General features: G+C 46.7%; 55 protein-coding genes, 1 pseudogene, 2 riboswitches and 1 other annotated feature (2 of these 59 cut by a window edge). Of the genes and pseudogenes, 45 read left to right on the forward strand and 11 right to left on the reverse strand.

Features of this window, described 5'->3' with window-relative positions; translation table 11 throughout:
• A protein-coding gene (locus BQ5383_RS14640; RefSeq protein ID WP_071433157.1) for an ATP-dependent Clp protease ATP-binding subunit crosses the window boundary here: on the forward strand, positions 1 to 1,015 show its 3' portion. The gene continues 1,292 nt to the left of window position 1, outside the view; the window shows 1,015 of its 2,307 coding nt (coding positions 1,293-2,307); the start codon falls outside the window, past its left edge; the stop codon is at positions 1,013 to 1,015.
• Between the two features lie 204 nt (positions 1,016 to 1,219).
• Here the strand turns inward: BQ5383_RS14640 and BQ5383_RS14645 are convergent, their stop codons facing one another.
• From BQ5383_RS14645 to BQ5383_RS14660, 4 genes are all read right to left on the reverse strand, one after another.
• A complete protein-coding gene (locus tag BQ5383_RS14645) occupies positions 1,220 to 1,990 on the reverse strand; it encodes a M48 family metallopeptidase (RefSeq protein WP_071433159.1) in 771 nt (256 codons plus the stop codon).
• 221 nt (positions 1,991 to 2,211) lie between these two features.
• Positions 2,212 to 3,888, reverse strand: coding sequence for an AMP-binding protein (locus BQ5383_RS14650; protein WP_071433160.1), 1,677 nt, complete (start codon positions 3,886 to 3,888; stop codon positions 2,212 to 2,214).
• Positions 3,889 to 3,965: 77 nt separating this feature from the next.
• Positions 3,966 to 4,227: a binding site (T-box leader), on the reverse strand.
• Between the two features lie 76 nt (positions 4,228 to 4,303).
• A complete protein-coding gene (locus BQ5383_RS14655; RefSeq protein ID WP_071433162.1) occupies positions 4,304 to 4,540 on the reverse strand; it encodes a DUF6440 family protein in 237 nt (78 codons plus the stop codon).
• A 46-nt stretch (positions 4,541 to 4,586) separates the two neighbouring features.
• Positions 4,587 to 5,468: a phosphatase PAP2 family protein gene (locus BQ5383_RS14660; RefSeq protein ID WP_071433164.1), complete on the reverse strand. Its 882-nt coding sequence runs from the start codon at positions 5,466 to 5,468 to the stop codon at positions 4,587 to 4,589.
• A gap of 231 nt (positions 5,469 to 5,699) precedes the next feature.
• On the opposite strand from BQ5383_RS14660, the gene BQ5383_RS14665 reads away from it, so the two are divergent.
• Together BQ5383_RS14665 and thiC are read left to right on the forward strand one after the other, a co-directional pair.
• Positions 5,700 to 6,335 (forward strand): GNAT family N-acetyltransferase, encoded by a 636-nt coding sequence (locus BQ5383_RS14665; protein WP_071433166.1) that lies wholly within the window; start codon positions 5,700 to 5,702, stop codon positions 6,333 to 6,335.
• Positions 6,336 to 6,420: 85 nt separating this feature from the next.
• Positions 6,421 to 6,526: riboswitch (TPP riboswitch) on the forward strand.
• A 154-nt stretch (positions 6,527 to 6,680) separates the two neighbouring features.
• Positions 6,681 to 7,988, forward strand: coding sequence for a phosphomethylpyrimidine synthase ThiC (thiC, locus tag BQ5383_RS14670; protein WP_071433168.1), 1,308 nt, complete (start codon positions 6,681 to 6,683; stop codon positions 7,986 to 7,988).
• A gap of 85 nt (positions 7,989 to 8,073) precedes the next feature.
• On the opposite strand, the gene BQ5383_RS14675 is transcribed toward thiC, so the two are convergent.
• Together BQ5383_RS14675 and BQ5383_RS14680 are read right to left on the reverse strand one after the other, a co-directional pair.
• Complete coding sequence (locus BQ5383_RS14675) at positions 8,074 to 8,694, reverse strand: 4Fe-4S binding protein (RefSeq protein WP_071433170.1); 621 nt, start codon at positions 8,692 to 8,694, stop codon at positions 8,074 to 8,076.
• 15 nt (positions 8,695 to 8,709) lie between these two features.
• Entirely contained in the window at positions 8,710 to 9,324 is a 615-nt protein-coding gene (locus tag BQ5383_RS14680) for an ECF transporter S component (protein WP_071433172.1), read from the reverse strand.
• 72 nt (positions 9,325 to 9,396) lie between these two features.
• A riboswitch (FMN riboswitch) is annotated at positions 9,397 to 9,516 on the reverse strand.
• Between the two features lie 491 nt (positions 9,517 to 10,007).
• On the opposite strand from BQ5383_RS14680, the gene BQ5383_RS14685 reads away from it, so the two are divergent.
• From BQ5383_RS14685 to BQ5383_RS14710, 6 genes are all read left to right on the forward strand, one after another.
• Positions 10,008 to 11,108, forward strand: a complete 1,101-nt coding sequence (locus tag BQ5383_RS14685) for an ABC transporter substrate-binding protein (protein WP_207646817.1) — start codon at positions 10,008 to 10,010, stop codon at positions 11,106 to 11,108.
• A gap of 137 nt (positions 11,109 to 11,245) precedes the next feature.
• On the forward strand, positions 11,246 to 12,970 hold the full coding sequence (locus BQ5383_RS14690) for an ABC transporter permease (protein WP_071433174.1): 1,725 nt from the start codon (positions 11,246 to 11,248) through the stop codon (positions 12,968 to 12,970).
• 22 nt (positions 12,971 to 12,992) lie between these two features.
• Entirely contained in the window at positions 12,993 to 14,063 is a 1,071-nt protein-coding gene (locus BQ5383_RS14695) for an ABC transporter ATP-binding protein (protein WP_071433176.1), read from the forward strand.
• Between the two features lie 228 nt (positions 14,064 to 14,291).
• Positions 14,292 to 15,014 carry a response regulator transcription factor gene (locus BQ5383_RS14700; RefSeq protein WP_071433178.1) on the forward strand — a complete coding sequence of 241 codons (723 nt, stop codon included), beginning with the start codon at positions 14,292 to 14,294 and terminating at the stop codon, positions 15,012 to 15,014.
• A complete protein-coding gene (locus BQ5383_RS14705; protein WP_071433180.1) occupies positions 15,011 to 16,477 on the forward strand; it encodes a sensor histidine kinase in 1,467 nt (488 codons plus the stop codon). Before BQ5383_RS14700 ends, BQ5383_RS14705 begins: the two co-directional genes overlap by 4 nt.
• Before the next feature lie 10 nt (positions 16,478 to 16,487).
• Complete coding sequence (locus tag BQ5383_RS14710) at positions 16,488 to 17,279, forward strand: DUF3919 family protein (protein ID WP_071433182.1); 792 nt, start codon at positions 16,488 to 16,490, stop codon at positions 17,277 to 17,279.
• Between the two features lie 116 nt (positions 17,280 to 17,395).
• Here the strand turns inward: BQ5383_RS14710 and BQ5383_RS14715 are convergent, their stop codons facing one another.
• Positions 17,396 to 17,689 (reverse strand): hypothetical protein, encoded by a 294-nt coding sequence (locus BQ5383_RS14715; protein ID WP_071433184.1) that lies wholly within the window; start codon positions 17,687 to 17,689, stop codon positions 17,396 to 17,398.
• 173 nt (positions 17,690 to 17,862) lie between these two features.
• On the opposite strand from BQ5383_RS14715, the gene BQ5383_RS14720 reads away from it, so the two are divergent.
• Positions 17,863 to 19,173 carry a putative ABC transporter permease gene (locus BQ5383_RS14720; protein WP_071433186.1) on the forward strand — a complete coding sequence of 437 codons (1,311 nt, stop codon included), beginning with the start codon at positions 17,863 to 17,865 and terminating at the stop codon, positions 19,171 to 19,173.
• 106 nt (positions 19,174 to 19,279) lie between these two features.
• On the opposite strand, the gene BQ5383_RS14725 is transcribed toward BQ5383_RS14720, so the two are convergent.
• The 4 genes from BQ5383_RS14725 to BQ5383_RS14740 form a co-directional block, all read right to left on the reverse strand.
• Positions 19,280 to 19,681 (reverse strand): molybdenum cofactor biosynthesis protein MoaE, encoded by a 402-nt coding sequence (locus BQ5383_RS14725; RefSeq protein ID WP_071433188.1) that lies wholly within the window; start codon positions 19,679 to 19,681, stop codon positions 19,280 to 19,282.
• 254 nt (positions 19,682 to 19,935) lie between these two features.
• Positions 19,936 to 21,192 carry a sn-glycerol-1-phosphate dehydrogenase gene (locus BQ5383_RS14730; protein ID WP_071433190.1) on the reverse strand — a complete coding sequence of 419 codons (1,257 nt, stop codon included), beginning with the start codon at positions 21,190 to 21,192 and terminating at the stop codon, positions 19,936 to 19,938.
• 507 nt (positions 21,193 to 21,699) lie between these two features.
• Positions 21,700 to 23,025, reverse strand: coding sequence for a CitMHS family transporter (locus tag BQ5383_RS14735; protein ID WP_071433192.1), 1,326 nt, complete (start codon positions 23,023 to 23,025; stop codon positions 21,700 to 21,702).
• Between the two features lie 26 nt (positions 23,026 to 23,051).
• Positions 23,052 to 23,801, reverse strand: a complete 750-nt coding sequence (locus tag BQ5383_RS14740) for an alpha/beta fold hydrolase (RefSeq protein ID WP_076944517.1) — start codon at positions 23,799 to 23,801, stop codon at positions 23,052 to 23,054.
• A gap of 151 nt (positions 23,802 to 23,952) precedes the next feature.
• Between BQ5383_RS14740 and BQ5383_RS14745 the strand changes: the two genes are divergently transcribed.
• The 35 genes and pseudogenes from BQ5383_RS14745 to aepX form a co-directional block, all read left to right on the forward strand.
• Positions 23,953 to 24,870 (forward strand): LysR family transcriptional regulator, encoded by a 918-nt coding sequence (locus tag BQ5383_RS14745; protein ID WP_071433196.1) that lies wholly within the window; start codon positions 23,953 to 23,955, stop codon positions 24,868 to 24,870.
• A 358-nt stretch (positions 24,871 to 25,228) separates the two neighbouring features.
• A complete protein-coding gene (locus tag BQ5383_RS14750; protein WP_071433198.1) occupies positions 25,229 to 25,411 on the forward strand; it encodes a hypothetical protein in 183 nt (60 codons plus the stop codon).
• 582 nt (positions 25,412 to 25,993) lie between these two features.
• Complete coding sequence (locus tag BQ5383_RS14755; protein ID WP_071433200.1) at positions 25,994 to 27,010, forward strand: LacI family DNA-binding transcriptional regulator; 1,017 nt, start codon at positions 25,994 to 25,996, stop codon at positions 27,008 to 27,010.
• 175 nt (positions 27,011 to 27,185) lie between these two features.
• Positions 27,186 to 28,034: a metallophosphoesterase family protein gene (locus tag BQ5383_RS14760; protein ID WP_071433202.1), complete on the forward strand. Its 849-nt coding sequence runs from the start codon at positions 27,186 to 27,188 to the stop codon at positions 28,032 to 28,034.
• A gap of 16 nt (positions 28,035 to 28,050) precedes the next feature.
• Positions 28,051 to 28,938: a carbohydrate ABC transporter permease gene (locus tag BQ5383_RS14765; RefSeq protein WP_071433204.1), complete on the forward strand. Its 888-nt coding sequence runs from the start codon at positions 28,051 to 28,053 to the stop codon at positions 28,936 to 28,938.
• Between the two features lie 18 nt (positions 28,939 to 28,956).
• A complete protein-coding gene (locus BQ5383_RS14770) occupies positions 28,957 to 29,793 on the forward strand; it encodes a carbohydrate ABC transporter permease (RefSeq protein ID WP_071435153.1) in 837 nt (278 codons plus the stop codon).
• Between the two features lie 23 nt (positions 29,794 to 29,816).
• On the forward strand, positions 29,817 to 31,127 hold the full coding sequence (locus BQ5383_RS14775) for an ABC transporter substrate-binding protein (protein ID WP_071433206.1): 1,311 nt from the start codon (positions 29,817 to 29,819) through the stop codon (positions 31,125 to 31,127).
• Between the two features lie 300 nt (positions 31,128 to 31,427).
• Entirely contained in the window at positions 31,428 to 31,646 is a 219-nt protein-coding gene (locus tag BQ5383_RS14780) for a hypothetical protein (RefSeq protein ID WP_071433208.1), read from the forward strand.
• Positions 31,633 to 31,983, forward strand: coding sequence for a nucleoside triphosphate pyrophosphohydrolase family protein (locus tag BQ5383_RS14785; protein WP_071433210.1), 351 nt, complete (start codon positions 31,633 to 31,635; stop codon positions 31,981 to 31,983). Before BQ5383_RS14780 ends, BQ5383_RS14785 begins: the two co-directional genes overlap by 14 nt.
• Positions 31,976 to 32,188 (forward strand): hypothetical protein, encoded by a 213-nt coding sequence (locus BQ5383_RS14790; protein WP_071433212.1) that lies wholly within the window; start codon positions 31,976 to 31,978, stop codon positions 32,186 to 32,188. The genes BQ5383_RS14785 and BQ5383_RS14790 overlap by 8 nt, the downstream gene beginning before the upstream one ends.
• The gene (locus BQ5383_RS14795; protein WP_071433214.1) at positions 32,169 to 32,555 is read left to right on the forward strand and encodes a hypothetical protein; all 387 of its coding nucleotides are present in this window, start codon (positions 32,169 to 32,171) and stop codon (positions 32,553 to 32,555) included. Before BQ5383_RS14790 ends, BQ5383_RS14795 begins: the two co-directional genes overlap by 20 nt.
• A 1-nt stretch (position 32,556) precedes the next feature.
• Positions 32,557 to 32,847 carry a hypothetical protein gene (locus BQ5383_RS14800; protein WP_071433216.1) on the forward strand — a complete coding sequence of 97 codons (291 nt, stop codon included), beginning with the start codon at positions 32,557 to 32,559 and terminating at the stop codon, positions 32,845 to 32,847.
• Between the two features lie 14 nt (positions 32,848 to 32,861).
• On the forward strand, positions 32,862 to 33,608 hold the full coding sequence (locus tag BQ5383_RS14805; protein WP_071433218.1) for an ABC transporter permease: 747 nt from the start codon (positions 32,862 to 32,864) through the stop codon (positions 33,606 to 33,608).
• Between the two features lie 213 nt (positions 33,609 to 33,821).
• Positions 33,822 to 35,048, forward strand: coding sequence for an IS110 family RNA-guided transposase (locus BQ5383_RS14810; RefSeq protein WP_071435155.1), 1,227 nt, complete (start codon positions 33,822 to 33,824; stop codon positions 35,046 to 35,048).
• A gap of 161 nt (positions 35,049 to 35,209) precedes the next feature.
• Positions 35,210 to 35,572 carry an ABC transporter permease gene (locus tag BQ5383_RS14815; protein ID WP_268874633.1) on the forward strand — a complete coding sequence of 121 codons (363 nt, stop codon included), beginning with the start codon at positions 35,210 to 35,212 and terminating at the stop codon, positions 35,570 to 35,572.
• Between the two features lie 3 nt (positions 35,573 to 35,575).
• The gene (locus BQ5383_RS14820) at positions 35,576 to 36,580 is read left to right on the forward strand and encodes an ABC transporter ATP-binding protein (protein ID WP_071433222.1); all 1,005 of its coding nucleotides are present in this window, start codon (positions 35,576 to 35,578) and stop codon (positions 36,578 to 36,580) included.
• Positions 36,581 to 36,595: 15 nt separating this feature from the next.
• Entirely contained in the window at positions 36,596 to 37,489 is an 894-nt protein-coding gene (locus tag BQ5383_RS14825; RefSeq protein WP_071433224.1) for a histidinol-phosphatase, read from the forward strand.
• A gap of 637 nt (positions 37,490 to 38,126) precedes the next feature.
• Positions 38,127 to 38,984 (forward strand): glycosyltransferase family 2 protein, encoded by an 858-nt coding sequence (locus tag BQ5383_RS14830; RefSeq protein ID WP_071433225.1) that lies wholly within the window; start codon positions 38,127 to 38,129, stop codon positions 38,982 to 38,984.
• A gap of 179 nt (positions 38,985 to 39,163) precedes the next feature.
• The gene (rfbA, locus tag BQ5383_RS14835; protein WP_071433227.1) at positions 39,164 to 40,042 is read left to right on the forward strand and encodes a glucose-1-phosphate thymidylyltransferase RfbA; all 879 of its coding nucleotides are present in this window, start codon (positions 39,164 to 39,166) and stop codon (positions 40,040 to 40,042) included.
• Between the two features lie 14 nt (positions 40,043 to 40,056).
• On the forward strand, positions 40,057 to 40,602 hold the full coding sequence (rfbC, locus tag BQ5383_RS14840) for a dTDP-4-dehydrorhamnose 3,5-epimerase (RefSeq protein WP_071433230.1): 546 nt from the start codon (positions 40,057 to 40,059) through the stop codon (positions 40,600 to 40,602).
• An 11-nt stretch (positions 40,603 to 40,613) separates the two neighbouring features.
• Entirely contained in the window at positions 40,614 to 41,633 is a 1,020-nt protein-coding gene (gene rfbB, locus BQ5383_RS14845) for a dTDP-glucose 4,6-dehydratase (RefSeq protein WP_071433232.1), read from the forward strand.
• On the forward strand, positions 41,620 to 42,579 hold the full coding sequence (locus BQ5383_RS14850; protein ID WP_071433234.1) for a glycosyltransferase: 960 nt from the start codon (positions 41,620 to 41,622) through the stop codon (positions 42,577 to 42,579). Before rfbB ends, BQ5383_RS14850 begins: the two co-directional genes overlap by 14 nt.
• A 17-nt stretch (positions 42,580 to 42,596) precedes the next feature.
• Complete coding sequence (gene rfbD / locus BQ5383_RS14855; protein ID WP_071433236.1) at positions 42,597 to 43,469, forward strand: dTDP-4-dehydrorhamnose reductase; 873 nt, start codon at positions 42,597 to 42,599, stop codon at positions 43,467 to 43,469.
• Between the two features lie 38 nt (positions 43,470 to 43,507).
• Positions 43,508 to 44,320, forward strand: coding sequence for an ABC transporter permease (locus BQ5383_RS14860; protein ID WP_071433238.1), 813 nt, complete (start codon positions 43,508 to 43,510; stop codon positions 44,318 to 44,320).
• A gap of 18 nt (positions 44,321 to 44,338) precedes the next feature.
• The gene (locus BQ5383_RS14865; protein WP_071433240.1) at positions 44,339 to 45,634 is read left to right on the forward strand and encodes an ABC transporter ATP-binding protein; all 1,296 of its coding nucleotides are present in this window, start codon (positions 44,339 to 44,341) and stop codon (positions 45,632 to 45,634) included.
• Between the two features lie 25 nt (positions 45,635 to 45,659).
• On the forward strand, positions 45,660 to 47,267 hold the full coding sequence (locus tag BQ5383_RS14870) for a class I SAM-dependent methyltransferase (RefSeq protein ID WP_071433242.1): 1,608 nt from the start codon (positions 45,660 to 45,662) through the stop codon (positions 47,265 to 47,267).
• Positions 47,268 to 47,281: 14 nt separating this feature from the next.
• Positions 47,282 to 48,451, forward strand: a complete 1,170-nt coding sequence (locus BQ5383_RS14875; RefSeq protein WP_071433244.1) for a glycosyltransferase family protein — start codon at positions 47,282 to 47,284, stop codon at positions 48,449 to 48,451.
• 44 nt (positions 48,452 to 48,495) lie between these two features.
• The gene (locus BQ5383_RS14880; RefSeq protein ID WP_071433246.1) at positions 48,496 to 51,165 is read left to right on the forward strand and encodes a glycosyltransferase; all 2,670 of its coding nucleotides are present in this window, start codon (positions 48,496 to 48,498) and stop codon (positions 51,163 to 51,165) included.
• A 14-nt stretch (positions 51,166 to 51,179) separates the two neighbouring features.
• On the forward strand, positions 51,180 to 51,956 hold the full coding sequence (locus tag BQ5383_RS14885; RefSeq protein WP_071433248.1) for an acyltransferase: 777 nt from the start codon (positions 51,180 to 51,182) through the stop codon (positions 51,954 to 51,956).
• Complete coding sequence (locus tag BQ5383_RS20845) at positions 51,926 to 52,123, forward strand: hypothetical protein (protein ID WP_139193444.1); 198 nt, start codon at positions 51,926 to 51,928, stop codon at positions 52,121 to 52,123. Before BQ5383_RS14885 ends, BQ5383_RS20845 begins: the two co-directional genes overlap by 31 nt.
• A gap of 28 nt (positions 52,124 to 52,151) precedes the next feature.
• Positions 52,152 to 53,591 carry a sulfatase-like hydrolase/transferase gene (locus tag BQ5383_RS14890; RefSeq protein WP_071433250.1) on the forward strand — a complete coding sequence of 480 codons (1,440 nt, stop codon included), beginning with the start codon at positions 52,152 to 52,154 and terminating at the stop codon, positions 53,589 to 53,591.
• A complete protein-coding gene (locus BQ5383_RS14895; protein ID WP_071433252.1) occupies positions 53,581 to 54,471 on the forward strand; it encodes a hypothetical protein in 891 nt (296 codons plus the stop codon). The genes BQ5383_RS14890 and BQ5383_RS14895 overlap by 11 nt, the downstream gene beginning before the upstream one ends.
• A 38-nt stretch (positions 54,472 to 54,509) precedes the next feature.
• Positions 54,510 to 56,411 carry a YidC/Oxa1 family membrane protein insertase gene (gene yidC, locus BQ5383_RS14900; protein ID WP_071433254.1) on the forward strand — a complete coding sequence of 634 codons (1,902 nt, stop codon included), beginning with the start codon at positions 54,510 to 54,512 and terminating at the stop codon, positions 56,409 to 56,411.
• A 45-nt stretch (positions 56,412 to 56,456) separates the two neighbouring features.
• Positions 56,457 to 56,807 (forward strand): annotated as a pseudogene (locus BQ5383_RS22010) (NTP transferase domain-containing protein); the annotation flags it as partial.
• Between the two features lie 396 nt (positions 56,808 to 57,203).
• Positions 57,204 to 57,671, forward strand: the start of a protein-coding gene (gene aepX / locus BQ5383_RS22015) for a phosphoenolpyruvate mutase (RefSeq protein ID WP_420835671.1). The gene runs 798 nt beyond the window's last position; 468 of the gene's 1,266 nt are visible here — the first part of the coding sequence; it begins with the start codon at positions 57,204 to 57,206; its stop codon lies off the right edge, out of view.

Genomic DNA, 57,671 nt, shown 5'->3' on the forward strand with positions numbered 1-57,671 from the left:
AGAAATTGCCCAGGTAGTTTCTCAAACCACCGGCATTGATCTGGGGCGGGTCAGCGAAGAGCAGGGGCAGCGCCTGTCCCGTCTGGAAGAGGAGATCCGCCATCGGATGGTGGGCCAGGATGAAGCGGTGAAACTGGTGTGCAGTGCCATACGGCGGGGCCGGGTAGGTCTGAGAGACCCTGCAAGACCGGTGGGCAGTTTTATGTTCCTGGGGCCTACAGGGGTAGGAAAAACCCAGCTGTGCCGGGCCCTGGGAGAATGCCTGCTGGGGGACCCCAACAGCGTGATTCGTTTGGATATGTCGGAATATATGGAAAAGCACAGTGTTTCCCGCCTTATTGGCGCGCCTCCCGGTTATCTTGGGTATGATGAGGGGGGACAGCTCACCGAAAAGATCCGGCGCAAACCCTATGCGGTGGTGCTTTTTGACGAGATCGAGAAGGCCCATCCGGATGTCTGCAATCTGCTGCTGCAAATTCTGGAGGAAGGCCAGCTGACTGACAGCCAGGGAAGAAAGGCGGTTTTCCGCAATGCCGTCATCATCCTCACTTCCAATGTGGGCGCTTCCTTTATAACCAATCGGAGAAGCATGGGTTTCCGCAGCCGCCCTGCTCCGGGAGAAAAGCCGGAGTATTATGATGAGGTAATGGCGCAGGTGCGTCAGACCTTCCGTCCGGAGTTCCTCAACCGGCTGGATGAGATCGTACTGTTCCATCCTCTGAGCAAGGAGGAGCTGAGGACCATTGCCGCCATGCAGCTGGAAGAGGTCCGGGCCCGCCTGGAAAAGATGGATATCATAGCGGAGTTCACCCCGGCGGCGGCAGAACTGATTGCCCGGGCCGGTTACGATCAGCCCTATGGCGCGCGTCCTCTTCGCCGGGCGGTCCACAGCAGGGTGGAGGACCCTCTGGCGGATGATATTCTGGCAGGACGCATTGGACCGGGAGACCGGGTGATTTGCGATACCCAGGGAGATTCTCTGGTGATTCGGGCAGCGGCGTCCGCCTGCCGGTAAAAATAAAAGAAAAAATCAAAAGGCATGATGGGAAACAGAGCGTTCCTGTCATGCCTTGATTTTATAGTATTATTGTTCCCCGTGCACACAGGGCGAATGGGCCAGGAGAGATGAAAACACAAATGCTGATATGGAAACGGAATTTCTATATATCCGTCCCTTTCAGGCGTGTTTGCCGTGACCACCGGAAAATATGGGATCGAATCAGATTTCTTTGGTTTCTGTAGGTTCTTCCGAAAGCTTTTCCCGGCTGTACCAGAAGGTGACGGGAACATCCCGCAGCAGCGCCCGTTTTGCTTTCCAGTCCGGCAGCCACAGATCCATCTGCCGGTGGAAGCGGGAAGAGTGATCGGGATGCAGAAAATGAGCCAGTTCATGAAGAATCACATACTCCACGCATTCCACAGGAGCTTGAATCAAGGCTTTGTTGAGGGTGATTACCCTTTTTCCGGGAATGCAGCTGCCCCAGCGGCTGGTCATCAGGCGGATGCGCAGGGTGGGAAAAGGGATGTTCCAGGGCTTTGTGATGGGATACACTTGATCCAGCAGCGTGGAGAAAATTTGGCGGCAGTAATCATCAGAGAACCTCTCCAGCATCCGCCGCACCATCTCCTGATTTTGCGGCTGCGGCAAAGTGAGATGAAGCTCATTCTGCTCCATTTCCACCCGTTGGGGTCCTGTGTGCAGCTGCAAAGTGATTCTGCGGCCCAGGCAGAGGAGGGTTTGCCCGGAAGAATAAGGGAGCATGGAATTTTGGGCAGGCATACAGCGGCTTTGTACCTGACGGATCCACTGGATCCGGGAACGCAGAAAAAGGTCGATTTCCCTTTGGGGGCAGCGGGAGGGAGCGGAAACCAATACCTCTCCGTCCGGATGGACCCTGAGATTGATATTTTTCACCTTTTTGCGGGTGAGCGTATATTCCAGCAGCCCGAAGTCCCCTGTAAGGGTGCGGCGCTGAGATGCTTTATACATAGGAGCTCCTTTCGGAAAGCGGGTTTTGATGCGGAAAAGAGACGGCAATACATCAGGTATTGCCGCCTCAGACTGTAAAAAAACCTATTTGAAGAGACAAATAAAATTCATGACAAAAATCAGGAGAGATGCCTGATTTTTATACCACGCCCCACAACCATTGGAACGGGAAACCGGGGGTATGACCGCCTGGGCTGTGAGTGAGCAGAACTTAAACAGGTTCAGGCTTTGGCCTGGAGCTGTGCCAGATGGTTGGAGGCTTCCCGGAGTTTATTACGGATAATTTTGCCGGAAGTGGTTTTGGGCAGCTCCGCCACATATTCCACCGCACGGGGGTATTTATAGGGGGCAGTCTGCTTTTTGACGTAGTTCTGCAGCTCCTTGGTCAGGGCCTCAGTGGGCTCCCAGCCCTTTTCCAGCACAATAGTGGCTTTAACCACCTGGCCGCGGATGGGGTCCGGCGCGCCGGTAATGGCACACTCCCGAACGGAAGGATGGGTCATCAGCACGCTTTCGATCTCGAAGGGACCGATCCGGTAGGCGGAGCATTTGATCATATCGTCATTGCGGCCCACAAACCAGTAGTATCCTTCCTCATCCATCCAGCACACATCACCGGTGTGATAAACATAGTTTTCATCGTAGGCGGGCACCACTTTGCCATCCCGCATATAGCCGTAGAACAGCCCTTCCGGGAAATAGATACCCAGGTTTCGGACCACCAACTCACCTTCCTCACCGGGCAGGCAAGGCTTGCCGTCACCATTGATGAGAGCGATATCATACAGGGGAGAAGGCTTGCCCATGGAACCGGCCTTGGGCGGGAACCAGCCGTAGTTTGCCACCAGCACGCTGCTTTCCGACTGACCATAGCCTTCATGGATGGTCAGCCCGGTCACTTCCTCAAATTCCCGGACAATTTCCGGAGAAAGGGGCTCACCGGCGGTGCAGCAGTGATGGACCGAAGCGAAATCCTCCCGGGTCAGCCCTTCCCGCATCATAAAGCGGTAGATAGTGCCGGGGACGCAGATGGTGGTGGGCTTATATCGGGCGATCACATTGATCAGGTTGCGGGGATTGAATTTGTTGTCGGCATCATAGCCCAGCATGGCGGTACCGGCCAGCCACTGCCCATAGATGCAGCCCCAGCCGAACTTGGCCCAGCCGGAATCCACCACCGTCAGATGCAGTCCATTATTTTCCACCTGCTGCCAGTAGGCGGCGGTGGGGATGTGTCCCAGGGGATAGGACTGGCGATGGACCACCATTTTAGGATAACCGGTGGTGCCGGAGGTGAAATAGATGATCATGGGGTCCTCGGCAGTGAGGGTGGAATCAATGATGAAGCTGTCATCCGCTTCCTCCAAACCCCTGGAGAAATCCAGCCACCCTTCCCGGGGAGCTCCCACCAGGGCGATGTTTTCCAGGGTGGGACACTGGCCGCGGCTCTCCTCCACCTGCTGCAATACCCATGGGTCCTCCACAGCGATGAGCAGTTTAACTTCGGCAGCATTGATGCGGTAAACAAGGTCTTTGGCAGCCATCTGATAGGAACAGGGGATAAGGATAGCCCCCAGGCGGTGGAGAGCCACAGCGGTGACCCAGTATTCCCACCGGCGCTTCAGCTGGATGATGACCCGGTCACCCTTGCCGATGCCCAGGCTGCGAAGATAGCAGGCAGCTTTTCGGGAAAGGCGGGAGATGTCCCGGAAGGTGAAATAACGTTCCTCCCCATGATCGTTGCAGTACAGCAGCGCCAGTTTATCCGGTTCCTCAGCGCTCCAGGCGTCCACCACATGGGTGGCAAAGTTGAAGTTGGCAGGATAACGCAGGCGGTAGTTTGCCTTGAAATCCTCATAAGTAGCGTAGTCTGTTCTGCCGATAAATTTCTCGATCATGGTACATTCTCCTTCCAGCGTTGTGGTGAAGGCCGTTTCCCGGGGTGGCAAGAGAATAAAAAAACACGTCCTGTAAAGAACAGGACGTGTGACACGCGGTACCACCTGAATTCGTACCCCTGAAAGGGTACGCACTTTAACCAAAACGGAAACGAGCGGTTTCGATTTTGTACCCCTTGTAACGTGGGGGAAGCACGTCGGAGTCTACTGAGGCAGATGCTGCCGGTTCGGTCCGCGACTCTGAGGCTACTTCAGCAAGTTCCGACCGCGGCGTTCCACCAACCCGCCGCTCTCTGGGCATCGAAGCTCCTGCTTACTACTCCTCTTCGCAGTCTTTGTCTGTGATTGTTTTTACTTTATCACTGCAAATGCAAAATGTCAAGGGATTTTTCTCCGGGATAAAAGTAAAAGTCTTTTATACATCCTTTGAGGGAAGAAAGGCGGGATCTGTCCAAAGCACCTTGCCTTCCCGGTCCAGCAAAGGCGTTATTCCACAGCCGTCCAGCGTTTCACGGACAAAGTACTGGACGCCGGTCTGACGATCCGCCCATACTTCACAACAGCCACCGTCAGAGGATTCCTCCATCACCAGGCGGACAAAGCGCTTGGGTTCTGATGAAGAATCAGTCTCGTTCTTATGAAAAAATGCCATGCCGACAGCTCCTTTTCAAAGAATACGACAGGAAGCAAAAACTCTCTTACAGCCCCAATGCGGTAAAGGCCCAGGGCCAAAGACCGGTGGCGGCGAAGCCGACTACAGCATACCGCAGCCCGTCAAAAATGAGCGCATCCGGCAGTACCAGCTTCAGCCCCGCACGAATGACCATCAAAATAGCGGCGCCCATTACCAGACGCAGCACCTTTCCCCCCACAGGACCATTGGTAGTGAAATGAACCTTGCGGTCCTCCAGAGCCATGCCGCCCAGGGCGCCGATGCCGACACCAATGGTTTTGACCGTATCAGGAGAGGGGGAGAGAAGCAGCGCTACACAGGAAATTCCCACCGCGCAGGCAAACAACGCAACTTTACAGTGGTAATAACGCTCAAAGAACCACCAGCTGACCAGGGAAGCGATAATGCCCAGCGCGGCGCCCACCAGCACATCCCCGAGGAAATGGACCCCCAGATAAACCCGGGAGGTCATCACCGCCAGAATGGCCAGCACGGCCAGCACAGTGACCCACCGTTTCCGAACCCATAAAGCGACAGCGGTAAAAAAGCCGCCGGCGCATTGGGAATGGCCGCTGGGAAAGGAAAAGGATTCGCCCAGGGAAACTGTATTGATCAGGGGATTGTCGATCTGAACATAGCGCAGCTCTTCCCATCCGGGAGTAAGGAAGGGCCGGGGACGGCGTACCAGGTCCTTGAGGATGCCGTTGGCGGCAATGGAACTGTAGAGGGAGAGAAAAAGATATTCTCCGAACTTTTTATTCCCGCACCAGTAGATGCTGAAAACAGCGACCAATAAAAAGGTCTCCTCACCCAGAAAGGTGAAAAAAGCGAACAAGGGGTCCATCACCACCGTTCCCAGACGGGAGACGGACTGGATGGCGGACATAACGATATATTCCCAAGGCATGATGAAAAAAGCTCCTTCCATGCTGTACTATGGAACAACAAATTGCTTCCCTCGGAGAGTTTTCCAGGGCGTTCTTTCACTATAGCATATTTTTCCCCTCAGGTAAACCGAAAAAAGGAAAAGCCTTACTTGAAAGGGAAGAATGAAAGGATGGAAGGGGGAAATCCTTGTTTGGAAATGCTTCATATGATATAGTGAAAAAAGTGAATCAGAAAACAGGAGGATGTGGAAATGATTAATATTCGCAATGAGCGTCCGGAGGATTTCCAAAAGGTGGAGGAAATGACCCGAAAGGCTTTTTATAATCAATATATCCCTGGTTGTGTGGAGCACTATCTGGTTCACATTATGCGGCAGCATCCGGATTTTCTGCCCCAGCTGGATTTTGTATTGGAACTGGATGGCCAGGTGATCGGCAATATTATGTATACCAAAGCCGTGCTGGAAGGGGAGCATGGAGAGCGCAAGGATATTCTGACCTTTGGACCGGTTTGCGTTCTGCCGGAATATCAGCGGATGGGATATGGCAAAAGGCTGATGGAGCATTCCTTTGAGCAGGCGAAAGCCCTCGGCTATGAGGTGATCGTTATTTTCGGCAGCCCCGCCAATTATGTAAGCCGGGGCTTTCAGTGCTGCAAAAAATATCAGGTTTCGGTGGAAGGGGAAAAATATCCGGCCGCAATGCTGGTCAAGGAGCTGACGGAAGGGGCTTTGAAAGGGAGTAAGTGGGTCTATCATGACAGCCCTGCTATGGCGATTTCTCCTGAGGAGGCGGAAAAGTACGACGCCGGACTGGAACCGATGAAAAAGGAATGGCGGCCAAGCCAGGAGGAATTTTATATCATGAGCCATTCGTTTGTGGAATGAGACCGGGATGGCGGGTTATGCTCCGGATATTCGCAGCTGATCTGCCAAGGGGAAAGAATTGACAAGAAAAAAGGCCGAAGGTATAATAAAAAACGTGGGGAGCTTGTGTGCAGGCTGAGAGGGAGTCATCAACTCCGACCCGGGAACCTGATTTGGGTAATGCCAACGTAGGGATGCACTCTGAAACAAGGCAGATGCGTGGAAGTTGGCGCATCTGCTTTTTTTGTTGCCGCGTTTCCGCTTTCCGGCATCGGGCTGAAGGGCCGCCCAAAGGGGAGAGGGCTTCTGTTTACGGACAGGCCGATACATTTTCCCAGCATAATTTCCGAAAAAAGGAGAAAAAAGATGGAACGCTGCTACACTACACAGATGGATGCCGCACGGAAAGGAATCGTTACGCCGCAGATGGAAACGGTGGCCCGCAAGGAGCGGATGACCACAGAGGAGCTGCTGCCGCTGGTGGCTTCCGGAAAAGTCGTTATTCCCGCCAACCGTCTTCATACCTGTTTGGACCCGGAAGGAATCGGTTCCATGCTGCGCACAAAAATCAACGTCAATCTGGGGGTTTCCCGGGACTGCAAGGATTATGATGTGGAGATGGAAAAGGTCCTTTCCGCTGTCCATATGGGGGCGGAGGCTATTATGGACCTGTCCAGCCACGGCAATACCCAACCCTTCCGCCGGAAGCTGACAGCGGAGTGTCCCGCCATGATCGGCACAGTGCCGGTTTATGACAGCGTGATCCACTATCAGCGGGACCTGGCTACTCTTTCCGCCAAGGATTTTATTGACGTAGTACGCCTTCACGCCCAGGATGGAGTGGATTTCGTTACACTTCACTGCGGTATTACCCGCAAAACCATCGATCAGATCCGTCTGCACAAGCGGCGGATGAATATTGTGTCCCGGGGTGGGTCTTTGGTGTTCGCCTGGATGTGCATGACCGGGGAAGAGAATCCCTTTTATCAGTATTATGATGAAATCCTGGACATCTGCCGGGAATATGATGTGACCATTTCTCTGGGAGACGCTTGCCGTCCCGGCTGTCTGTCCGACGCCACCGATGTTTGTCAGATTGAGGAGCTGGTACGTCTGGGAGAACTGACCAAGCGGGCATGGGAAAAGGATGTCCAGGTGCTGGTGGAAGGCCCCGGCCATGTGCCTATGGATCAGATCGCCGCCAACATGAAGGTGCAGCAGACCCTTTGTATGGGCGCTCCCTTCTATGTTCTGGGCCCCCTGGTGACGGATATCGCTCCCGGCTACGATCATATCACCGGCGCCATCGGGGGCGCCATCGCGGCCATGAACGGCGCGGCTTTTCTGTGCTATGTCACGCCTGCGGAGCATTTGGCGCTGCCCAACCTGGAGGATGTTAAGCAGGGAATCATCGCCAGCAAGATCGCGGCTCACGCGGCGGATATTGCAAAGGGAGTGCGGGGCGCCCGGGAAATAGACGACCGGATGGGCGACGCCCGCCGTGCCCTGGATTGGGAAGGGCAATGGGCCTGTGCCATCGACCCTGATACGGCCCGTGCCATCCGTGCGGACCGCTCACCGGAGCATGATGACAGCTGCTCCATGTGCGGCAAATTCTGCGCGGTGCGCAGCATGAACAAGGCACTCAACGGGGAATATATCGATATTTTGTAATGACAGTCCAAACTGTTTGAGAACAAAAAGCAAGCCTGAGGAGTTCTTTTCTCCCCAGGCTTGTTTTCATGATATTTTTGGATGATTACAGCCGCTGGATCGCTCCGGCAGGGCAAACTTCCATGCAGTTTCCGCAATGGATGCAGTGCTCCTGATGGATCACCGCTGGATTGCTGCTGAGATCGATACATTTCTCAGGGCATCTGGTATGGCAGAGGCCGCAGCCGGTACATTGGGAGGTGATAAAATAACCGCAGCTTTGCTGGGAGGCTCCGCCAAAAGCGAAAGAGGCCCGCTCCGGAGGAAGGTGAGTGAGATCGAACCATTCTCCTGTTCCCTGATAGATTTGAAATACTGTCAGAGTATTTCGGGAGCTCTCATTGGGATAGATTTGGGCCATGTAGGGATTTTTCGCAAAAAGGTCCGGAATTTTTTCAGGCCCGATTTCCCGGGTTTTCCCCTGTACCGAAACAGCGATACAGGAGAGTGTATCCTTGCCTTTCATGGCGGTGAATGCGATGTTTTCATTTGCCTTGAGCCGATCGTAAAAGTGTTTTCCCTTTGCGGTCAAAAAGTAAAGGCTGTCCGCATCATAGTCCATCATATCAATGGCACAGGTAATAGGCCGGCCTTCCCGGTTGACAGTGGCGAAGACGGTGGAATGGATTTCTTCCACAATGTAACGCAGATAATCTTTGGCTTCCATGAAACATTCCTCCTGTTATTGTCTGCCCTTGAGCACCGGGGTGAGCCTTTTGTAGAGCACCATGGTAACGGCGCTGATGGCCAGTCCTTTCAGGAGGTTGAAGGGGAAGGCGTTGAAGAGCACAACATCCAGCTTTGTTTTGATAAAGGGGATCATCTCGCTGAAGGAGGCGATCAGCTGATCCAGAGGCATAAATGCCTCAAAGGCGGGCAGCAGGATAAAATAGTTTACCACCGCCGCTGTGACGCCCATGCCTACGCTGGCGATGAGGCAGGCGATACAGGCGGTCCGCTTTGTTTTGTGAAATTTATAGATAAACCCTGCAATCGCCACAAAAGCGCCGCCCATGAGGAAATTGGCAAGTTCTCCAATACCGCCGGTGGCGGTGGTGGGCAGCTGCAGAGCATTTTTAATCAGTTCAATGGTCACTCCCGCTCCCGGCCCGTAAGCAAAGGAACCGATAAGGGCGGGCAGGTCAGACAAGTCCATCCTTGCGAAGGATGGCGACAGTGGAACGGGAAATTCAAAAAAGGCCAGCACAAACGCGATGGCGGAAAGAACGGCAGTCATTGTGAGCATACGCACGTTCCGGGAAGACGAGTTTTTTCTGACGGTAATGGTGTTTTCCATAATGCTCCTTTATGGATATGATTTGAATTAAGGACGGTCCGCACAAGCATGGCGCCTGAGCGGCCGAGCTTGTCATATCCTCTCTCATCCGGACTGTAACCGTCGGTAACGGAATTGCACCGTTTCGGCTGCTCTTGCAGTTGGCAGACTATCACTGCCGGTCGGGAATTTCACCTTGCCCCGAAGATATTTCAGCTTTTGGTCCGCGGAAACGGACTGTCAGTAGATCGGCGTGACCCGCCGGATCACCACGGGGATACTGGAATACTGAAACATGGTAAAGACAGATTCGGCGGCTTCACCTCCCGGTAAAGTATTACAGCGTGCTTCATGCAGCAAAACCTCCTGTTCCAAGTGATTTAAGATTGCAATTTTTAGATTGCATGACTATAATAGTTCCATTCCAACCGTTTGTAAAGTAAAATATTTCACAAATCCATGGAAAAAAGCGGGAAGGACAAAAGCGCTCCAGCCACAACCCGGGCATCCTCCTGTAAATGTTGGGAGAAAATGATACAATTCTGATACAATTATGTTGTAGCTATGAATTATTTATAAATTACAATGTAATTGTGAGGAAAATATAGATACTTTAACCGAACATATCTGTTCCTCACAGCTTGGCAGCCAATAAGAGGAAGGCTGCCGGCAGACCTATTTGAGAAGCAAAAGGAGGAAAAGAAATGTTGCGTAAAAGATTTCTCGCCATATTGATGGCACTGGCCATGGCGCTGACCATGATGGCAGGCTGCGGCGGTTCTGAGGCCAGCGAGCCCGCCGGGTCTTCCGGAACGCCTTCCGGCACCGAAGCGCCGGAGGAAGCTCCTGCTGGCGAGGGGGTCACCGGCAAGGTGATGATCTACACCTCCATGTATGAGGACATCATTGAAGCGATGGATGAAGCGCTGGAAGAAGCCTTCCCGGACTGCGACATTGAATTCTTCTATGGCGGTACCGGCAACCTCCAGGCCAAGATCGCCGCTGAGATGGATACCGGCAAACTGGGCTGCGACATGATGATGGTGGCGGAGCCTGCTTACTCCCTGGAACTGATGGAAGGCGGCTGGCTGCATCCTTATGTTTCCCCCGAGGCCTCTTCGCTGGCATTTGAGTATGACAAGGATGGCTACTGGTATCCCGTTCGTGTCTGCAACATGGTGCTGGGCTACAATCCTGAGCTGAAGAGCAAGGATGAAATCCCCAACAGCTTTTATGATTTCGCTTACGATACCTCCGTCAAAGGCAAAATCTCCATGTCCAATCCGCTGACCTCCGGCACCGCTCAGGCCAGTGTTACTGCGCTGAAGGACAAATACGGCTATGAGTATTTTGACGCGCTGGGCGCTCAGGGCGTGATGGTGGAATCCGGCTCCGTGGCTCTGACCAAGCTGGAAACCGGCGAGTGCGATGTTATCATGATTCTGGAGGAATCCATCCTCAAGAAGAGAGAAGAAGAAGGCTCCAAGCTGGAAGTGATCTATCCCATCGACGGCACCATCAATATCCCCTCCACCATTATGACTGTGGAAGCTTCCAAGAGCGCCAATAACAACACCGCTGCCTGCGAGGCCATTACCGACTGGTTCCTGTCCACCGAGGGACAGAAGAACATCGTGGCCGGCTGGATGCATTCCGTGCGCAGCGATTATCCGGAGCCGCCTTATGACGCTATTCCCACCAAGGAGATTCTGGAGAACACCATGCCCGTCAACTGGGAAAACTGCTTCCGGCAGCGGGAAGAGATCCGCACCAAGTTCCAGGAAGCGGTCACTATCACCGGCTGACAGACGTGAAGATCCCTTGTTTGCTTTGAGATGAACTGAATGGGCGGGGGATTGCCGAGGGCTCTTCCCGGCAGTTTCCCGCCCGGCTTTTGCGTTTTTCCCAAGGGCCGCCATATACGCAGTAAGGAGTGATACAAATGGCTAAAGCGACCGCAGCAGTCAGGGAAAAAAGGTTCTACCTGGACGTAAAATGGATCATCATTCTTGCTATTGTGGCGTTTTTGGTGGTCTTTGAGGTTTTCCCCATGCTCTATCTGGTGTACCGTGCCTTTATGTCTGAGGGCAGCTTTTCCCTGGAGGCGTTTCGCCGGGTGTACACCTATCCCATTAACTGGAGCGCGCTGAAAAATACCCTGATCACCGGCGGGCTGTCCATGATCTTTGGCGTGATGATCGCTTTCCCCCTGGCCTGGCTGGTGGGACGGACCAATCTGTACGGCAAAAAGTTTTTCCGCACCCTCTTTGTCATGACCTACATGGTACCCCCCTATGTTGGCGCTATGGCGTGGCTGCGTCTGCTCAATCCTTCGGTGGGCAACCTGAATGTATTTCTCAAAAATCTGTTCAATCTGGCGGAGAACCCCTTCAATATCTACAGCGTGGGGGGACTGGTGTGGGTACTTACCTCCTTCTACTATCCCTATGCCTTTATCACCATCTCCCGGGCGATGGAGAAGATGGACCCCTCTCTGGAGGAAGCGTCCAAGATTTCCGGCGCTTCTCCGCTGAAGACGGTGATGACCGTTACCCTGCCCATGATGGCTCCCAGCCTGGTGGCGGCGGCGCTGCTGGTGTTCGTTTCGGCGGCGTCCTGCTATGGCATTCCTTCCATTATCGGCGCACCGGGACAGGTCCATACGGTTACCACCCGAATCATTGAGTTTGTCAATATCGGCAGCCAGGAAGGACTCACCGACGCTACAACATTGGCGGTATTTCTGATGGTGGTGGCCAATCTGGTATTGTATGTATCCACCTTTGTTGTGGGCAAAAAGCAGTACATCACCGTTTCCGGCAAATCTACTCGCCCCAATATCGTGGACCTGGGAAAATGGCGTCTGCCGGTAACGCTGCTGGTAGTGCTGTTCGCCATTATTGTGGTTGTTATCCCCTTTGCCACCGTGGCGCTCACTTCCTTTACTGTCAATATGGGTAAGCCGCTGCTCAGCTTTGAGAACGGCAAACTGATCACCGATAACTTCACCCTCAAGTTCTGGGAACGGATCGCTACCCGAAAAGCCATTCTCAGCTCCGCGAAAAACAGCTTGGTGTTTGCGGTGCTGGCGGCCACCATCGGTATTCTCATCTCCTGTGTCATGTCTTATCTCCTGCAGCGGACCAATGTCCGTGGAAAGAGCATCCCCGATTTTCTCATTACAGTCGGCAGCGGAACGCCCAGCGTGGTCATCGCCCTGGCACTGATTATGACCATGTCCGGCCGGTTCGGTATCAATATTTACAACACCATGTGGATTATGATCATCGCCTATCTGATCAAGTATCTGCTTATGGGTATGAGAACGGTGGTATCGGCCATGAGCCAGATCCATCCCTCCCTGGAGGAGGCGTCTCTCATCTCCGGCGGCAGCTGGCTGAGAAGCTTCAAGGATGTGACCATTCCCCTGATCGCCCCTTCTGTGGTGGCAGGCTGGTTCCTCATCTTTATGCCCTGCTTCTATGAGCTGACCATGTCCACGCTGCTTTACTCCACAGATACCAAGACCCTGGGCTATGAGCTGTTCACTTACCAAACCTACCATAGTCAGCAGACGGCCGCGGCATTGGCCACCGCAATTCTGGTTCTGGTGGTGCTGGCCAACTGGCTGCTGAACAAGCTGACTAAGGGAGAGTTTTCCATTTGACGCTGACAAGGGGGAAAAGATCATGTCTACCATTACCATTAAAAATGTGACCAAAGCCTTTGGAGACGTGGTGGTACTCAAGGAGTTCGACCAGGTATTCCAGGACAAGGAATTCATCACACTGCTGGGACCTTCCGGCTGCGGAAAGACCACCATGCTGCGGATGATCGCCGGTTTTGAAAAACCCACATCAGGCGAAATCAGCATTGACGGCAAAGTAGTCAGCTCCGAAAAAACCTTTGTGCCGCCGGAGCGCCGGGATATCGGTATGGTATTCCAGTCCTATGCCGTCTGGCCCCATATGACGGTCTTTGATAATGTGGCATATCCGCTGAAGATCAAAAAGCTGGATAAGGCCACCATCAAGCAGAAGGTGGAATGGATTCTGGACGCTGTTCATCTGAGCCAATATGCCAACAGAATGCCCAATCAGCTTTCCGGCGGCCAGCAGCAGCGTGTGGCACTGGGGCGTGCGCTGGTGGCGGAACCGAAGTTGCTGCTGCTGGATGAGCCGCTGTCCAACCTGGACGCGAAGCTTCGGGAAAGCATGCGCTTTGAGATCAAGGAAATCCAGAAGAATTTCGGCATCACCGTTGTGTATGTGACCCATGACCAGACCGAGGCTATGGCTATGTCCGACCGGGTCATTGTCATCAACAGAGGCATCATCCAGCAGGTAGGTTCGCCGCTGGAGATCTACCGCCATCCCGCCAACCAGTTTGTGGCGGACTTCGTGGGCAAGATCAACTTTATCAAAGGCCAGGTAAAGGATGGCCGCGTGGAATTGACCGGCCTCGGACAGTCGCTGGCTTATGACGGTCCGCTTACCGGCCAGGTGGTGGTCGCCATCCGTCCTGAGAATATCCGTCTTTCCCTGGAAAAAGGAGAGCTTCACGGCAAGATCCATTCCATGTTCTATCTGGGCGATGTCAACGACTGCCGTATCGATATCAATGGCGAGCAGGTGCGGGTGATTGCCGACAGCCACAGCTATGACGCGCTGTATGGCAACGAGGATGTTTTCCTCCAGGTCCGGGAGTTCCTGGTCTATGAGGATGACGGCAGCGACGATCATACCAAGATTGTGACCTGAGTTTTTGGGGAACACACAGGGAGACTCCCTGTACTTTTGTTTCAAAATCAAAATTGAACAAATGGTGTCTTTTCAACAAAAAAGGGTCCCAAAAGGGCCCTTTTTTACTAAAAAAATCGGACAAACACCTTGATTTTAGGGACAATATAGACAAAAATTTAATAATGGTGTAAAATTAATAAGACAGATAGGAAAGAGACATCTTGAGAAAAAAGAAAGGCGGCCCAGATGAAGGTACTGATCGTGGATGATGAACCCCACATTGTCAATTTGATCCGTATGAACCTGAAACTGGAAGGATATGATACAGTTTGTGCCGATACCGGCGCGGGAGCGGTGGAAGCCTATGGCAATGAACACCCGGACATCGTGCTGCTGGATATTATGCTGCCGGATATGGACGGGTATGATGTGCTGCGCAAAATTCAGGAGATCGATCATTCGGCAGCCGTCATTTTTATCACCGCCAGTGACAAGCGGATTAACAAAATTCTGGGCCTGGAGCTGGGGGCGGATGATTATATCACCAAGCCTTTTGATAATAAGGAGCTGGTGCTGCGGGTCCGTTCCCTTTGGCGGCGCATCAGCCTGACCCGTGGCGAAAATGGTGCCGATGGGGCCGCTGATGGTAAAAAAACAAAAAAAGTGGAAGAGGAGAAAAAACAGTATGGTATCCTGACCCTGGACGCCGCAAGCCGCAGCGTATGGGTGGAACAGCGGCAGGTGACGCTGACCTATCGGGAATTTGACCTGCTGTGCTATCTGGTCAACAACCGCCGCCGGGTATTGGGCAGGGAAGAACTGCTGGAGAATATCTGGGGCTACAGCTATATGGGCAGCAGCCGCTCGGTGGATCTGCTCATTCAGCGTCTGCGCCAAAAGCTGGGGCCGGCGGGAGAGTATATCAGAACATTGTATGGTGTGGGTTACCGTTTTGAGGTGACGGCATGATCCAGAAACAACTTCGCCGCAGAATTATTCAAATGAACTTGTTGTTCCTGCTGCCGGTATTGGCGCTGTGCTGCGCGCTGGCGCTGAGCATTATCGTAACGCTGATGCGTCAGGCCCAGGTGCGCCTGCTGACCAGCGAAAGCTATATGAGCCAGGTCTATCTGATGGACCGTCTGAAATACCAGGGTGACAGCAAGATCCAGCGGGAGCAGCTGCGCTCCTCAGCCAAGATCCTGTGCGGGACGCTGGCGGAGATTTCCAGCCTTCGCATCCAGCTTTATTCCGCTGAGGGTGATCTGCTGGCTGATTCCAATTCCATACAGCAGGTAGATGTGACCGAGGACGTCCACAGTGCGGTGGAGGGGGTTAAAGCCTACCAGTTTTTCAGAGGAGGTCCCGGAAAAGCCTATATTTCCTTTTCCAGCCCGGTCTATACGGAAGACGGGGAGACAGTGGGAGTGATTCGCTATCTCACCGCTCAGGGAGATCTGACGCCGCTGGAACAGGCTTTGCCGCTGCTGGGGATTCTGGTGCTGATGATGGCGGGAATCTGTTACGGATGCAGCTCCCTGCTGGCGGGGATCGTTTCCCAGCCGGTCCAGGGATTGGTGCAGGCCTTTGAGAAGGTGAAGGAAGGCAAGCCCGCGCAGCTGCATCTGGAGGTATTCCGCAAAGAGTTCGCGGAGTTGGAGCAGGCTTTTTCCGCCATGGAGCAGGCCAACCGCTACAATATCCAGCGGCTGGGGGAGGAAAAGGAACGGCAGAATTTGTTTTTTAACAGCGTTACACACCAGCTGAAAACACCGCTGACGTCCATCATCGGTTATTCGGAGATCATCCAGCGGATGAGCCAGGATGAAGATGTGAACATGAGTGCCTGCTATATTCAGCAGGCTGGGCAGCATCTGCTGATGGCGGTGGAAAATATGATCAACATTTCCCGGCTTCAGCGGACGGAGTATGAATTTTCCCCCAGCTGGTTTTCACTGGAGCGGCTTTGTGATGAATGTGCCCAGCTGCTTCATCCCCGTTTGGAGCGCAGCGGTATTGCGCTTCACTGCCGGTGCAGTTCTCTCCAGGTCTATTATGATCGGGAAAAGATTCGGGAAGTGCTGCTGAATCTGTTGGATAATTGCATTGTTCACAGCGGATGCCGGTGTATTTCCATCACCACTGCCACATTGCCGGTGCGGCTGATGATAGAGGATGATGGGGATGGGGTGGATGAGACAGTGATCGCCCATCTGTTTGAGCCTTTCTCCCGTTCCTCCTCAGCGCCATTGGGCGGAAGCGGTTTGGGCCTTTCCATCTGCAAGGAGATCATGGTCGCTCAGGGGGGCGATATTGGCCTGGAATCAGTTTCAGGGGGAGGAACAAAGGTGATCATCTATTTCCAGCGCCAGGATGAACCTCAAAACTGGTATGGGGGCCGGGCTCGGCGTGGCTGCAGCAGTGATGAATAGGAGGCGGCGCATGACATCTATGGAGCGGAGGCGGCTGTGGCTGGCGTTATACGGTGTGGCTATGGTGCTGCTGAGCGGCTGGATCTTATCCCGGCTATTCGCGCCCGGTGAGCTTGTGCGCATCTATGACCGGGAGGAGGTTATGAGGCTTCGGTCTCCCGCTATTTTGACGGAAGTGACAGTGGAAGATGATTGCTGGAGAAATATAAGCATCACAGATCCGGATCTGCTGTTCCAGCTCAATCAGTGGCTGGGGGCAATTCCTTTGGTCCGTGGGGAGTTTCCCGGTGAAGCGCCTGGAAAAATTTCGGGTACATTCTATTTCGCGGATGGCAGCCAGGCCTCTTATGAGGTGGGAAAAGTCCTGACAATGGATGGCGCTGTTTATTACAGCAAAAGGACGGAGGATGAGCTGGAAGAGCTTCATGAGTGTTTGTCCAACCGGCTGTATACCCTGGAAAATCTGGCGACATTTTTTGAGGCGGATCATCAGGTTTATCTCACGGATGGTGTTGAGGGACGGAACCTCTCCCCTGAGGAGATGGGCCTGCTGGAGCTGACCATCCGGCAGGGAGAGCTTGTGGATGATCTGGAAGAGGTGGAACAGGCAGTCAGCGACCGGACCCCCCGGTACACCATTTATGTCCGGGATCTGAAAGGAACGGAACAGGTGGGATTGTGGGTTTATGCCAATGAGGCAACGCAGGTGTATGATGCTTATGGCAACGGACAGCGGCGTCTGCTGTGCTTCAGCAGCCAATTGGTGCCGTTATGTCAGAACCTGCTGGAAATTGGAAGCTGAATGAGCATCCCCGTATCCAAATAGTTCTGTCAATGATGAAGGAAAATGAAAGCGGGTCCACGCGTATCAGCCGGGCCCGCTTTTCTGTTAAAGGTCTTGGTTCACCAGAGGAGCTGCTATCCCTGAAGGGATAAAAACGAAAATGTGTAAATGACAGAATAAAAAATGAAGAGCAGGAAAAATACAGGCGGATTGTGGGCTGCAAGAAAAAGCGATGAGCCACTGAACTGATGCCAAGAACGGCTCAGACAGATTCCGGGGTGCTCATGGGTTCTTTTCAAAATATAAGCCTTGGTTTTGTTTTTTCTGATGACAGGGTGAAATTTATGTGCAAATATGTTATCATAATCGCAAAGTGATTTTTTGTAAGAGAGCGCTGGGAAAATGGCAAAAAAACGCTGATCTTTCATATCCGGCACCTTTGTATCCGGCCGGATATTTTGCCGAAGGTTCCTTGCCTTGACCAATGGGGATAAGACCTGTACATATGTGCTCATAAAGAATCATTGCAGCAAACACTGGAAAGCCCAATTATGATCAGGAAAGGATAAATGCGCCCCAAAAGGGCTGCTGGTAGTGTGGTATGATCAGACAGATGCTATGGCTGTTTTTTTGTTATGGATTTTTAGGATGGGTGCTGGAAACAGTAGCGGCAACCATTAAGCGCAAGCGCTTTGTCAACCGGGGACTATTGGATGGCCCTGTTTGCGCGCTGTATGGTTTTGCGGGAATGCTGCTGACCTTCAGCTTGGCAGAACTGCGGGGCAATTGGCTGTTTCTGTTTTTGGGAAGCGCCATTTATGCCACCGTTTTGGAATGGATCGCAGGACATTTGCTGGAGCGTTCCCGCTATGGAAAATGGTGGGATTATTCCTCGATGCCCTTCCAGCTGGATGGTTATATCTGTCTGCCTTACTCCATTTTGTGGGGCGTATTGGGCTCGGTGTCTGTCCAATGGGGTTCCCCTGTTTTGCTGCGGCTCTATAACATGATTCCTGCCACAGCGGGAAAAATTGTGATCGGTGTACTGGTGGCAGTAACGGCGGTGGATGCGCTGGGCTCTCTGATCGCTCTTTATGGGCGTCCGGGAACGATGCCTGGTCTGGAGCGGATGGACAGCCATATTACAGTGCTCACCGGCAAGCTTCAGAATTGGATCTCCTATACGACCCGCCGCCGTATGGAAAAGTTTTACCAGCCGGTGGAGAAAAAACGGGAAAAGGTTACTTCCGCGGTTTTTGCTCAGGGAGCGGGATTTTATAAGATCTTTCTGCTGTTTTTTATCGGAGCTTTTTTGGGAGATATTACCGAAACGATCTTCTGCAGACTGACAGCAGGGGTCTGGATGAGCCGAAGCAGTGTGGTATGGGGGCCTTTCAGCCTGGTATGGGGGATCGCTCTGGGCGCCGCAACGGCTTTGCTGTATAAATACAAGGATCGTTCTGACCGGTTCCTGTTTTTAGTGGGTACTTTTCTGGGCGGAGCGTATGAATATCTGTGCAGCGTTTTTACCGAGATCTGCTTTGGCGCCGTGTTTTGGGACTACAGCAAAATTCCTTTCAATCTGGGTGGACGAATCAATCTGCTGTACTGTTTCTTTTGGGGAATTGCGGCTGTGGTCTGGATGAAGGGGCTTTACCCCCATTTCTCCAAGTGGATCGAAAAGATTCCCATGAAACCTGGAAAAGTGATTACCTGGCTGCTGGTGGTTTTCATGGCGGCCAATGTTTCCGTAAGCGCCATGGCGCTGGCCCGGTATGATCAGAGAAGCAGTGGTATTGCGGCGGAGGCATCCTGGCAGCAATATATGGATGAGCATTATGGAGACGAAGTGATCGCACGGATCTATCCCAATGCCATCCGTACCGCAGAGGATAGCCAGAGCGGAAGCTGATGAAAGTCCTCTCTGGGGGATATAAAAGTACATAAAAAGAGCGTTCCCTGTGCCGGCTGATGTCGGTACAGGGAACGTTTTTTGCACAGGATTGCTGTTCAGCACTTTACTGATAGAGCTCAGTTTCTGTTACACATTCATTTTTGATTCTGCCCACCAGGTATTGGAGGGCGTCTACCACTCTGGGGCGGATATCGCCGCCAATGAGAACATACATGATATCGTCGCCTACCTGGAGCTGACCCTCATTGAGCCAGACCTTGATGTAGTACACCCCGTCCATTTTATAGGTATCCGCGATAACAGCGTCTACCTTGGCCTGATCATAGGAAAAGATCATACCGGTAACAGGGCTGGTATCAGCGGCTCCCTGACGAACGGCAGCCTTGGCGGTTTGACGAACAATTCCATTGTGGGTCAGATACATTCCCACCTTGGATGCACTTTCATGGTTTTTCGCTTCCTTGAGCCACTGGTCGATGGATGGGAGCGGCTTCTTGGCGTTCATTACAATTCCCCCGATATGTTTAAGATAGGCGTTTCCTTTGGAACTGGTTCCTTTACCTATGCAGTTCAGCCGATAAAGAAACTTTAAATGGAAAACAGGATGCTTTTTATCCCTTGATGTGCGCCTGCGGGGGAATGAGATATCCCCCTGGAAGTGTGTCAAAGCGCCTTGACACGTTTCTTCATTATACCAGATACCATACTAAAAATCCAGAAGCATCATATATGCGGTGTATCCGGCCATGAGAGTGCTGATCAGATTTCTTTCAGCAGCATTTTGCGAATACGCAGGAAGGTCATACGGTTGCGTACACAGGGAGCATATTCCAGCAGTTTGGGCAGCAGCTCTTCCGGCACTTCCAGATCAGCAAGAGTTTTTTTAGCGCCTATGTCGGCATACAGGGAGAACAGCTCTTCCTCGCTGGGGATCTCCCGGATGACAGAACGGATCTCCGGCCAGGCAGCCTCCACTTTGGAAGGAGTGATTTCGGTCATGGAATCGGGAGTGTTTTCAGCAAGGATACTGGGGCAAAGCTGCTCACCAAAAAAGGCGCTGACATAGTCTGCGGTAAGGGGCCGATAGGGATGCAGCATCGGCCCGATCTCCTCTATTTTTTCCAAACGATGGTATTCAGCGGCAACTTTGATGCAGCCAACGCCTACTTTTTCACCATGAAGGGCATGGGAGACAGCCCCTAGTCCCACCGGCTCCATTTCCAGCAGATGGGAGATATGGTGCTCTGCGCCGGAAGCAGGACGGGAGTTACCCATCATCTGCATTGCCAGGCCGGAAAGAAGAAGCCCATAGGTCAGCTGCTCATAAGCATGAGGGTCCTTGTCCTTCAGTTGTCTGGCGCAGCCCAGCACAGCATGGACTGCCTGCCGTGTCATGTCCTCAATCACCGGGCAGAAATATTCTCCCGCAAGGACATGGGCGATTTTCCAATCCGCCAAAGCGGTGTATTTTCCAATGATATCTCCCACCCCGGACAGAGTCAGACGGAAAGGAGCCTCCTGAATCACATCCAGATCAGCCAGAACCAAAACGGGCGCAATACCAGGCAGGGTTTTTTTGAAGCCTTCCCAGGTCATGGCGCAAACGGTAGAACAAAATCCATCCACGCTGGCCGCAGTAGGACAAGCAACAAACGAAAGCCCCAGCTTTTTGGAGCAATAGCGGGTGATATCGTGAATGGTTCCACTGCCAACCGCAACCAATACCCGGATTTCATTGCTCAACTGAGAAAGCACCTGGGCAGTGGCTTTTTCATCCGCGTGAAGTCCTTTGGCATCCAAAATGATCTCCTGCTGGACAGAGGGACGATTCAGCCCTTTGGCGTAATAAGTATTCGTGTCATAGATGGCAGCCCTCGGGCCCTCCAAACCGCATTTCTCCAGCCAGCTGTCAAAATCCTTCAGGCAGCTGGATTCGATCACCACCATACGGGTGAGCATCTGATGTTCTTTTCCGCAGCAGCAGGGACCGCTGTATTTTTTACTGTCGATGATCATTGCCGGAACCTCCTGTTCTGTTTCTGGCTGTTGGAACCTGATATCGAAAAATGAGGCTTTCTGTCTCAAACATCTTATTTATACAGTCAGAACAACATCTTTAGTGTAGCACAAACAAGACTGTTGGTACAAGGGAAAAACAAAAAAGACGGCAACTGCAGGCTGTGTGCTCCAAAGGGGAGTCAGCAGGAACCATTAAAATATAATTTCCGGCGCATTCCAGGGAGAAAAGACGGAACTTTTCCATTTTGCTTCTGTGCGCAATGCATTCCAAGTGAAAAAAGGCAATCCATTTTAACAAAAGAAGGATTTTTTTCATGGAGGGGAGCGGGACGGTGCGGAACCAGGAATACTGGATACCCTAAAAGCAATCCCCCAAGGTCCTTTTGTGATTGGAATTCAAAAAGACCTTGGGGGACCACTTTTCTGCGTTTGAGAGTATGAGAGATTGAATCAGAAGAAAGCGATTATGAATTTGTTTGGTGAATCGGGAGAAACAGAGAGAAGTTAAATCATCCCCACGACCAGAGCGAACACCATCATGAGGATACTGATTCCCCACAGCCACTTAAAGGAGAACTTAATATGGTCTTTCAGCTCTACTCCGGCAAGGCCCATGGCCAGGAAGGTAGTGGGAACGCAGGGGCTGACAGCCAGCGCTACATTATCACCAATCAGCATGGCGTGAGCAACCTGTACGGGGGTAATGCCAAAGCGTTCCACGGTTCCTGCAATGATGGGAAGCACACCGTAATAATAAGGGTCAGGTCCCATGATCATACCGATGGGAGCGCCCAAAATGCTGACGATAATGTGGAGATACTGCTGGAGCGATTCGGGAAGGAGGGCGATGAGGAAATTGGTCATGGCCTCAATCATGCCGGAATTGGAGAAAACACCCAAGAAAACACCGGCACCGATCAGAGTGACCACCAGGCCGATGCAGCCGGGAGCGTGCGCCTGGATCCGCTGCTGCTGAACTTTGATGTCAGGATAGTTTACCATCAAAGCAATCAGCATGCCAAACATAAATACGACATAAGATGGGAAGATGTTTACCACCAGCAAAACGATGACAGCAATGGTCAGCAGCAGGTTGAACCAAAGGAGTTTTGGACGCTTGAGGGATTCGTCTACAGTACCGCCATAGCAGCCAGTGCTGCTGGCGTTGACGGTCACTTCAGAGAGGGAACCGCTTCCGCCGGTGGTTCCCAGTACAGCAATTCGCTTTTGTTCCACAAAACCAAAGAATACCGCCAGCGCAAGAGTAATGACCAATCCGAAAATCTGCATGGGGATCATGGCGATCCACAGATCATTGGCATCCACGCCAATGGCAGTAGCGGCACGGATGGTGGGGCCTCCCCAGGGTACCAGGTTCATGACACCGGTAGCGGCGCTGACCAAAAGCAGCAAAACCGTAGGACGCAGATTGAGCCGCTTGAAGATGGGAAGCATAACAGGGATGGTGATGAGGTAAGTGGAGGCGGTGGCGCCGTCCATATGACCGATAATGGCAATAACAGTAGTGGCCACCATGATCATAATTACGTTGGTTCCGGCAACCTTCAGCAGTCCGTCCACCAACTTATCAAACAGTCCTGCATCGTTCATAACGCCAAAGAAAATGATGGAGAAGACAAACAGAATAGCGTTGCTCCAGGTGGTGCCGATACCTGTTTTTACAAACTCCGCAATCTCTTCCACCGAAAAGCCAGCGAGAAAAGCGCCGATAATGGGCAGAAAAACAAAACATACTGCCGGCAGTGCCTTTTCCCGGAGTATCATGTACATCATGACAATAATAATACCAAATCCTATTGCCGCTAGCATAAACCCACACTCCTCTTTATTTGTTTTTAAACAGCGGATCGTTCCGCAACATCAACCAGAAGTTCGTCCAAGGCAGCCTGCCAACCAGCTTTATTTTCAACCATAATGGTGTGTCCACCGGGGATGGGGCGAAGTTTTGCGTGGGGAATACTGTCCATAATCATTTGCGCGTGAGCCAAGGTACGGGTTTTATCATCAATGCCGTGAGCGATCACCACAGGGCAATCAACCCGCCTCAGAGGTTCCCGCAAGTCCAGCTGTCGGAGAGATTTGGAAAGATCATGGGCTGCCTGACACTGGATGGTATTGATATACTCCTCCAGCCTCAGCCGCAGAAAAGGAGGGACCGGTCTGCTGAAACACCGGTCAATAAAACTGTTCCGAAAATCCTGATCATTCCACTGTTCCAGAATACGCTGAGGAAGATTTACATCCCCATGGCCTATGGTACAGGGACCGGTATTGGACAGTAAGAGCCCTTTTACCTTCTCCGGCGCTTGACAGGCGGCAGCCATGGCAATCACGCCGCCGGCGGAATATCCCACCAGTACCAATGGTCCCAGCTGGTGCTCGTCATAATACTCCAAAATCGATGAGGCAATGCTCATAGCGTCATATGGACCGGGGGAATGATAAAAATCTACTTTGCCCGCGCAGAAGCTCTCCGGAACCTCCATTTGATCGTATACACATGGATCAATCATGGAGCCTGCAATGCAAAGAACAGTAGGTCTTCCAGGTGCAATTTCTCCAATGACCCGTAATTCCGATGCCATTTTATCCATCACAATCCTTTCGTTTGGCTTGCCTATACTGTATCACGCAGTTGGAATGTTGTAAAATGCATACAGATCATATTTTATATGTTTTAGACGTATACAATTGCCGGTATTTCTGCTACAATCAAACCAGGAGGAGGGGAGAGAAATGCACCTGAAAGAAGCAGAATATGTGCTGGCCATAGAACGTCACCGCACCATTTATCGGGCAGCAGAGGAGCTTGGTATTACCCAGCCATCTTTGAGCCGGTTCCTTCAGGGGTTGGAACAGGAACTGGGAGTGAAGTTGTTTGAAAGATCCGGCAAGCGGTTAGTGCTGACTTATGCCGGTAAGCAGTATATCCAGCTGGCCAGGCAGATGATCCAGCTGAATCAGCGCCTGGAAGATACGATGCTGGATATTGCCCAGCAAGGAGGCGGAAATATCTCTGTTGGTGTCACGCCTGCCCGGGGCCGTTATGTACTGCCTAATGTTCTTCCAGCCCTGCGGGAGAAATACCCCGGATGCCATATTCAGGTGATGGAATCGGGAACGCCCCAGTTGGAACAAGCGCTGAGAGAAGGCATCGTGGATTTGGTGGTTTTTACTGTCTCCGGACCATATTCACAGGAATTCCGGCATGAATATGTCTCCACAGAGGAGGTAGTGCTCTGCATGGAAAAAGACTCCCCTTATATAAAGCGGGGAGTCTGGAGACGTGGATATCGTTTTCCTTGGATCGACCTTAAAGAGCTGGAACATGAACTGTTTATTCTGGTTTCAAGTGCTATGCGTACCGGGCAGGTGGCTGCTCAGATGCTGGCAGACGCAGGAATCCACCCTGAAATGATGTCGGTGACCAATGTGGAAACAGCGATTTCCATGGCCGCCCAAGGGATGGGAGTTTGTTTTTGCACCGATATGTGTTCCCGCTTTTTTGAAACGCGATTTGCGCCTGTCTACCTTTCCACCGGGAAGCATCCGGTAAATTGGGATTTTGTAGTGGCAACCCGGCGGGAAGGAGCTCCTACAAAAATTGCTGAAGAGTTTATTAGAATCACTAAAGAAGTCTTTGGGAATTCGTGATAAGTGATGGGTTCAGTGTGGAAATAAGGTGTGCCTATTTTGTGAAAGTGAGCAAAGATGTAGAAACGAACATCTTTTGTATATTTTATCTGACCTCAGACAAATAAAGAAATGATGACAGGCCGCTCCACATCAGAAAAAATCAACAAGAACCCGGACAGATGCTGCACACCATACGTCTATTCGGACTTTTGTGTGAATCAATGGAGATGGGGGGAGAAAGGGACGGATCAGGCAAGAAAAATATTTCCCCAAAATCATTTTTTAGATAATCTGAACGCTCAGGTTCCAAAGTAAAAGCGATGGGTATGATGAAATTTTACATAACCTGTCCCCGACCGTAGTAAGCGGACGTGCCATGCTTGTCCAAAAGTTGGCGGAACTGAAAGCCCCGGTGATTATCACCTCCGACTGTCATGTGGCGGATCAGTTGGATTTCCAGTTTGACAGAGCGGTGGAGCTTCTCCGGGAGCTGGGCTTCAAAAGCGTTTTGCGCCTTCAGGGAAAAGGGCCTTTGTTTGAGGAGTGTCCTTTGGATTAAAAAATTCTTGTGGCCCATCATATTTCTGAAAACGCATTAAAGAAAAAATGCTATTTACACGAAAATCCCCTTGCATATAAATGATCTATATGCAAGGGGATTCAGATTTTATAATTCATCCTGCGACCATAAGAATACAACTCAAAACCGAAGATATTTGAAGCAACTTTGAAAATATTTGAAATTTTGTTTGTATGTCTTAGATGCCTAACAATATCCGAATTTGTTTTTATAATGGATAAGAAGATTGTCTTGGATACTAAAATGTTGGTTAACGATTCAGCATAGATTTAAATTAAAGTCGGCGAATATTGCAGAAGTGACTTTTTGAGAATAAGAGATAGTTATGTTGCTTTGGACGAACATTTTTTGGCAGATTCAAAGTAGAAATGTGAAAAGATGAACCATAGACCTTGCGAAAATTATCAACGAAGGATTTTATGTTGACAGAAATTCAAAGTTAAGATAGGATAAAATTAGTTAAAATATCTCCATTTTTTTCAGTGTGTTCCAGTGTGGAATTGTCAGCGTTGTTGTATTTAAGGTTTCTATGACATATATTCAGGCGTGGAGGAGCGTAAAATGGCTGCGACGATAAAAGATGTTTGTAGAGTAACCGGCCTTTCTCAGGGAACAGTATCAAAATATTTGAACAACAAACCGGTTAGTCAAAAGAATTGTGAGAAGATTCGTGCAGCTATTGAAGAACTAGGATATCAGGTCAACAGTATTGCTCGTGGTTTACGCACCAATAGTGCCCACACAATAGGAATTTTGATACCGGATATGGGAAATATACTTTCTACAGCTATTATTGAAACGGTAGAAAGTATGCTTACTATGCAGCAATATAGCTCAATTATTTGTTTTCATCATTCAGATCCATCACTGGAACTGGAGAAGTTGGAATTTTTAATGTCCAGGCAGGTGGATGGTCTTATTATTATGCCTAGTGAGAAATCACAACGGGATGGTTTCGAGCGTTTGGTGGAGACAAGCCATCGAGGACTTCCAATAATTATTTTTAATGCAATCATTCCGGGACTAAATTGTGATACGGTGATGATCGATAATTATCAAGCAACCTATACCGCTGTAAAGCAGGCGTTTTCAGCGGGACATCATAATATTGGACTGGTTGTGGCTTCTCCTGATACACAGCCAACACTTGAAAGGATCAAAGGCTATGAGCAGGCGTATCTTGATGAAGGTTTAACCATCAACAAAAATTATATTCAGGTTTGTAAGACCCCTGGAAAAACGGCCAGTTACAATGCCTGTTTAGATTTTTTCCTTCGATACAAAAAAGTTACAGCTGTAATTGCTACAGGCTATCGTACAGTGTTGGGCTGTAAAAAAGCTATTGATGATATGTTGCTAAAGGAAAATCGAAATATTCTTTTGATCGGATTTGACTGTGGAGATATTGCGGATATTCTTTCCCCCAAAATTTCTTATGTTCATTTTCCCTCAAAGGTGGTTGCCAAAAATATTGTGATGCTACTTATGAAAAGGATTAATGAGGAGGCAGCGAGTGAACCCTGCCACCTAAATATTCCTACTACCTATGTTGCCAATGACAAAATCTTAGAGGAATAAGAAAATGCAAGTTTTGAACAAAGATTTAGATATATAGAGCTTTTTACAAATCTGATTTAAAGATTATGTACAATAATACAAAATAACTATTTTTTACTTTGATTATTAAAAAAAACTATTGATATTATGCGAATTAAGTGGTTTAATAAAGATAGCAAAAGAGAGTTTGCAAAAAATGAAACGTTATACCTTAAAATGTAAGAGAAAGGATTTGACTATGAAGCTGGTTTTACTGGGGGATCTTCATTACCCCACTTTGGAGAGCAGCGATGCCGAAGGAATTCAAATACGAAACACTTTATTTCAAACATTATTTCAATGTTTGGCAGAGGAAAAAGCCGATGCTTATATTTGTGTGGGAGATTTAACAAATTCAGGAACATTACAGGACCTGAAAAATTTGATAGATTTGTCAGAGCTACTGAATTCACCATTTTATTTTGTTATGGGAAACCATGATACCTATGGATGCAGCAAGGAGGATTTTATAAAAATATCTCAGAAAAAACGGTATTATGCTGTTGATATGCCGCAAGCAAACCTTTATTTTGTTGATACGACTCTTGAAAGCAGAGTAGATGACTGGATCGGTATCATGGATGATGAGGAATATCTATGGTTACAGGAGAAAGTAAGAAAGTCAACAAAACCGATTTTTATTATTGCCCATCATCCGGTCAGCAATACTACAAGGCGTTCCGACGAAAGAAAACTCCAGTTGCATGAAAATATGTGGGACATTTTGAACCAAAAGCCAAAGGGTATTTACATTAATGGACATAATCATCTTCATTCCATTGTAAAACAAAGAGGATGGTTGTTCATACAAACTGGGGATTTCTTAAGCCATCTTGACTATAGAATACTGTGCTTTGATGGACACAGAGGTACCATTGAGACAAAATCTTTGAAGGATCGATTGGTAGGAGTGGATCAGCTTACTCAAAAAATGAAACGTTATACTAAGTATTCTGACCTTTCCTATCCCAATGAAGATTTAAACTGTGAATTTATACTTGAATAAAAGGGGCGGTGTAATTTTGAAAGGCGGAAAGAAAAAAAGAAAAATTTTACCCTATTTCTTAGTTGCCCCATCTATTGTGTTCTTTCTGGTATTTTACATTTATCCGATTCTTTACAATATGTATCTCAGCTTTTTTGAGTGGAATCTCATTAGTCCCACAAAGGATTTTGTAGGCTTTCAAAATTTTAAGTCTTTATTTAGCAGTGATGAATTTTTGGAAGTTATCTCAAATTCTTTGATTTATATGGGTACTGTTGTATTCTTTACAGTCATTATAGCGTTGCTGCTTGCAGTGTGGCTGAACAAAAACAGCTTCATTCATACGATGATACAAGGATTAGTGTTTAGTCCTTATATTATCTCTTTTGTTTCGGTATCTTTTGTATGGATGTGGCTGATGGATGTTGACTATGGGTTGCTCAATTATTTTTTAGGATTACTGGGATTTGAGAAATGCCAGTGGATCAACCACCCAGATACAGCGCTTTTGTCCATCATTTTAGTGGGAATATGGAAATTGGTCGGATATGATACTTTGGTCATTATAGGGGGATTGCAAAGCATTCCCAAAAGCATTTATGAATCAGTCGCTATGGATGCCAGACCGAGTTGGAAAACGTTTTTGCAAATCACAGTTCCAATGGTTTCACCCACGCTTTTCTTTTTGGTGATTGTCAATCTCATTACTTCTGCTAAGGTGTTTGAAACAATTGCTATTATGACAAAGGGTGGCCCATTAAACTCCACCAATACCTTGGTTTATTACATTTATAAAGTGGCTTTTGACTATTTCGAAATTGGTTCTGCTTCCGCCGCAGGTGTAGTTTTATTTGTGATTCTAGCTATTATTACATTCTTTTACTTCAAGATTCTGAGCAATAAGGTGAATTATGCTAGTGACTAAATGGATTGGAGTACAAATATGTATAAAAAAAATAAGTCAGTAAAAATTCTGCTGCGGATACTCAATGGTGTTGCAATGGTTATTGTAGGCATTATTTTCTGTTTGCCGTTTGTATGGATGATATTGACCGCTTTTAAATCGTTGGGGGACACCATTCTGATCCCACCTAAATGGATTCTGGACGAACTGCATTGGGAGAACTTTGCGGCAGCATGGCAGTCGGGTCCATTTCTTCACTATATCTGGAATAGTATAGTGAGTACAGTGGGGATCTTGGTGTTGCAATTTTTGGTGGCGATTCCTGCGGCATATGCTTATGCCAGGTGCAGTTTTTATGGAAAAAATCTGCTTTTTGGCCTTACGATGATAACAATGATGATTCCAAGTCAGCTTATTTTTCTTCCGATCTATTTGCTAATGAGCCAATGGGGATTGCTAAATACCTATGGAGCATTGATTTTGCCTTTTGCAGGCAGCGCTTTCACCATTTTTCTGTTAAGGCAGTCGTTTATGCAGATTCCTCAGGAGATTGTGGACGCTGCTCGAATCGACAGTGCCAGCGAATTTCAAATTATAACAAAAATTATGGTGCCGTTAGCAAAATCATCAATGGTAACAGCAGGATTATTCAGTTTTATCAGTCATTGGAACGATTATTTTTGGCCGCTGATTATGACCACAAATGATACGGTAAGGACTTTACCTATTGGAATTGCAAAGCTTCGGGAAGTCGAGGGAGGTGTTGCATGGAATGTTCTGATGGCAGGCAATGTAATTTTGGTCATTCCAATATTGATTCTTTTCTTTGTAGCGCAACGTCAAATCATTAAGGCATTTGTCTATTCCAGTAAATAATTTAAAGAGAAAGGAAGATTTGTATGTTTAAGCGTGTTTTGGCTATCATTTTGGCAAGTTCCGTGCTGCTTGCAGCGACAGCTTGCGGATCATCCACAGCGCAGACGGAGACAGAAGGGGATCAGTCATCTGCTCCTTCTAGAGGGAATGAACCGATTATCATCGAGTTTTGGTATGCTTTTGGAGGTACTGTTGAGGAGAATACAAATCGTTTGGTGGAAGAATTCAATGCTTCCCAAGATGAAATCATTGTGAAAGCGGAATATCAAGGAGGCAGCTACAATGACCTCCATACAAAAGTCCAGTCCGCTTTTGCGGCGAAAAATCCTCCAGCAGTTACGCTTAATGAAATTACTGTTATCAAGAATTTTGCGGAAAATGGTATGACACAGCCGCTGGATCCCTATATGGAGCAAGACAATTTTGACTTGGATGATTTTATTCCTGGTTTGTTGTCCAATACGCAAGTAGACGGAAAAACCTACGGATTACCTTATCTACGCAGTACGCCGCTTATATATTATAATGCTACCTTGTTTGAAAAGGCTGGTTTGGGGAAGGATGCACCCAAAACCATGGACGAACTGCTGGAGTTTTCCAGAAAATTGACCCAAGGAGAAGTAATTGGACTGTCTACTCCAATTACTACATGGACTTACGAGGCATTGGTAGATTCCTATGGCGGCAGACTGTTAAATGAAGAGGAGACTGAAGCGGTTTTCAATTCTCCCAAGGCCATGAAAGCGATGGAACTTTATCAGCAGGGGATCAGAGAAAACGTTTTTAAAAACACCACAGGTGGAGACGCAACCAGTCAGGCAAAGCTGGAATTTCAAAATCAAAGAAGTGCTATGATTTTAGGTTCCACGGCGGATTTGGCTTATTATGTACAAATTGCAAAAGAAAATGGTTTTGAGCTTGGTGCTGGCTTCATTCCCAATGGTGGAGAAGGTTCTGTGCCGACAGGAGGAGCAAACTTGGTAATGGTCAATGGAATCACAGAGGAACAGGCTTATGCTGCATGGGAATTTATGAAATTTGTAACTTCCAAGGAACAGACAATAAAATCCAGCATTGCAACCGGCTATCTGCCTGCCAGAATCAGTGCCAAGGGTGATACAGTGATGCAGGATTTCTATAAAGAACAGCCACTGTTCCGTGTCGCTGTAGACCAATTGGAAACTGCGATCCCCAGACCAATGGCAGAAAATTTTCCCAAAGTCAACTCGTTACTTTTAGATGCGCTGACAGAATGTTTGATTGATCCGTCTGCAGATGCGCAGGCAATTATGGATGCGGCGGTGGAGGAATCCGATGCGCTCCTGGCACAATAGAGGCGATGTGTAGTCAATGTATCTAAATTTGATGCATTTATAAAATTCCTGAGACATCATAAAAAATATGTATCTGTAATTTTTTTCTTTCAGAAGTTGGGATGGGTAAGCCTGAATTCCAGTTAAAAAATGATTTAAACGAATCTTTTAATAATTTAAGGCTCAGATGAATGCGGCATATAGTGTTCATCTGAGTCTTTTGTTAAGTAAAATGTTATTGATAGTTAGCTGAATTTGCCTATATGCCGAAAGGCCCGCAGAAATGCGGGCCTTTTTCATTTTGCAAAGGAGGACAAGACTATGGGAATTCTTGATGCGTTCGCCGCTGAAGACCGCGTGGACGTGAAGTTCTCGACTTTCTATGAACTGGTGAAGGGTTGTGCCGAACGCGAGTTCATCACCAACGGGCTAAAGCACAAAATCCCTCACGCGCACATTCTGGCAATGCTTGGCGAGCTGCCTGAGCCGGAAGTCGCGGCAGATGCTCAGAAGGAGGCTGTGAGCAATGGAAACAATTGAATTTGATAAGCAGCCCATCGAGAAGGCGCTTGAAGATTGGGGCGCTGAGATTACCGGTATCAATACCCTGCTCGGCTGCTGTGAGCTGCTGGCAGGTTTGGCTGAGGAAGCCACAGAGCTGGCGCAGGCTGCGCTGAAGATGCGCCGGACGCTCGACAAGAGCAACCCGACGCCGATGACCACCGGCGATGCGTCCCGCAATCTGAATGAGGAGTTCGCCGATGTCCTGCTCTGCGCGGCAGTCCTCGGCTTTGACCGTGATGAGGTCGCTCGCATCATCCGGGAGAAAGCTGCTCGGTGGAGCACCAGATTGGAGGAGGGCTGCGATAATGTTTGAGTATCTGCCGGAACGTCCGCTTGAACCGCCCGAAGAAAAGCCCATCGCCTACTGTGATTACTGCGGCGGCGAGATTTACGAGGGCGAGACCGTGTACAACATCGACGGGCAGCTCATCCACGAAGACTGCTTGCACGACTTCGCCGATGACTACTTCAAAGACTGCAAAGAGGAGGCTGTGAGTTATGCAGAGGCGTATTGCTGACATCAAGAAGGACATCTCCGCCCACTCTGCCCGGTCCGCTTGGGACAAGGGCGTCAAGGGCTACGCGGTTGAGATGTTCGATGACTACGTAGACCGGTTGCACATCACCGATGATTCGGTCCGCATCGGGAAGGTTGCAGAGACCGACCTGCTGAACGGCGCTCGGGACTGGGAGCAGTACAGCTACGGCGGCTGCGCGGAGGTCTACGACGGTGACATCTGCGAGCGGCTCTGCACTGAATCCCAGAAGAAGAAAACCCGCGACGGCGAGCTGCCCCTGATGGGCGAGGATTGGTTGACCGTTCAGGCCCGCGCTCTACGGCAAGCAGCACGGATTGTCATGCGCTATGCGAACAGGAGGGATTGAGATGTCGGTAGCGTATCAACCGCTAACCCACCCGCGTGTGGCAGAGTTCGCTCGGAAGTTCAGGTTCCCCGGCTGGTATATTGACAGTACCGGCTGTTACGGATGTCTGCTCGGGAAGTATTGGATCGCAGTCTTCGTGAATGATTGTGATGAATCGCTTGACATCACGGTAGACACCGTTGACGAGACCGGTTACTTTGACAAGAATCTCGAATGGGAAACCGCAGAGAGCGATGATGAGCTGGCGTTGACTGCCACGCGGTTTGTGGCTAAGTATGCGATGAAAAGCTGAAAGGAGAAAGACAGATGATTGTTGAACGGCAGTATGTGAATCCGATGGAGATGACGTTCATCGGGAAGGACGGTTCGATGGGGCTGCGGCACGGCAAGACCTACCGCGTGTTGATGTTCTGCGCGGAGGGCCACATCTGGGTGAGCTGGAATGATAGTGATGACCGTATGAAGGTCTGCCCGTACACCTCGCTGAATACCCTGTACGCCAACTGGAAAACTCCCGCCCCTATCGTCGCCTATGTGTGGCTGATCCTTACCGCCTGCTTTCTGATCCTGCCGCTGGGGGCTACCGGTATTTACTCCTTTACCAAGAGCTGGACCGGCATCCTCCCCTCCAGCTGGACCCTGGATTACTATGAACAGGTGTTCAGCGACGCCAAGTTCTGGCCCGCCATGGCCCGAGGCCTCATCATCAGCATCGCCCCCATCATTTTGAGCGGCATCGTGGTGATTCTGGCTCTCTATACAGCGATTTTGTATGACCCCCGGCTGGAAAAATATATCCAGAGCCTGTGCATGCTTCCCTATACCCTCAAAGGGGTCATCCTGGCCATTTCGGTGCTGTCTCTGTATGCGGGCAGCCATACCATTTTCAGCAACCGGATCGTGATGCTGACCTGTGTCTATTCCATCATCATCCTCCCTCGTATAATAAGTTTGAAAGTTAATAATTCAGATATCAGCAGGCTTAGAGATGCCCGTGATACAATAGCTGTAGGACAGCAGGGTCAAGTTCTCTACCTCCTGGTTGAGCCGTAGGGCTGCTTCAAAATAAGTCAGTTTCCCTGAGCCGGAAGTTAGCTGCAAACTCATTGGCTGTTTGCCAGAGTGTGGGTCGCCCTTTCAGCAGTGAGGGATATCGCATTGGTCTGCTCTGGAATGATTCTGATACGCGAGGTTGCGGATGCTCCGGTTATCATGGGTATCTCCAAGCCTGCTGGCCTGAAATCTCCATGCGGGGAGGTGAAAATCGTGAACCCATTATTCGTTGGCATTGATGTGAGCAGCAGGAGCAATGTCGCCTACCTGATGAAGCCGGATGGAAGCAAGCACAGTAGCGTTTCTGTGCAGAACAATCTTGGTGGTGCTAAAATGTTGTCAGAGAGAATTGTGTCGGCACTCAGCTCCATGCGGCTCAGTGATGTGGTGATTGGCCTGGAAGCCACCTCTATCTACGGGAACAACCTTGTGTATGCCCTCCGGGAGGATGGCAGCCTGAGCCGGTTCCAGCGGAAGATCCATGTCCTCAATCCCAAGCAAGTCAAAAAATTCAAGGAAGCCTATCCAGATCTGCCCAAAAATGACTTTGTGGATGCCTTTGTGATTGCCGACCATCTCCGTTTTGGCAGAATCGCCAAGGAGGTCTATATGGACGACTATCGCTACCAGGCTCTCAGAACCCTCACCAGAGCCAGATTTGATGTCATTCAGAATCTGACACGGGAGAAGCAGAGGTTTGCCAACTACTTATTCCTAAAATGCTCTGGTATTGCTCAGGAGAAAGACATTCAAAACACCAGCGCCACTACCATTGCTCTCATGGAGCATTTTGAAACTGTGGATGATCTGGCAAATACTGATCTGGATGAACTGACCGACTTTATTGCTCAAGCAGGCCGGGGCAGATTTGTCGATCCAGATGCCACTGCCAGAGCAGTACGGGCTGCGGCCAAAGGCTCTTACCGTCTGCCCAAGACAGTGAACGACACCGTGAACCAGGCAATGTCTGTTTCCATCGCCTCTATGCGGGCACTGAAGGAACAGGTTAAGGTTCTGGACAAAGCCATTGAACAACAGTTTGAAATTATCCCAAACACTCTAACTTCCATCCCTGGCATTGGTAAGGTTTACTCCGCCGGTATTATTGCTGAAATTGGTGATATCCACCGTTTCGATTCCCAAGCCTCTGTCGCCAAGTTTGCCGGCCTTGTCTGGACACAGCACCAGTCCGGTGAATTTGAAGCGGAGCACTCCCGAATGATTAAATCCGGCAACCGCTATCTCCGCTACTACCTGCTGGAAGCTGCCAACTCTGTGAGAAGATGCGACTCCGAGTTCCGGCGTTACTATGACCTCAAATTCAAAGAGGTCAACAAGTACCAGCATAAACGCGCACTCGCTTTAACTGCCAGAAAACTGGTTCGGTTGGTCTTTCGGCTGCTGAAAGACAACCGCCTGTATATCCCATCGGAGGGCTAAGCGTACCGCTTTCCACTCTGATGTCCAAGCCCTGTTTCAAATTTTCTTAGGGGCAGGGCTTTGGTTGGTGTTGCCTTTTGGCTGCTCACATAGCTCTCCTATGGCGTTTTCTTCTGTTGTTTCCGTGAATCACCCTCTTGACTTAATACCATTGGACTTATGTGTATCAGGGAATCCGCAACAACATGGACGCCATCAACATCCCCCAGCTCATTGAAGCGGCGGAGATTCTGGGAGCGGGAAAGCTGTACGCCTTCGTGCGGATCATCGTGCCCAATATGCTGTCGGGCATCATGGTTTCCTCCCTGCTGGCCATGTCCGTGGTTTTCAGCGACTATGTGGTGGTCAAGATCATCGCCGGCAGCAAATACATCACCGGCCAGCAGTTGCTGTACGCCGCCAGAAATCAGGCCGGACAGTATTCCAGCGTCATTGTGCTGATTATGTTTGGAACCACGCTGCTGGTTTCCGCGCTGGCCTATGGCATCCAGAACCGTACCAAGAAAAACGGGGTGAAAAAATAAGTTATGGCATATATTTTATTTGAAAAGGTCAACAAATATTTTGGCTCCAATCATGTCCTGCGGGATATTCAGCTGGAGGTGGAGCAGGGGGAGCTGGTCACGCTGCTGGGACCCTCCGGATGCGGAAAAAGCACACTGCTCCGCTGCCTGGCGGGGCTGGAGGAAGTGAGCAGCGGAAAGATCTACCTGGACCAGAAGGACATTACCCATGTGCCGGTAAAGGACCGTGGGATCGGGATGGTTTTTCAGCAGTACAGCCTTTTTCCCAATCTGACCGTGGCTCAGAATGTGGCTTTTGGTTTGCAGATTCAGCGGATGAACAAAACCGTCATCAGCCAGAAGGTCAAAAATGTATTGGAAATTGTGGGCCTGGCGGACAAGACGGATTGCTATCCCCACCAGCTCAGCGGCGGCCAGCAGCAGCGTGTGGCACTGGCCAGAGCGATTGTGATGGAGCCCAAGGTGCTGCTGCTGGATGAACCCCTGAGCGCCATTGACGCCCTGCTGCGCCGCAACCTCCAGATCGAGATCCGCCGCATTCAGCAGGAGCTGAAAATTACCACTCTTTTTGTTACCCATGACCAGGACGAAGCTATGGTGATGAGCGATCACATCCATCTGTTCAATGTGGGCAGGATCGAGCAGTCCGGCACGCCTGTGGAGCTGTATACCAAACCCAGCACCGGTTTCGCGGCCAATTTCATCGGCCATTACAATATCCTGGACGCCGAAGCCTTCCAGCGCCTGACAGGCAGCAAGGTGGACTGCGAGCATGTGGCGTTCCGCCCGGAAGTGATGGAGCTCAATCATCCCGAAAGCGGGGAGGATGTATACCAGTTCCAGGGGGAAGTGGAGACCAGCTTGCCCCACGGCAGCATCCTGCGGTATACTGTGGTGAAAGATTCTCAGGCTGTGGACGTGGACGTCCTGTTCCGTTCCGGAGAGCCCCTGCCTCAGGGAGAAAAGGTGACCGTTACGCTTCCCCGGAAACATTGTGTGTTCTTGTAAAGGATGATGGGAAGGATGAAAATTTGTTCCAATGCGCATACCCATACCACATTTTGCGACGGCAAAAGCACGCCGGAGGAGCAGGTGCTTTCCGCCATCAGCAAGGGCTTTGTCTCCCTGGGAATCACCGGACACGCCTTTACCGCTTTCGACCTGAGCTATTGCATGAAGCTGGAGGAGTATCCTGCCTATCTGGGGGAGCTGGAGCGGCTTAAAAAGCTTTATGGAGACCGGCTGGACCTGGTGATCGGCATGGAGCAGGATCTTTATCGGGTGATCTCTCCTGTGGATTTTCAGCTGCCGCCTTCCGCATCCAAAGAGGAGCTGCCCATCCGCTACCGAATCGCTTCAGTACACTACATACGGGATGAACAAAACGACCGGTATTATGAAGTGGACCTCTCGGCGGATGAGCTGGAAGCCTGCAAAAATGAGATGTTCGGTGGGGACGGCCTGAAAATGGCCGAAAGGTTTTATCAGGAAAGCGTCCGAAACGCCTTTGAGGGACAAGGGGATATTCTGGGACATTTTGATCTGATCCGCAAGCTCAATGACGGCGGCCGATTCTTTGATGAAGACTCTCCGGAGTATCAGCGCATTGCTCTGAGCGCCCTGGAAGAGGCGGTAAAGGCGGGAATCCCCTTTGAAGTCAATACGGCGGGCTACCGGAACGGCAAAAAGAATCAGCCTTACCTGACCATCTGGATGCTGCGGAAGCTGGCGGAACTGAAAGCTCCGGTGATTATCAACTCCGACTGCCATGTGGCGGATCAGTTGGATTTCCAGTTTGACAGAGCGGTGGAGCTTCTCCGGGAGCTGGGTTTCAAAAGCGTTTTGCGCCTTCAGGGGAAAGGGCCTTTGTTTGAGGAGTGTCCTTTGGATGAAAGGCTTGAGCCAGGTAAAAAATAATAGAGAAACTGTAACTTCGACCTCATAAACTATGACAGCATCCTTTCTGGACCAAGCGGACAGCTACCGTGCGGGAACAGAAAGGATGCTTGTTTTTATGATGATGAGCTGAGTTTTCTGGCGGAGGCGGGCGGAAGGCTGTATCTTTGGAATCAAATGAGAGCCGGGTAAGAAACAGGATTGAAAATTTTGGAAAATAGTGTTACAGTTTTATCGCTGGAACGATTTTATCATCGCCTAGTGCTATCCAACTATATTGATCGCGACGATATTATTCTCCGTGGGGAAAAATGGGGGTTTGCATTGTATCCTGATACTGATTGAAATCAATGGATGTTATATCAGAGCTTTTATATTTAGATTCTAGAGCATCTGGTATGGTTTTCGATTCTGGAAGAGAACCCTTTGCCTTCCATTCAAAAGCAGTGAACAGGTGGAGAAGGGTCCGGATGAATGTGGAGAGAAGGTTCATCGGTGCCTTTGGCTCAGGTTTGATACCTTTCCAGTAAAGAAAATATTGGAATGAAATTGCAGGATGAAAGCCAGTGATGTATAATATCAAACGAAAGAATATCGGATAGATTAAGTGAGATCCATGGGAAATTTGAATTTTGTAAAAATGAAAGGCAAGTGAGCAATGGATCTGTCAATTATCATTGTTAATTACAATACCAAGGAATTGTGTACCCAAACAGTAAAATATGTCCTGGCCAGTTCCGTGCATGAAACATTCTCCTATGAAGTGATAGTTGTGGATAATTCCAGTAAAAAGGAAGAGATATTCTCATTATCTCATCCTAATGTGCGAATTTTTTCAGGCGTGGAAAATCATGGATTTGGACATGCCTGCAACATTGGCGCCTCCAAAGCAGCGGGAAAAATACTTTTATTTTTGAATTCCGACACAATTGTGGAAGCGGATACCATTCAAAAAAGTTGGGACTATTTAGTTAACCATCCTGAAATAGGAGTATTAGGAATCAAAACTCTGTTGCAAGATGGCTCATTGGATCATGGCTGCAAAAGAGGGTTCCCAACTCCCTTTAATTCATTGTGCTACTTTACGAAGCTGGATCGATGCTTCCCTCATAACCGTCATTTTGGAGGATACAGATTATCCTATCTGGACCCTGATCAAACTACGGAAGTGGATGCGGTATCAGGCGCATATTTGATGATTCCCAAAGAGATTTTCCAAGGAATAAAGGGTTTTGATGAAAGCTTCTTTATGTATGGAGAAGATCTGGATTTATGTTATCGTGTCAAGCAGGCAGGATACCAGGTGGTTTATTACGCAGGAAGTACAATGGTTCATCTAAAGGGGCAGAGCGGTTTGCAATCACAAAATCCCATCATTATTCAGCATTTTTATCAGGCTATGGAGTTGTTTTACGATAAGCACTATAAGAAAAAATACGGTGTGGTAATGCGAATGATGGTCCATGGTGCAATACGGGCGAAATGCCGCTGGAGTTTGTTGAAAAGTAGCCAGTAAACTATTACCAATGGATCAAAGAAAACAGTGCCACAAACAAAGGGTAAAAAGATTAGCGGAATATGCAAAAGATTAAAAGGTTTTTCATTTACATCAAACAGAGATTATGGTAATATAAAGATGTATATATATTTTGCTCAATAGAATAGTGAGACTTGCACAAAATGGAGGGCTATTTGATGAAAGGTATCATTTTAGCTGGGGGCAGTGGTACACGTTTGTATCCTCTTACCATGGTAACTTCCAAGCAATTACTTCCTGTTTATGATAAACCAATGATTTATTATCCGTTATCGACATTAATGTTGGCTGGAATCCGTGATATCCTCATTATTTCCACTCCGCAGGACTTTCCTAATTTTGAGCGTCTGCTGGGAGACGGCAGTCAGTATGGGATTCACCTTTGCTATCAGGTTCAACCTTCTCCTGACGGACTGGCGCAAGCGTTTATTCTGGGAGAGAAATTTATAGGCGATGATCGCTGCGCCATGATCCTGGGGGACAATATTTTTTATGGGGCGGGTTTGAAGCAGCATCTACGAAAAGCTGTCCAACAAGAGGAAGGAGCCACTGTCTTTGGTTACTATGTAGAAGATCCTGAGCGCTTCGGAGTGGTGGAATTTGATGGCGCTGGCAAAGCGATCTCCATTGAAGAAAAACCGACCCATCCCAAATCAAATTACGCTGTAACAGGACTTTACTTCTATGACCATCAAGTCTGCGAGCGTGCTAAAAAGCTGAAGCCTTCCAAGCGTGGTGAATTGGAAATTACGGATTTGAATCGAATCTACCTGGAGGAAGGGAAGCTCAATGTTGTAACATTGGGACGAGGTTACGCTTGGCTGGATACAGGAACGATGGATTCTTTGGCAGATGCCACAGAGTTTGTACGGGTAGTGGAGACCAGAACAGGAAACGCAATTGCGGCCTTGGAGGAAATTGCTTATCATAATCAGTGGATATCCCGAGAAACTTTGATAAAATCTGCAGAGGCTTATGGTAAGTCGCCTTATGGCGCTCATCTGAGAGCTGTCGCGGAGAATAAAATCTTATATTGAGAGGCATTAGGGCAATGGAATTGATGAAAACAAAATTAGATGGAGTCATTATTGTAGTGCCGAAAGTTTTTGGTGATCACCGCGGTTTTTTCATGGAAAGCTGGTCTAAAAGGGTTTTTGAAGAGGCAGGACTCTATTATGATTTTGTACAGGATAATCATTCATCCTCTACAGTAAAGGGCACTTTGCGTGGAATCCATTTTCAGCGGGGAGAAAAGGCACAGGCTAAACTGGTTCGGTGCGTAAGGGGAGCTGTGTTGGATGTTGCTGTAGATTTACGTCCGTTGAGTCCTACATACAAGCAGTGGGTTGCGGTGGAGCTGTCTGAGGAGAATAAAAAACAGTTATTGATTCCCCGGGGATTTGGGCATGGCTTTGTCACGCTGACGGATGAGGTAGAATTCCTTTATAAAGCTGATAACTATTACGCACCGGAAGCGGATGGAGGAATTCGCTGGAATGATCCTGAGTTAGGGGTGGAATGGGGGATTACTGATCCAGTTCTTTCCCAAAAGGACGCAAATGCCCCGTTTTTCAAAGATGCTGTAACTGGTTTTTAAGGAGAATTGCAATGAAGGTATTAATTACTGGCGGAGCCGGATTTATAGGTAGTAATTTTATTTTCCATATGAGGCAGGCACATCCGGATTATAATCTAGTCTGCTTGGATAAATTGACTTACGCAGGGAATTTGGAAACATTAGCTCCTGTTATGAACGATCCCAATTTTAAGTTTGTGAGGGCGGATATAGCAGACAGAAAAGCGGTTTATGAGATTTTTGAAGCAGAAAAGCCAGATGTAGTGGTAAATTTTGCGGCGGAAAGTCATGTGGATCGTTCCATTGAAAATCCAGCTGTTTTTCTGGAGACCAACGTAATGGGGACTCAGGTTCTGCTGGATGCCAGTCGGAAATATGATGTGAAGCGCTATCATCAGGTTTCTACAGATGAGGTCTATGGGGACCTGCCGCTGGATCGTCCGGATTTATTTTTCACTGAAAAGACTCCTCTGCATACTTCCAGCCCTTATTCCGCATCCAAGGCGTCTGCTGATCTGCTGTGTAATGCTTACCATCGTACTTATGGAATGCCCATTACCATCAGCCGATGCTCCAATAATTATGGCCCTTATCAGTTCCCTGAAAAGCTGATTCCCCTTATGATTGCCAATGCGTTGGCGGATAAGCCACTGCCGGTGTATGGTAAAGGCGTCAATGTGAGAGATTGGCTGTATGTGGAAGACCATTGTATTGCCATTGATTTGATTTTGGAGCATGGAAAAGTAGGACAAGTTTATAATATTGGCGGTCATAATGAGATGCGCAATATTGATATCGTCAAGAAAATTCTTCAGATTTTAGGAAAGCCCGAAAGCCTGATTACCTATGTAACAGATCGGAAGGGGCATGATATGCGGTACGCCATTGATCCCACCTTTATCCATGAGCAATTGGGATGGCTGCCGGCTACAAAATTTGAAAACGGGATCGAAAAAACGGTTCAGTGGTACTTGGATCACCGTAGTTGGTGGGAAAATATTATCAATGGAGAGTATCAAACTTATTATGAGCGGATGTATGGAAATCGATAAGCCGCTAATCTCTATTTTAATGGCTGTTTACGAGCCCAAAATAGAGTGGTTAAGGGAACAGCTGTTATCGCTGAATGCCCAAACATATCCGCATTTACAGCTCTATGTGCGAGATGATTGCTCTTCTGCGGTATCGTTTGAGGAGATACAGTCCTGTGTACAGGACTGTATCTCTGCGTTTCCAGTAATAATCAGCAGGAATGAAAAAAACCTGGGTTCCAATAAAACTTTTGAACGGCTTACAACAGAGGCTGTTGGGGAGTACTTTGCTTATTGTGACCAGGATGATGTATGGTTACCTGAAAAGCTGGAGCGGTTACAAACCATTCTTTCCAGTGAAAAAGCGGTCTTGGCCTGCAGTGATGTTTTTGTTATTGGCAGAGAGGGGCAGGTGCAGGCGAAGAGTATCACGCAAGTACGTCCTCATCACCGCTTCCTCTCAGGAAATGATCTTACAGACTCATTGATTTATCGCAATTTTGTAATCGGATGTACAATGTTAATGGATGCCTCCGTGGCAAAGCAAGCTTGCCCTTTTCCGGAAACGATGGTGCATGATCATTTCTTAGCGTTCTATGCATCCACAAAGGGAAAGGTCATATCAGATCCGGAGCCACTGATTTGTTATCGCATTCATGGAGGAAATCAAACAGGGGTTTTGGCGAAGATATCAACAAAACAGGATTATTATGAGAAATATATTTTATTGTTTTGTGAGAGAATAAATGAGTTAAGCAGCCGCTTCCAAATCACAGAGCTGAACCGGGCGCAGAAATGGGCCCAAGCGAGAAAGAAGAACTACAAGCGGGAACGGGGAGGCATTTGGGGGTTAATAAAATATCGCCAGGTAAATCTGAAAACAAGCTGCTTTGAAATTGTTGCATTGCGGATACCTAATATTTTTTTTACATTTCTGGTCAAACTGATTCAAAAAGGGAAAATATGAGAGTAGAGGGAAAATAGATGAAGGTCTTGGTAACAGGTGTTGGCGGACAATTAGGATATGATGTATGCAAGGTGTTGTCATCCCGAAAGATTGATCACGTTGGTGTGGATCGCAAAGATTTTGACATTACGAATGAGCAGGCAACCCATGATTATATTGTAAATTATCATCCTGATGCTGTCATTCACTGCTCTGCTTGGACTGCGGTAGATCGGGCTGAAGATGAGTTGGAAATGGTAAAGGCTGTAAACACAGAAGGCCCAAGGAATATTGCAAAAGCATGTCGAGAAATTGGAGCGAAAATGCTTTATATTTCTACTGATTATGTGTTCCCGGGAGATGGAGATTGTTTTTATGAACCGGAAGATCCAACTGGCCCTTTAGGGGCATATGGTGCAACTAAATTAGGCGGTGAGTTGGCAGTTCGGGAGCTTCTGGATCGATATTATATTGTACGGATATCTTGGGTGTTTGGCATAAACGGCAACAATTTTGTGAAAACAATGTTGCGGTTGGCAGAAACGAAAACAGAGCTAAATGTAGTATGTGATCAAATTGGTTCTCCAACATATACTGCTGATTTGGCTCCGTTACTATGTGATATGATAGAGACCGAGAAATATGGCATATACCATGCTACCAATGAAGGGGTATGTTCCTGGGCTGAGTTTGCAGAAGAAATCTTTAAGATTGCTGGGAAAAGAGTTACAGTCCATCACATTCCTACCAGTGAGTATCCTACTCGTGCAGTGCGGCCGCTCAATTCCCGCATGAGCAAAGATAAACTGGAACAAATGGGATTTCATCGTCTTCCCACATGGCAGGATGCGTTGAAGAGGTATATGGCAGTGTTATCAGAAGTAAATCATCAACAGTGCGGCAAATTATAAGCATCCACTGGAAAAGCCATGTAGAGAGGTAGAAATTTATGGTGGATACAATTAAAGATTTTATAAGGTTTCTGATTGATATTTTCAGAGACAGAACAATTCTGTGGGGATTGGCTAAAAATGATGTAAGAGCAAAATTTGCCTCATCACTTTTAGGAATAGTTTGGGCGTTTGTTCAGCCTTTGGTGACAATTTTAGTATTTTGGTTCGTATTCCAGGCGGGCTTTAAAAATCCACCGGTAGATGATGCGCCGTTTATTGTTTGGTTTGTGCCAGCGTATTTGGTGTGGGCTTTTTTCTCAGAAGTTTTAAGTACGACAGCTGGATGTATGAGAGAGTATAGCTACTTGCTGAAAAAAGTTGATTTTCGTGTTAGTATTATTCCGCTGGTCAAAATTATTTCTTCAGCATATGTACATATAGCGTTTATTGTGCTAATTTTTTTAATTAATCTGTTCTATGGAATTTTTCCATCCGTCTACAATTTGCAAGTGATCTATTATTTTATTTGCACAATCTATCTGTTGACAGGATTGGGATGGTTTCTATCTGCAATCGCAGTATTTATCAAGGATACTGTGAATTTGGTAAATGTATTTATTCAAATTGGTTTTTGGATGACCCCGATATTTTGGGCCCCGGAAACGATGGATCCACTTGTATTATCTGTATTGAAGCTGAATCCAATGTTTTATATTTGTCAAGGATATCGAGAGACTTTTGTAACAAAGGTTTGGTTTTGGGAACACTATTGGCAAAGTCTTTATTTTTGGATTTGTGCAACCTTACTTTTCGCATTTGGTGCGGTGGTATTTAAGAAACTTCGTCCACATTTTGTGGATATGTTATAACTGGAGAGATTATAACCCATGGAAAAACAAGCCATTATTCGAGTTCAAAACGTGAGTAAAGTGTATCCGCTCTATGATAAACCTATTGACCGTCTGAAAGAATCCCTAAGCTTCACCAAGAAGATCTATCATCGAGATCACTATGCACTGAATAATATTTCTTTTGAAGTCTATAAGGGTGAAACTTTGGGTATCATTGGTACCAATGGTTCAGGAAAATCTACTTTGCTGAAACTTTTAACCAGAGTGATTGTTCCCTCCAATGGCATAATCGAAGTTAACGGGAAGATTTCTGCCCTGTTGGAGCTGGGCGCTGGTTTTAATCCAGAATATACAGGCATTGAAAATGTTTACTTAAATGGGACTATGATGGGTTATTCCAAGACAGAGATGGAAAAACGCTTGGAAAGCATCTTGAATTTTGCAGATATTGGTGACTTTATTAACCAGCCAGTGAAGACATATTCTAGCGGTATGTTTGCCAGGCTGGCTTTTGCGGTTGCAATTAACGTAGAGCCGGATATTCTTATTGTAGACGAAGCGCTTAGTGTTGGTGACGCGTTTTTTCAGAATAAATGTTTTAAAAAATTTGATGAACTAAAAGCCCGGGGAGTGACCATCCTTTTTGTGTCGCATGATACATCCAGCGTTCGCCAGATGTGTTCCCGTGTGTTGTGGATCGAGCAAGGCGAACAGCAGATGCTTGGAGAAAGCAAAATGGTTTGCAATGCATACGCCAACAGTATCAAAACTAAAAGTGGAGGCAGAAGATTTTTTTCTCCAGAAACGGAGAAAGAGAAACGAAACTATGATTTAGGTACATTTGAACTGGAAGATTATCCTCCAATTCATCATTCTGTGGAAAGCCAATTAAATGATCATGTTCGTATTCTAACGGCTTTTTTCCTGAATAAAGAGGGAGAAATAACTGATGAATTAGAGGTAGATGAAGAATATACATTTGTTACTGTTTTTGAAAGCGATATTGAAATTACCCAGTGTATCACGGGGTTTGTTATAGAAAGCACAAAAGGTCAGTGGATTATTAACTGTAATTCCGCTATTTGTGGAGAAAAGTCCACTTTTTCTGTACGTCCCCATACAGCAGTAAAATCAGAATATCGTTTCAAATTACCAAAGCTGTTAGAAGGGGATTATATTGTAGGAACTGCGGTTTCGCAGGGAACAATCGATCAATTTCAGGTTATTACCTGGATGTATCAGGTGCTGAATATTAAGATCGTCAATCCTGGTGCGAATTCTGCAGTGCTAGATGTGGATGCTGAAGTATCCGTATTTTCTACGAGTCAGTAACGATTTGTATTAAGGAGATGAGTCATTGGGTAAATATGATTTTGGATATATAATTGATGAGGGCTCTACAAATGCTTGGGCAAGAGACATGATTCCTCCAAAAAGCAAAGTGTTGGAGTTAGGCTCATCCATGGGGTATTTGACAAAGTCTTTGGCAGAAAAAGGCTGTTGTGTGGATATTGTAGAATTAGATGAAGAATCTGGATGTAAAGCTCAAATATATGCAGAAAACGCATTGATTGGGCCGTCTGTAGGCGATATTGAAAAACTTATATGGACAAAAAAGTTTAGACAACAGACATATGATGCGGTTGTAATCTTAGATGTTTTGGAACACTTACGTAATCCTGAGGAAGTTTTGCAAGAAGCATCAAAAATGCTCAATCCCATGGGCAAATTATATATTTCAGTCCCTAATATTGCTCATAATGCGATTATCTTAAATTTGATCAATAACAAATGGGAATATACTCCTTTGGGGTTATTGGATGACACGCATATTCATTTTTTCACCTATAATTCACTGGTTAAAATTTTTCGTCGACTTGGATTGAAAATAGAATATCAGGGAGCAATTCAAAAAGCCGTTGGTGATATTGAAATTAATAATAGCTATGAAGATGTTTCTATGGAGATTGCGGAAGGTCTAAAGTTAAGAGAATATCCAGACGCATATCAATTTTTATTTTCTCTTTCCCTGCAAGATGATGATAAATTTCCAGTAAAAATGAAATTGACCAATTTGCCCGCAACTTCTCAAGGAATAGAGTTTTATTACCAGTATCCAGGAGAAGAGATTTTGTCGGAAACGCTTCACAAAGAGTATTACCAAGGTACGAAATTTGCTGCTCCAATTAGTGTTCCATCACGAAAAAATGTATTTCCTGAAAAAATGATGATTTCTTTTCCAATGCATAATGTGATCATTAAAAGCTTTGTTGCCAAAAATGCGTATACCGGTGAAATTTTAGATGATTGGTACTCTAACGGTTTGAATGTGACAGATGTAGAAATGTTATTTAATAAAAATAATCACCAGATTATTCTAACTTTACCTGCTGGCCTTGATAAAATATACCTAGAATGGGAATTATTGTTTTGGAATTCGAAAACCATTGATTACCTAGAAGAATATATGCAAAAGGTATGCAATGAAAAGTTAGAGTTACAAAAAGCGGTACAAAGCGATATGGTAAAGCTGAATACTGTGCTGGAAGCAGAACGTAATAAGAGTAAGCAGTTAGGAATTTTCCTTGAAGAATCTCGAGAGAAAGAAAGCAAATTAGATCAAGTATTGCAAGCAGAAAGAGCAAAAAGTGAATTACTGCAATCTTTTTTAAATGAATCCCGAGAAAAAGAAAATAAATTAAATCAAGTACTACAAGAAGAAAGAGTAAAAAGCTCGTCATTAGAAACTTTTCTGCATGAGGAACAGAAAAAAAACGTAGAGTCCGGTGCTATATTAGAAGAACTCAAAGCAACAATACTCCAGTTACGTGCTGAACAGGAAAATGAACGTACACTTTGGGGTGAAAAAGAGGATAAGATGAAAAGGCTATTGGAAAGAATTCGCCAACCGAAAGTTTGGCATATTTATAAAAAAATATTTGGTATCCACGATGACGAAGTGTAAAGGGAGAGAATTGTATGCATTTTTATACTAGTATTAACAATAATTATTTGGCGAAGGCCCGCGTTTTGGCCAAATCTGTAAAACAGTATTGCAAGGATGCCAAATTTAGCTTAGTTTTATCAGATCGTGTGTTAGAAGACATTGATTGGTCAAAAGAACCATTTGATGAGATTATCACAGTAGATCAGTTAGGAATTCCAGTAAAGCATCTTTCACAATGGATTTATATTCATACTGTGGTAGAATTGTGTACAGCGGTTAAAGGACAGGCCTTGGTTAATTTCTTGGAAAAAGGATCAGATAAAGTAGTTTATTTGGACCCTGATATTGCAGTTTTTGATGATTTGCATGAAATGGAGCAACTTTTGGATCAATACGACGTGTTGTTGACTCCACATCAAACCATTCCTGAATCTACAGAACGGGACATTATTAATAATGAAATTTGTTCACTGAAACATGGTATTTATAATTTTGGTTTTTATGCAGTCCGAAATTCTCCTAATGGTCTTAAGTTTGCGCGGTGGTGGCGCGATCGTTTAGTAAAATTTTGTTATGATGATATTCCGAATGGGCTTTTTACAGATCAAAGATGGGGAGATTTAGCTCCAGCGATGTTTGAGGGAATTCATATTTTGCGAGACCCAGGCTATAATGTTTCTACTTGGAACATAACAACCAGAACAGTAACGAAGGAAAAAGACGGGCGCTATTTTGTAAATGGTATGCCGCTGAAATTTTATCATTTTTCTGGTTTTGATTCTGGAAACCAGGAGATTATGTTGAATCTGCAGGGAAAAGGTAATCCTAATTTATATGAGTTGAGAGAATGGTATATTAAACGTCAGGATGAGGAAGGACAACAAACTTATTATACAATTCCATCGATTTATAATTTCTATGATAATGGAGAGAAGATTGCAAAAGAAGAACGACTGTTGATGAGAAAGCGTCAGGATTTGATGGATTATTTTGAAAACACAGACCCTGCTGTAGTGGAGCAGGAGCGCAGTTATTACAAATGGTATCGTCATGAAATGGCCGAAGAGATCGTTGCCCGTAATGAATATGAAAAAAAGATTCAGGATTTGCAGAATGAACTATCTGCTATATACAGATCTAGATCCTGGAAAGTTGCATTGAAATTACAGAGAATTGCAGCCAAACTCAGAGGGGAAAAATAAAGCACCTTAGGATAGGAATTAAAGAGGAAGAGAGAGGATATTAGGTGAATAGCTGCCAGCAACAGCTTACAATAATTATTCCCGTATATAATGCGTATGAAAGCCTTGTATTATGTGTTGATAGTGTGCTTGCACATACGGATATTTCCGAAACGAAGTTAATAATCATCGATGATAAAAGTACTGATTCAAGGATAGCTGCTTTTTTGAAACAAGTGAAGAAAGCTCACTGTGAAATCATTTTGTTGAGCAATGAAGAGAATTTAGGATTTGCAGCTACTGTGAACCGAGCAGTCGAGCGAGCAACGGGGGATATTATTTTGCTCAACTCGGACACAATCGTTACTGATGGCTGGGTTGAAGGGCTTTGTCAGGCAGCATATTCAGACCCGTCTGTAGGAACGGTAACTCCAATGAGCAACAATGCTTCCCATTGTACAATTCCGCTTTCTCAGGCAGAAGATCACATTTCTATAGAGCGTTTGGGTCAGAAACTTCACCAAATCAGCTTTAGGGAAAGACCGGAAATTGGGGTAGGAGTTGGCTTTTGTCTGTATATACGTCGGCAGGTGTGGGAAGAAACCGGAGTGTTCGATGCCCAGGCTTATCGAAAAGGTTATGGGGAAGAAGTGGATTTTTGCCTAAGAAGTCAACAGCTGGGGTATCGCCATATTTTGTGCGATGATGTTTTTATCTATCATAAAGGTACTGCATCCTTTACTGAAAAAGAAAAAAATTCAAATTTATCCTCTAGCAGTCAAATTCTATATAAAAAATATGGGACGCAAATGGAGAAAACGCTTGAATTGGCGGAAAATGTACAGAATTTTGATTGGGTACATAATGCACAGCTCTATCTGTCAATGGAGAATGGAAAAAAAAATATATTGTATTTGATACAGGCGGATTTTCGGCCTGATGCACAAAACAATATAGGTGGCACACAATTCCATGTCAAAGATTTGGTGATGGGTCTAAAACAGGAATACAATGTTTTTGTTGCTGCCAGAGATGGGGATTATCTGAGATTAACAGCTTATATTGGTCAAAAGCAGTTTTCTTTTAAGTTCTATATAGGCAGGGTTTCGGCTTATCCTATTTATTATCATAAGTCGTTTGAAACTTTATATAAAGACATACTTAGTGCTTTTGAGATTGACTTGGTCCATATTCATCATACTTATTCTTTGACTTTGGATTTATATCGTGTTACAAAAGCCCGAAAAATTCCACTCATTGCTACTTTGCATGACTTTTATACAATATGCCCCTCCATTAAACTTTTGGAGAATGATGAAAGACTATGTATTGGAAAAACTAATCCAGAACATTGCCAGCAGTGCCTTCAAAAGTTGTTTCATATTAATTCTGATATTAATTTTTTAGAAAAATGGCGAAAAGAGCATTTGGAAGTTCTGGAATCTTGCGATTTATTGATAACGCCTTCTGAAAATGCAAAAAACATTTTTGCTTATTATTATCCTAGTTTGAAAGAAAAAATTCGAGTAATTGAGCATGGGTATGATTGTCCTGAGCGAATCTCAGCCTTTTATTCGCGATTTTCACAGAATGAACAGCTTCGTTTTCATATAGAATCTCCACAAGAGCAAATACAAAAAGGAAAAATTTGGGGTTGGTGTTACCTGGAAAATGTAGAAAGCAGCAACTCACGGTTATTCCTCGTTCTTTCTTGTGATGAAGAGCGGCTTGTAGTGCCTGTTTCAATTAGCGTACGGGAAGACCTGGCAGTTGTTGATCGTCGTTATCGCTATAGTGGGTTTTCAATCCATCTTCCCCCAAATAGTCTCCATTTAGGAACATGGACTTTACGCATGGCAGTGCAAAATAAAGAGACTTTTATAATTTCTAGTAGTTGTTTCCAGTTTCAGATAACGCACTCAGCCAAAACAAAATTATTTAATGTAGCATTTATTGGTGGTTTGAATGTCGCGAAAGGTAGTCAGATTGCCTATTCTATGATTAAACAAGGGAACAAACATATAAACTGGTTTATTTTCGGAGGAATAGGAGATCGGGATCTGGCTTATTTGCAACAGGAAAATCTTTTTAAAACCAACTGGTATCGCCGGGAAGATTTACATGATTTGTTTGAGTTATACCAAATTGATTTGGTTTGCATTTTACCCATATGGCCGGAGACTTTTTGCTATACACTTTCTGAGGCAGTAGTCTGTGGCAGGCCAGTATTGGTGACGGATCTGGGAGCGTTGGCTGACCGTGTCAAAGAAATGAAATGCGGTTGGATTGTTCCACATGATGCCACTACGCAGGAGATTTTACATCAGGTAGATAAAATTCGCCTGAATCCTGAAATGCTGGAGCAGATGACAGATCACGTTAAGAATTTGCGGCATAAAACAATTTCTCAAATGACAGGGGATTATCAATTACTATATCAGCGTTTTGATAATGTGGAAACGCAGAATAAAGGGCATTTATTTGATGCGAGGCGGATCTATCAAGGATATTTGTTGGGTGAAAGAATAGAAGGAAAAGCGAAAATTGACAGTCAATTCAATGCGGAGCTGGAGAATCATGTGGAAGAATTGGAAAGAGAGCTTCAAAGCATTCGGAATTCTACCGGTTATAAGGCGGTGCTGGCTTTTCGTCGCATGAAAATTCCTTTCAAGCGTCAATTAAAAGTATTGATGTTCCGTTGTTACCAATTGCTGAGGAAATGGAATCGCGTGTAAAACAGGAGAGTTGTATGGAAGAGCGAGAAAGAGAATGTGGAGGTATTATTTTCGTTCAGGGAAAAGCAAATCAATTACCTGACAATGACTTTAACGGTAAGCTCAACATTCGAATCAAAGGTAACGAAAATATTATTTTAATTGATCCAAGTGTAGTTATTGACGAAGAGCTGAATATTTTTATAGAAGGGAGTAGGAATTGTGTTTTAATTGGTGAAAACACTACAATTGTTCAAATGACGATTTCTATGGCTGAGGATGGCCATAAAATTAGCATTGGAAAAGATTGTATGATCAGTAGTTGTGTGGAGTTGCTAACATCAGATTTTCATTCGATTATCGATAAAGAGACGGGAGTTCGCGTCAATCCTGGAGCGGATATTATTGTGGAAGATCATGTATGGATTTGCAGACATACACAGCTCTTAAAAGGTTCAGTGGTTCATGAAGGAGCGGTTGTTGCAGCAGGGGCGTTGGTCAGCGGTGTGATACCTTCCGGTGTGGTTTCCAATGGGCGAAAAGTGCTGAGAAGCGAAATATCTTGGGACAGAGAATTACGGAAAATACCCTGGGCTGCTCCTATGCAAATTGACGGCGATACCTACATAGATACCCCATCGGATTTGCAGTACAATATTGAGTTGGTAAAGCCGTTGAAGGTTTCCGGTAAAGATTGCACCTATTGCAAAGGATGGGCGCTTTGCGCTCCGGGAGAGAAAGTATTATTGAAGTGTACCCCCCCCCCCCCGAGGGAGTGTTCGTGGCGAAACAATATTATCGCCAGGATATAGTTGATTATTTTGGATTGGAAACAGAACCTGATACAGGATGGGAAATACTATTGCCCATTGCGATCCGTGATTTGCGCCAAGTGTCAATTTTGGTTGGTGCAGAAGAAAAATATAGTCAACGGGAGATCACGCACTTTTTTATTCAGGATGAAATTTTACCGGTTTAACAGTTGATGCGAAAGAAGGGTCAGAAGATTGATTAGGAAGAAAATATCGTGGTCGGAACTGGGAATGGCGGTTTTGACTGTGATGGTAACGGCAGCATATCCGTGGATTTTTTTATATGCTTCCAATATTAAAGAGGTTTCCTTGACAGATATTTTGTTTCCCATGGCAGAATTGATGTTGTGGGGAGTGGTGCTTTTGGCACTTTTTTGGATTTGCAAAGTCCCATTGAGGAAAGCGGGCGTTCTATCCGCAATATTTCTTTTCTTATTTTATAACTATGCCTCACTGGAAAACGTAATCAGAAAGATATTGCCCTTCGCACGCTATTGGCATATTCTTCCCACAGTCTTATTGCTGTTTGTTGTGTTTGCTTGGTGGTTTACAGCAAAAGCGCCAAAACCCGTTGTGGAAATATCGCAAATGCTCGTTCCAATTTTATTCAGCGGCTTGGTTGTAATAAATATTATTACAGCGATCCCGGGCGGCATACAAAAAATGAATGTGCGCGCAGACTCTCCTGATGAACTGCAAACAGATGAAGCAGTGCTGAAGGAAGAAAGTTCCACAGGAAACCAGCCGAACATTTACCTTCTCATTTTTGATGAGTATGCCAGCTTTCATCAATTGGAAGAATATTATGGCTATGACAATAAAGATTTCAGAGATTTTCTAACAGAACATAATTTTGTGGTTTCTGATGAATCGAGAAATGAATATCCGGTGACTAATATCGTTTTAACGAATATGTTGAACCTGGAATATGTTGTTGACTCAGGTACACCGGTTGCCGAGCAGGAAATGCTTAGAGAAACTCCTTATTTATATACATTTTTAAAGGAGAAAGGATATTCAATCAATGGTGTGGGAGATACAACATGGTTGGGCATTCCGAAAGAAGATTCGGCAGAAAAGGAAACAACATCTATAGAGGGATATACTTTGGAAACACTTTTTCTCCAAAAGAGCATGATGTATCCTTTGGCCAATGGCAATTCGGCGTCAGAAAGAGTGCAGATGGAAAAGTATTTGGTGGAAATGGATCATATGGTTCAAGTACCAAATACATCTCAATTTACGCTCTCGTATGTAAAATCTCCTCATCAACCGTTTTTGTTTGACGAGCATGGAGGAAATGTATCAGCCAGCGAATGGCACAATTGGGATCGTTTGGAAAATTATCTGGGACAATTAAAATATATTACAACCCTAATAGAAGATGCGGTAGATAATATTATGAAAGACGATCCGAATTCTGTCGTCATTATTTGTTCCGATCATGGCGCGAGAGGCGGCGGAAATGTAGATTTTCCCATAGAAGAAAAAGCAAGAATTCTGATGGCTTGTTATACACAGGGAACTCCCAACGAAAACTTGATGGATTTGTCTGGCGTTAATACGTTAAGAGCGATTTTGACACAGTTGGGACTTGGAAATTTTGATTTGTTGGAGGTCCCTTATGAGTATTAAAAAGAAAGTTTTTTTGGCAAGTGGGATTATTGCTTTTGTGGCGTATTTGCTGTGTTCCAACAGCATAATTTCCAATTTCTTTTTTAACACACCTTTGCACCCTGTTGAGTTCAATACCCTGAGCTCTACAAAAACGGGGAAATATGATTTTTCCCAAGAGTACCTTGGCGGAATTGCTGACGAATATGTCACAAGCGGATGGGCCTTTTGTGAAAGTGAAGATCCCCAAGATGCAAAACCTGTATCGATTATATTTAAAAATCCCAATGGCAGTTATGCGGTAACAGCGAATACTGTGTGGACCCTTGAAGATAGTGTGATATTTGGGGAAAAGAGTGATCGCACATTTCGCTATGCTCATGATGCTTCTCTTGTTCAGTTGCCAACTGGAGTTTATGATTTATATCTTTACTGCCAGGAAAATGAAAATGATACGATGCTCATCAACCTTAATTTGAGAATGGAGAAAGATGGAACTTCATTTTTACAGAGTAATGCCTCTGAGCAGATGAAACAACAATTTGAAAAAATTCAAAGTGATGATGTTTCCCTTAATATGAGTTCCACGATGGAAGTAGCAGAGGATTTCGTTACAGGACGTGGCTGGATCTTTTTGGAAGGGCAGGATACGTTGCATCAAAATGTTTATGTAACGGTTTATTGCGACGGAAAAGAAGATACCTATTGGGCACAATCTGTAAGCAGACAGGATGTTGCTGATTATTTTGATAATCCACAATATCTTTATGCTGGTTTCAGATATGGGCTTCCAGCTGAAAAATATGCGGGAAAAACCATCACAGTGGAAGCAATCGTTGAAATAGACGGTGCATATTACACCAGCGGACGCACAGTGGAAGTGCAGGTGCCTGAAGCGTAAATTTTGATTAAACGGTAAAGGAAGATGAAGAGATCACAATGGGTTATATAACGGAATTGCTGGGTATCCCATTAGGAGCGCTATTATCTGTATGCTTTCTGGCTGTACGGAATTATGGAATTGCGATTGCAGTATTTACTGCGCTGACAAAAGTCATCCTTTTCCCCGTCTCCATGTGGGTCCAGCGCAATAGTATCAAAATGGTTCAGCTCACCCCCGAACTGAACCAACTGAAGCTGAAATACTATGGTGACAAAGATACCATTGCCGAAGAGACACAGGTTCTTTATAAGCGGGAAAACTACCATCCCCTGGCCAGCACCATTCCGATGTTCATCCAGCTGATCCTCCTCATCGGTGTGATCGGCGCCGTACGGGGGATGCTGGAGGGAGAAGACAACACCATACTGGTTCAAATTCCCTCAGAGGTTGGAGGAGCCGCTTTACTGATGCCGTTGGCAGCCGGTGGAGCAGCATTGCTGTTGGGCCTGGCACAAAACCATCTGAATCCTCTTCAAAGAGAACAGGGAAAAGCAGAGCAGTGGATGACCAATGGTTTTTCTATTGCTATCTCACTGGTGCTGGGTGCCTTTGTCCCCTTGGGTGTGGGCATTTACTGGATTTGCAGCAATCTCTTCACCATTCTCCAACAGATTATACTGAATACCGTGATTCCCCCAAAAAAGTACATCGACTATGAGGCGCTGGAGAAAAGCCGTCAGGAGCTGGCGAAGATTTCGTCTTTGGGTGGTAAACGCTCCAAGGAGGAAAAGCAAAGGGAAAAAGCGGATTACAAGCGCTTTTTCTCCATTGCAAATAAGCATTTGGTGTTTTATTCGGAGCGGAGTGGGTTCTATAAATACTTTGAGAACGTGATCGACTATCTGCTGAACCATTCCAATGTCACCATCCACTATATCACCAGCGATCCCAAGGATGCAATTTTCCAGAAGGCGGCGGAGCAGCCGCGTATCAAACCGTATTACATTGGTGAAAGACGTCTCATTACCTTGATGATGAAGATGGATGCGGACATGGTGGTTATGACCATGACGGATCTGGAAAACTTCCATATCAAACGCAGCTATATTCGGAAGGACGCCGAATACGTCTATATGTTCCACGCCCCTCTCAGTTTTATTATGACATTGCGGGATGGTGCGTTGGATCACTATGATACCATTTTCTGCACAGGAAAGGGACAGGTAGAGGAAATTCGGAAAAGTGAGGAAATTTACCATCTTCCACAGAAAAAAATTATTGAATGTGGTTATGGCGTAATCGAGAATATGCGGAAGCATTATCTGGAAAATGAGGCGCGTTACAAAAATCAGGAAGTCAAAAAGATTCTGATTGCGCCGTCCTGGCAGGAAGATAATATTCTGGACAGTTGTCTGGATCAGATTTTGCAATCATCCCTTCGTGATGGTTGGCAGATCATAGTCCGTCCTCACCCGGAATATGTCAAGCGTTATGGCGCCAGATGGAATGTACTACTGGAAAAGTATAAAGATATTCCTGAAAGCTGCCTGATTCTTCAAACAGATTTCTCTTCCAATGAAACTGTGTACAGTGCTGATGTTTTGGTAAGCGACTGGTCTGGTATTGCCTTTGAATATGCTTTTGCCACCAGGAAGCCGGTTTTGTCCATTAATACACCGATGAAGGTATCCAATCCAAACTATGCAAAAGTCATTCCTCAGCCCCTCAACCTTACACTGCGGAGCGAAATCGGCGTTCAGCTGGAGCCTGATGCGGCTGACCAAGCGGGAAGGGTCTTGGCTGAAATGTTGGATCATGCAGAAGATTATGAGCGGAAAATTGCACAGCTTACCGATGAATACCTTTACAATATGGGAAAAAGCGGGGAGATTGGAGGCGCTTATATTCTCCAAAGCCTGCAGAAAAAGATCCAGAGCAGGAAAAACAGCGGCCAGTAAGCATGCTTGTGTTCAAAGATAGAAGAAAAGCGAGGAAATAGAATTATGAAAGCGCTGATTTTGAATTCTGGAAAAGGAACCAGAATGGGGCATTTCACCAGTGAGCATCCCAAATGTATGACAGAGATTTTGGGAAACGAGACGATCCTCAGCAGACAGTTGAAATTGCTGGCTAAAGCGGGGATTAAGGACGTTGTGATGACAACGGGACCTTTTTCAGATATTCTGATGGACTACTGTTATTCCTTGAACCTTCCATTGGAATATACTTTCGTTCACAATGACCGTTATTCGGAAACAAACTATATTTACTCCATTTATCTGGCCCAGGACAAGCTTCGTGGAGATGATATTGTACTGATGCATGGAGATCTGGTCTTTGAAGAACTGATTCTGGATCAGGTCCTGGAATCTCCCATCAGTGTGATGACTGTCAGTTCCACTGTGGAGCTTCCGGAGAAAGACTTCAAAGCGGTGGTTTTGGGGGACCGGATCCGTAAGGTGGGGATAGAGTTTTTTGATCATGCAATGGCAGCTCAGCCTTTGTATAAGCTGAAAGAAAAAGATTGGGAATTGTGGCTCAGTGAAATGTGTGCTTTCTGTGAAAGAGGTGAAGTCGCCTGCTACGGAGAGAATGCGTTCAATCAAATTTCTGATGTCTGCGAAATCTATCCCATGGATGTGCGGGGCGCCCTTTGTAATGAAATCGATACTCCGGAAGACTTGGCGGTAGTTTCTGCCAGATTGAAGGAGTTGGAGAACCGCACTGTATATCTGTGCTTCTCCACAGATATGGTACACAGCGGTCATATCACGATCATCAATAAGGCCAGAAAGTTAGGCCGGGTAATCATCGGTGTATTGTCTGATGAAGCGGTGTGCAGCTATAAGCGTTTCCCACTTTTGCCTTATGAGGAGCGGAAAGCTTTGTTTGAGAATATAGCAGGGGTATATCAGGTGGTATGCCAGAATACGCTCAGCTATCGCAATAATCTGGAGCAATACAAGCCGGATTATGTTGTTCACGGTGATGACTGGCGCACAGGCTTCCAGAAGCCTATCCGGGATGAAGTGCTGGAAGTATTGGCCGGTTACGGTGGCCAGCTGGTGGAATTCCCTTATTCCAATTCAGAAAAGTATCGTGAGTTGGAGTCTCGGACTCGTTATCAATTGTCACTTCCTGATATGCGTCGTTCCCGGTTAAAAAAATCCATTGAGATGAAAGGTTTGGTTACAGCGATTGAGGCCCATAGTGGTATC

Source organism: Angelakisella massiliensis (assembly GCF_900104675.1).
GTDB lineage: Bacteria > Bacillota > Clostridia > Oscillospirales > Ruminococcaceae > Angelakisella > Angelakisella massiliensis.

Coding starts and splice junctions, on each gene's coding strand:
- BQ5383_RS14645 (WP_071433159.1), bottom strand. CDS start 1,990: ATGTATAAAGCATCTCAGCGCCGCACCCTTACAGGGGACTTCGGGCTG.
- BQ5383_RS14650 (WP_071433160.1), bottom strand. CDS start 3,888: ATGATCGAGAAATTTATCGGCAGAACAGACTACGCTACTTATGAGGAT.
- BQ5383_RS14655 (WP_071433162.1), bottom strand. CDS start 4,540: ATGGCATTTTTTCATAAGAACGAGACTGATTCTTCATCAGAACCCAAG.
- BQ5383_RS14660 (WP_071433164.1), bottom strand. CDS start 5,468: ATGCCTTGGGAATATATCGTTATGTCCGCCATCCAGTCCGTCTCCCGT.
- BQ5383_RS14665 (WP_071433166.1), top strand. CDS start 5,700: ATGATTAATATTCGCAATGAGCGTCCGGAGGATTTCCAAAAGGTGGAG.
- thiC (WP_071433168.1), top strand. CDS start 6,681: ATGGAACGCTGCTACACTACACAGATGGATGCCGCACGGAAAGGAATC.
- BQ5383_RS14675 (WP_071433170.1), bottom strand. CDS start 8,694: ATGGAAGCCAAAGATTATCTGCGTTACATTGTGGAAGAAATCCATTCC.
- BQ5383_RS14680 (WP_071433172.1), bottom strand. CDS start 9,324: ATGGAAAACACCATTACCGTCAGAAAAAACTCGTCTTCCCGGAACGTG.
- BQ5383_RS14685 (WP_207646817.1), top strand. CDS start 10,008: ATGTTGCGTAAAAGATTTCTCGCCATATTGATGGCACTGGCCATGGCG.
- BQ5383_RS14690 (WP_071433174.1), top strand. CDS start 11,246: ATGGCTAAAGCGACCGCAGCAGTCAGGGAAAAAAGGTTCTACCTGGAC.
- BQ5383_RS14695 (WP_071433176.1), top strand. CDS start 12,993: ATGTCTACCATTACCATTAAAAATGTGACCAAAGCCTTTGGAGACGTG.
- BQ5383_RS14700 (WP_071433178.1), top strand. CDS start 14,292: ATGAAGGTACTGATCGTGGATGATGAACCCCACATTGTCAATTTGATC.
- BQ5383_RS14705 (WP_071433180.1), top strand. CDS start 15,011: ATGATCCAGAAACAACTTCGCCGCAGAATTATTCAAATGAACTTGTTG.
- BQ5383_RS14710 (WP_071433182.1), top strand. CDS start 16,488: ATGACATCTATGGAGCGGAGGCGGCTGTGGCTGGCGTTATACGGTGTG.
- BQ5383_RS14715 (WP_071433184.1), bottom strand. CDS start 17,689: ATGAAAGATCAGCGTTTTTTTGCCATTTTCCCAGCGCTCTCTTACAAA.
- BQ5383_RS14720 (WP_071433186.1), top strand. CDS start 17,863: ATGATCAGACAGATGCTATGGCTGTTTTTTTGTTATGGATTTTTAGGA.
- BQ5383_RS14725 (WP_071433188.1), bottom strand. CDS start 19,681: ATGAACGCCAAGAAGCCGCTCCCATCCATCGACCAGTGGCTCAAGGAA.
- BQ5383_RS14730 (WP_071433190.1), bottom strand. CDS start 21,192: ATGATCATCGACAGTAAAAAATACAGCGGTCCCTGCTGCTGCGGAAAA.
- BQ5383_RS14735 (WP_071433192.1), bottom strand. CDS start 23,025: ATGCTAGCGGCAATAGGATTTGGTATTATTATTGTCATGATGTACATG.
- BQ5383_RS14740 (WP_076944517.1), bottom strand. CDS start 23,801: ATGGCATCGGAATTACGGGTCATTGGAGAAATTGCACCTGGAAGACCT.
- BQ5383_RS14745 (WP_071433196.1), top strand. CDS start 23,953: ATGCACCTGAAAGAAGCAGAATATGTGCTGGCCATAGAACGTCACCGC.
- BQ5383_RS14750 (WP_071433198.1), top strand. CDS start 25,229: ATGCTTGTCCAAAAGTTGGCGGAACTGAAAGCCCCGGTGATTATCACC.
- BQ5383_RS14755 (WP_071433200.1), top strand. CDS start 25,994: ATGGCTGCGACGATAAAAGATGTTTGTAGAGTAACCGGCCTTTCTCAG.
- BQ5383_RS14760 (WP_071433202.1), top strand. CDS start 27,186: ATGAAACGTTATACCTTAAAATGTAAGAGAAAGGATTTGACTATGAAG.
- BQ5383_RS14770 (WP_071435153.1), top strand. CDS start 28,957: ATGTATAAAAAAAATAAGTCAGTAAAAATTCTGCTGCGGATACTCAAT.
- BQ5383_RS14775 (WP_071433206.1), top strand. CDS start 29,817: ATGTTTAAGCGTGTTTTGGCTATCATTTTGGCAAGTTCCGTGCTGCTT.
- BQ5383_RS14780 (WP_071433208.1), top strand. CDS start 31,428: ATGGGAATTCTTGATGCGTTCGCCGCTGAAGACCGCGTGGACGTGAAG.
- BQ5383_RS14785 (WP_071433210.1), top strand. CDS start 31,633: ATGGAAACAATTGAATTTGATAAGCAGCCCATCGAGAAGGCGCTTGAA.
- BQ5383_RS14790 (WP_071433212.1), top strand. CDS start 31,976: ATGTTTGAGTATCTGCCGGAACGTCCGCTTGAACCGCCCGAAGAAAAG.
- BQ5383_RS14795 (WP_071433214.1), top strand. CDS start 32,169: ATGCAGAGGCGTATTGCTGACATCAAGAAGGACATCTCCGCCCACTCT.
- BQ5383_RS14800 (WP_071433216.1), top strand. CDS start 32,557: ATGTCGGTAGCGTATCAACCGCTAACCCACCCGCGTGTGGCAGAGTTC.
- BQ5383_RS14805 (WP_071433218.1), top strand. CDS start 32,862: ATGATTGTTGAACGGCAGTATGTGAATCCGATGGAGATGACGTTCATC.
- BQ5383_RS14820 (WP_071433222.1), top strand. CDS start 35,576: ATGGCATATATTTTATTTGAAAAGGTCAACAAATATTTTGGCTCCAAT.
- BQ5383_RS14825 (WP_071433224.1), top strand. CDS start 36,596: ATGAAAATTTGTTCCAATGCGCATACCCATACCACATTTTGCGACGGC.
- BQ5383_RS14830 (WP_071433225.1), top strand. CDS start 38,127: ATGGATCTGTCAATTATCATTGTTAATTACAATACCAAGGAATTGTGT.
- rfbA (WP_071433227.1), top strand. CDS start 39,164: ATGAAAGGTATCATTTTAGCTGGGGGCAGTGGTACACGTTTGTATCCT.
- rfbC (WP_071433230.1), top strand. CDS start 40,057: ATGGAATTGATGAAAACAAAATTAGATGGAGTCATTATTGTAGTGCCG.
- rfbB (WP_071433232.1), top strand. CDS start 40,614: ATGAAGGTATTAATTACTGGCGGAGCCGGATTTATAGGTAGTAATTTT.
- BQ5383_RS14850 (WP_071433234.1), top strand. CDS start 41,620: ATGGAAATCGATAAGCCGCTAATCTCTATTTTAATGGCTGTTTACGAG.
- rfbD (WP_071433236.1), top strand. CDS start 42,597: ATGAAGGTCTTGGTAACAGGTGTTGGCGGACAATTAGGATATGATGTA.
- BQ5383_RS14860 (WP_071433238.1), top strand. CDS start 43,508: ATGGTGGATACAATTAAAGATTTTATAAGGTTTCTGATTGATATTTTC.
- BQ5383_RS14865 (WP_071433240.1), top strand. CDS start 44,339: ATGGAAAAACAAGCCATTATTCGAGTTCAAAACGTGAGTAAAGTGTAT.
- BQ5383_RS14875 (WP_071433244.1), top strand. CDS start 47,282: ATGCATTTTTATACTAGTATTAACAATAATTATTTGGCGAAGGCCCGC.
- BQ5383_RS14885 (WP_071433248.1), top strand. CDS start 51,180: ATGGAAGAGCGAGAAAGAGAATGTGGAGGTATTATTTTCGTTCAGGGA.
- BQ5383_RS14895 (WP_071433252.1), top strand. CDS start 53,581: ATGAGTATTAAAAAGAAAGTTTTTTTGGCAAGTGGGATTATTGCTTTT.
- yidC (WP_071433254.1), top strand. CDS start 54,510: ATGGGTTATATAACGGAATTGCTGGGTATCCCATTAGGAGCGCTATTA.